The following is a 56,114-nucleotide window of genomic DNA, read 5'->3' as shown; positions in this document are numbered from 1 at the left end:
TCAGCTCCCCGCCCGTGATGGTCACGGCGACGGTGCTGAGGACGGCGCTGGCGTCCCACTCCGCCGTCGTGCGGGTCGAGTCGGTGCGCTCGGCGACGCGGCGGCAGAACTCCTCGACGCCGAACGACTCCGGCAGATCAGGGTCGTTCGCCAGCAGCACGTCGTCCAGCGGCTCGGGGAGCTGCGCGGCGAGGTGGGCGGCGCCCTCGGGCGTCATCCGGCTGCGCAGCGTCTCCAGCACCGTGGTCGCGACGGTCTCGGCCTCCGCGCGGTCGGCGTACTCGCCGTTCTCCCGCACGGTCGCGATGAACTGGCCGTACTTCATGGTTCGTCCCCCTCCCCCGGTCAGGAGCCGGTGAGGTCGTCCGTGCTCAGGTTCTTCTCGGCCATCTTGTCCTGGAGTTCGGCGCCGACCGCGGGCCGCGTGTCGGGCTCGGACCGGCCCTGGGCGGCGGCGCGGACGCGGCGCGGGGCCGGGTCCGTCTCGTCGGTCTTCGGGCGTTTCTCCTCGGGAACGGTCATGGTCTCCCCCCTTTTCGTCCCCCGTCCCGCTACCCGGTGGCGGACGGGGCCGAACACGCGCGTGAGGTCCCCGCCGCCGGGGAAAACGATCAAGGAAACCGGATCGTGAGGAGGCGCGAATGGCGCTGCACAGGGTGAGGCCGGGCCGTCCCGGACGCTACGAGGACGTGTTCACCGCGCCGCTGAGCCAGCAGGCGCTGCCGAAGTACCGGATGCCGGACGCCCCGAGCGCCCCGGACGTCGTCTACGACCTGCTCCACGAGGAGCTGCTGCTGGACGGCAACTCGGTGCAGAACCTCGCGACGTTCTGCACGACGTGGAACAGCGACGAGGTCAAGCGGATCATGGCCGAGACGCTCGACAAGAACATGATCGACAAGGACGAGTACCCGCAGACCGCCGAGATCGAGAACCGCTGCGTCAACATCATCGCGGACCTGTGGAGATCCCCCGCCGAGCACGAGCCGATGGGCTGCTCCACCACCGGGTCGAGCGAGGCGGCGATGCTCGGCGGCCTCGCGCTGAAATGGCGCTGGCGCCAGGCGCGGGAGGCCGCCGGGAAGCCCGCCGACAGGCCGAACCTGGTGTGCGGGCCGGTGCAGATCTGCTGGAAGAAGTTCGCGCGGTACTTCGACGTCGAACTGCGCGAGGTGCCGCTGGAGCCGGGCGCGACGGGCCTGCGCCCGCACCAGCTCGCCCACTACGTCGACGAGAACACGATCGGCGTCGTCGCGATCCTCGGCGTGACGTTCACCTGCGACTACGAGCCCGTCGCCGAGATCGCCAAGGCGCTGGACGCGATCCAGGCCAACACCGGCCACGACGTCCCGATCCACGTGGACGCGGCCAGCGGCGGGTTCGTCGCGCCGTTCACCGACCCGGACCTGGTGTGGGACTTCCGGCTCGACCGCGTCGCGTCGATCAACGCGTCCGGGCACAAGTACGGGCTCGCGCCGCTCGGCGTCGGCTGGGTCGTGTGGCGGACGGCCGACGCCCTGCCGAAGGACCTGATCTTCTACGTGAACTACCTCGGCGGGAACATGCCGACGTTCGCGCTGAACTTCTCCCGGCCCGGCGGCGAGGTCATCGCGCAGTACTACCAGTTCCTGCGGCTCGGCCGCGACGGGTACCGGCGCGTCCAGGAGGCGTGCATGGACACCGCGCAGTATCTGGCCGGGCAGATCTCCGGACTCGGGCCGTTCGAGCTGCTGTACGACGGGAGCACCGCGCTGCCCGCCGTCTGCTACACGCTGCGCGGCGACGCCGGTTTCACGCTGTACGACCTCACCGAGCAGTTGCGGACGCGCGGCTGGCAGGTGCCGTCGTATCCGCTGCCGCCCGCGCGGGACCAGACGGTCGTGCAGCGCGTCCTGGTCCGGCACGGCGCGGGGCGCGACGAGATGGCGCTGCTCGTGGACGACGTCAAGCGCGCCCTGCGCCGGCTCGGCGGCCACAGCACGTGCGCGCCGCACCAGCCGGGTTTCCACCACTGACCGAACGATTTCCCCCGGGGGCGGCGCGGGCCGCGCCCGGGGGTTTTTCGTGCCCCGACGCCGACGTCCCGCGCGACCCGCCCGGCCACCCGCGTCCCACGAACTTCTTCCTTGACCTGGGTTTACGCCCGGCAGGGCCGCGGGTACCTTCCGCATTGAATTCGTGACGCTGGGTGACGGCGAAACTCACAGGTCGGTCAAGACCCGTTCGTCGTATCCCACCGGAGAAAGGGGGTTTCGATGCCGTTTCTCACACCGCTCCGCGCGCCGGTCCGCACGCCGTCCGCGCGGCGCGGGCGCGGCGTCGCCCGCTCCGCAGGCGTCTCCGTTCCGGGTCCGCGAGCGCCCGGTCCCGTCCCGACGGCCGAGGACGTCCCCGGCGACCCGTCCCGCACCGCGCACCGGTCCGTGTGCCGTCCGGTGCCCGCGGCGGCGACCGCCACCGGGCGCACACCTCGGGTCCTCGGCCGTCTCGGACCACGGACCGCCGGCGGCGACCCCGAACGGCACCGGACCGGCCCGTCGCCGCGTGTGCGCGGAGCGGCGGCGGGCCGCCTCGAACGTTTCCGTCCAGCACCGGCCCGCCCAGCACCGGCCCGCCCAGCACGGGACTCTCAACCACGGGCCTGCCGACCACGGGCTTGTCGACCACGGGCTTGTCGACCACGGGGTTCCGGCGCCGCGCGCCTCCGCGGCACCGTGACCCGCCGGGCCGGCGGCGCACCGCCGCCGGCCCGGCCGCCCGCCGCCGGGCGGCGCCGCCGCCCGGAACCCGTCCCGATCCCGCCCGGCGCGTCGCGCGCCCGGCCCGCGAGGAGGTGAGGCCACCGGCAGATCATCCGGCGTCGGCCGGGTTCCGGTTCCACGTCCCGACCCCCGTCCCGGAACCCCGGTCACAGTGCGCAGAACACTGCCCACCCGTCCCGGGCGGCGCCACGCCGCCCGGGACGGGCCTGTTCTCGGGGCGTCAGGAGTTGGCGGGGGCCGCCGGGGCGGCCGCGTCGTCGGCGGCGGCGCGCCCGGCCAGTTCGGCGCGGGCCTCGCGGACGATCTTGTGCTCGATGAAGAACGCCAGGAACGGGATCAGCCCGGCGGTGACCATCAGCACCATCTTCGGCATCGGCCACTCCGCGCGCCGCCACAGGTCGTACGCCATGACCAGGTAGACGATGTAGAGCACGCCGTGGATCGGCGAGATGATCCCGGACGGCGTGGCGTTCCCGCCGATGTAGCGGATCGGCATGGCCACGAAGACCAGGACCAGCAGCATGACGCCGACGGCGAGGGCGAGGGCGCGGTAACGCGTGACGGCCGCTTCCACAGTTCACACCTTTCTCGACGCGCCGGGAAGCGCGGACGTACGGAGGGCCCGGGGGCCGGGCGTCAGCGCCCGCCGGTCTCGGAGTTGAGCCGGGCCAGGTAGCGGTTGTACGCGGCGAGCGAGGGGTCTTCCTCCTCCTGCTGCCGGATGATCTGGCGCGTGATCTTGGCCTCGGCGGGCTCCTCGATCGGCGTCGCGGACGGCGGCTGCACGCCGCTGCGCTCGTCGCGGATCATCTTCACCCACATCACGACCACGAAGATCGAGAAGACGGGCCACTCGAACACGTACGCCCAGCTCCGGTCGTTGCCCGCCTGGGCGCGGTCGAGCTGCCACCAGCCGAAGACCAGGAAGGACAGGCAGAGGACGATCGCGATCGCGTGGAGCCCGAGCCAACCGGGGGTGAGGAACCTGCGCACGTCACCGAGCGTACCCCCGTGGTCCGCGAGCCCGCGCCCACCCCCGCCCGACCGCGCGCCGTCCGCGCGCCGCCCGTGAACGCCCTGCTCAGCCGCCCGTGCCGGGCTCCGGGCCGGGCTCCGGGCCGACATAGCGGGCGCGGGGCCGCAGGGGCGTCCGGGCGGCGTACTCCTCCAGCGCGTGGGCGAGCCACCCGGCCGTCCGCGCGACGGCGAAGACGGCCTGGCCCGCGCCGGGCGTGAACCCGGCGACCGCGCCGAGGACGGCGAGCGCGAGGTCGACGTTGGCGGCGGGCAGCTTGAGCCGCCGGGCCTCCGCGAGGACGGCGTCGGCGGCGAGCAGCCGCGCGTCGCCCGGCGCGGCCGCGCGGACGAGGTCGAGCAGGCACGCGCCGCGCGCGTCGCCGTCGCGGTAGACCGCGTGCCCGAACCCCGGGACGCGCTCGCCCGCCCGGAGCCGCGCGGCGAGCGCGGGCGCGGCGCGGCCGGGGTCGCCGCCGACCTCGGCGAGCAGCCGTTCCGCCGCGTAGGACGCGCCGCCGTGCAGCGGCCCGCCGAGCACGCCGAGCCCCGCGGCGACGACGGCGTACGGGTCGGCGCGGACGGACGCGGCGGTGCGCGCGGCCAGCGTGGACGCGGCGAGTTCGTGGTCCGCGAGCAGGACGAGCGCGGCGTTCAGCGCGGGCAGCAGGCCGCGTTCGTCGGGCTCGGGGCACAGCCGCCCCCACAGCCGTCCGGCGATGCCGGGCCCGGCGGGCGGCCCGAGCGGCGGCAGCGCCTCGACCATCCCGGCGATGAGCGCCCGGCCCGCGCCGGTGACGGCGTCCGCGTCGAGGCGGAAGCGCAGCGGGTCCGCGACGCCGAGCGCGACGGCGGCGAGCTGGAGGCGGTCGAGGGGCAGCGCGCCGGGCGGGAGCGCGGCCGCGGCGGCGTCCCGCGCGGCGCCGGGCGCCGCCCAGTCGGGTCCGGGGTCGAACGCGCCGGTCCACAGGAACGCGGCGACCTCCTCGAACGTCCGCTCGACGGCGAGGTCCACGGCGCTGCGGCCCCGGTAGTAGTGCCGGTCCGGGCCGAGCGCGGTGAGCGCCGTGTCGATGACCAGTTCGCTCGGCGCGGGCGGGCGGCGCGGCCTGCCGCGCCGGGCGAGCTCGGCGACCTGCTCGGCGTCGAAGAGGCTGCGCCGCCCGTCCGCCGCCGCGCGCCGCCGCAGCACGCCGCGGCTGACGTACGAGTACAGCGTGGCGGGTTTCACACCGAGCCGTTCGGCGGCCTCGGCGGCCTCGATCCACCGCTCCGACCGGGGTTCCGGCATCGGCGGCCCTCCTTGATGTTGATTTTCGTCAATATTGATGCGACTGGATGGAGTGTGTCAACTTGAGGCCATGCCACAGATCCATTTCCTCGACGTGACCAACCGCGACGGCGTCCAGACGGCCCGCACCGGGCTGTCGAAGTTCGGCAAGACGATGGTGAACGCCTACCTGGGCAGGCTCGGCGTCGCCCAGTCCGAGATCGGGTTCCCGTTCCTGTTCCACGAGGTCCCCTACGTCCGCGCGCAGGTGGCGCTGGCGGCGGCCGGGGCGTTCGGCGGGCTGCGGCTCTCGGGGTGGTGCCGGGGCGTCGCGGCGGACGTCGAGCGGGCCGCGCCGCTCGGGCTCGCGCACTACAACCTGTCCATCTCGACGTCCGACTACATGATCGCCAACAAGTTCCGGGGGCGGCTCGACCGCGCCGCCGTGATCAGGGAGATGACGGCCGCCGTGCGGGCGGCCAAGGACGCGGGCGCGGAGACCGTGGGGGTGAACGCCGAGGACGGGTCGCGGACCGACGCGGGGTTCCTCGCGGAGTTCGCGGTCGCGGCGCGGGAGGCGGGCGCGGACCGCGTCCGCTACTGCGACACGATCGGCGGCGAGACGCCCGGCCGCATCGGGGAGCGGTTCGCGGAACTCGCGGCGGCGACCGGGATGACGGTCGAGACCCACTGCCACAACGACCTCGGGATGGCCGTCGCGAACTCGGTGTCGGGCGCGCTCGGGGCGCTCGCGGCCGGGCAGGACGCGTGGATCAACACGTGCGTCAACGGCGTCGGGGAGCGCGCGGGCAACGCCGACCTGCTGTCGTGCGTGCTGGCGTTCCGGCACGGCTACGGGCTGGACGCCGAGATCGGCGACGACCTGGACCTGTCGTGGGCGCGGCGGTTCGCGCTCTGGGCGTCCTACGCGTTCGGGCAGCCGCTCCCCTACAACCAGGTCGGGACGGGGATCAACGCGTTCGCGCACGAGTCCGGCATCCACGCGGACGGCGCGCTGAAGGACCACGGCAACTACGAGCTGTACGACGAGGCCGCGCTCGGCCCGTTCCCCGACGACCTGCACGCGGCGCGCGGCCGCGTCGTGCTGACGGGCGAGTACGGCGGGAAGGCCGGGTTCCGGCACGTCATGGACGCGCTCGGCGTCGAGCCCGCCGACCCGGACCTGGCGTTCTCGCTCGTCCAGCTCTGCAACGCGATGACGGGCCGGCCGCTGACCGACGACGAGCTGCGGTTCATCGCCCGCTATCCGGCCGAACTGTCGCTGATGTTCCCCGGGATGACCGCGTGACGGGATGAATGTCGGGCGCGCCGTCTACGGTGTCCGGCATGTCGATCACGGCCCCGGTCCAGGGGTATTCGTACGCGGGTCCGTCGGGGATGGCGGACGGGCGGCTCGGGCTCGCGACGTCCGGCGGGCGGACGCGGGCGGGGACGGCCGCGCGGCCGCACTTCTTCAGCGGCGTCGTGACGCGGCCCGCGCCCGCGGCGGCGGCGCTGCTCGGCGTCGCGGAGGTCGCCCGGACGCGGTACCACCGGCCCGGCGGCGCGTCCCGCGATCCGGTGATCACCTGCAACGGGGACCGGCTGCGGCTGGAGTCGTTCTCCGGCTGCGGCGGCGTCCACGCGCGGCTCGACCTGCTGCCCGCCGCGCTGGACGGCGACGTCCACGACCTCGGCACGACCAACATCGACGTCAACGCGCCGCTGCGGGAGGCGCTGGCCCGCGTCGGCGGCGACGACCCGCTGCACCTGGCGGTCGGCGGCGCCGAGGTCGTCGTCACCACGGGCGACGGCGCGACCGTCGAGCGGAAGGTGCCGCTGCCCGAGCGGTGGCTGCGCGGGTTCGCCGAGGTGCAGGTGATCACGGCGGGGTTCGATCCGCGCGCGGAGCTGCGCGGCCCGGACGCGGTGCGGTTCCTGCGGTCGCTGCGGACGGGCGGTTCGCTGTGGTTCGTCCCGGCGGGCCGGACGCTGCGCCCGGCCGCGCAGCCGCAGCCGGGCGCGGTCCATCTGGCCGGGCCGGAGCGGCTGCGCACGATGCTGCCGCTGCTGCGGTTCGCGACGGCGCTGCGCGTCTACGGGCCGCCCGCGCCGGACGGCCCGGTCGCGAGCGTCTGGGAGCTGGAGTTGCCGGGGATGCGGTACGTCCTGTCGGTGTCCCCGGCGACGCACCGGGGCTTCTCCGGCGAGGGCGCGGTGCTCGCCGCGCTCGCCGGGGCCGACGCCGACCGCGCCGCCGACGACGCCGAACTGGTCGGCGGCCTGCTGTCCTTCGAGCCCCGGATCGACCCCGTCGGCCTCGCCGACCGGTCCGGCCTCCCGGTCGACCGCGTCCGCGCGGCGCTGGCGTGCCTCGGCGCGGCGGGCCGCGTCGGGTTCGACGCCGCCGAGGCCGCCTGCTTCCACCGCGAACTGCCCTACGACGCGGCGCGGGTGACGGAGCTGAACCCGCGCCTGCGCGCCGCGCGGGACCTCGCCGCCGAGGTCCGGTTCGACGCGGACGGGTCGGCGGCCGTCCCCGGCACGGGCCGCGACCACCGCGTCGCGGCGGGCGGCGCGTCCTGCACATGCGAGTGGTGGGCGAGATACCGGGGCGGGCGGGGGCCGTGCCGCCACATCCTCGCCGCCGCGCTCGCCGGACGGGAGGAGACCCGATGACCGCCTGGGACGAGACGCGCGCCGCGATCATCAAGGGCGACGCCGAACGCGTCGTCGCGCTCGTCGCCAAGCTCGGCGACGACGACCGCCGCGAGGTCGCCCGCGCCCTGCCCGGCCTGCTGAAGAAGGCGAAGGCCGTCCGCGGCGAGTGGCTGCCGTGGCACCGCGACGCCGCCCGCGCCGACGCGCTGCTGCTGGCCGGGGTCGGCTGCCTGCCCGGCGCGTCCGCCGCCGCGACGTGGCTGTGCCGGGGCGACCTCTCCGACGCGGGCATGTCCGAGCGCGAGTACGCGCGGCTGGTCGTCGCGGCGACCGAGCACCGGTCCGCCGCGTGGCGGGCGGACGTCGCGGCGCGCGTCGCCGGGCGGCTGCGCTGGCGCGACGACCAGATGACGATGCTCGCCCGCTGGCGGACGGCCGCCGAACTGACCCTCGCCGCCGGTGCCGCGCCGCCGGACGGCGACGGGTTCGTCCACGGCTGGCTGATCACCTCGACGCGCCCGTCCACCGACCCGTTCCTCCCCGCGCTCCTCCCCCGCCTGTTCGAGGTGGACGAGGCCGGGCTGCACCTGACCTGGGACGAGGGCCGCACGACGCGCCGCTGGGTCGGGCTCGCGGACTGCGAGCAGGAGTCGTGGATCGACGTCCTCACCGCGCGGGCGAGGACGGGCGAGATCGAACGCGCGGCGCTGCTCGACGGCTGCCTCGGCCGGTTCCTGCGCGGCGGCCGCCCCGGCGAGCTGCGGTGGTTCCTGCGGCTGCACGACGCGCTCGACCCGTCCGACGCGGAGGTCGCGGCGCGGCTGCGCGACTACCTGCGGCTGCTGCCCGCCGCGCACGGCACGGTGGCGGCGCGGGCGTTCGCGGCGGTCCGCGCGCTGGACGCGGCGGGCGGGCTGGACGCGGCCGGGTTCGGCGAGGCGGCGGACGCGCTGCTGTTCCGGCCGGAGAAGACGCTCGTCAAGTCGGCGCTGGGCTGGCTGAACTCCACGGCGCGCCGCCGGGCGGACGGGACGCTGCGCGCGGTCACGGCCGCGTTCCTCTCCGAGGCGCTGGACGTCCAGGAGAAGGCGGCGGCGTGCGCGGTGCGGCACGCGGCGCACGCGTCCGACGACGTCCGCGCGCACGTCAGGGAGGCCGCCGCCGCGCTGCCCGGGGCGCTGCGGGAGCGGGTCGCGGCGGCGTACGGGCCGGTCGAGGCGCTGCCGCCGGTGCCGTTCCCGGAACTGTCCGCGTACGTCCCGAAGCGAGCGCCCGAGCCGTACGCGTCGGCGGCGGACACCGCGCACGCGGCGATCAACGAGGGCTGGGACCTGGAGGAACGCGTGCTCGCGGACCTCGTCGCGTGGTCCTGGCGGGACCGGGACGCGATGCGCGCCGCCCTCCTCGACGCCGGGTACGCGCCCTACGAGCAGCTTGAGCGGTACGGCTTCGGCGCGTCGTGGACGTTCGCGGCGGTGCTGGCCGTCCTCGGCGACGGTACGCGCACCGGGCACGCCAAAGCGCACGGCGAGTTCCGGCGGCACGAGGCGCCCGGCCCGCGCCGGTTCGCCGCGTGGCGGCTGCGCGAGGTCGCGCATCTCGTCGGCCGGGTGCCGGTGCTGCTGGCGACGCCGACGGAGGCGTCCGGCGCGCTCGACCCGGACGTCCTGCGCGACCGGCTCGCGGCGCTGCGCGCGGCGGGCGCGGAGCCGGGCCGGGCGGACGTCCTCCAGGCCGTGCTGCGGCTGCCGCGCGCCGCCGCCGACCTCGCCGAGTCGCTGCTGCCCGGCGCGGGCGCGTGGTTCGACGCGCCCGTCGTCACCTGCGGGGTGGAGACGCCGTCCAGCGACCTCGACGGGGCCGGCCCCCGAATCCTCGGCCGCGTCGAACTGGCGGCGGACGGCCTCCCCGAGGACCTGGTCCGCGTCGCGGCGCTCCCGCAGCGCCGGTACTGGCCGACCGAGTCCGGCGCGGACGACCTGCGCTCCTGGCCCGCGGTCTTCCCCCACCACCGCGAGGTCGCCGCCGCGCACCTGCTCCCGCACGTCTTCCGGTGGGCGCGGCACGGATGGGACGACCGGAACCTGCTCGGCCCGCTCGCGGCGGCGGACGGGCCGCCCGGCCCGGCCACGGCGGCGGTCCTGGCGTACGGGCTCGGCGCGGCGGCCCCCGCCGACCGCGCGGTCGCCGTGGACGCGCTGCTCGTCCTCGCCGCCCGCGACGCCCTCGACGCGGCGGGCCTCGGCGCGGCCGTCGCCGCGCTCGCCGGGCAGGGCCTGCTCAAGGTCGGCCGCGCGGCCGAGGCCCTCGGCCAGGCCGCCGACGCGGGCGCGCACCGCCAGGTCGCGGACGCCGTCGCCGCCGCGCTGCCCGGCCTGCTGCCGCCGCGCGGGACGCGCGCGCCGCACGGCCTGCCGGACCTGCTCACCCTCGCGTCGCGGATCGCCGAGACCGCCGGGCACCGCGCCGACGTGCCCGCGCTCGCGGAGGTCGCGGGACGCGGCGGCGCGACGCGGCTCGTCCGCGAGGCCGCCCGGCTGCACCGCGCGTTCACCGCCGGATAGCCACCCCTAAGATCCGTATGCCCGTTTCCCCCCGACCAGGCAGGATCTTCCGTGGCCCTTCCCGACGAGCCGCCCGCCGGGGCCGCGCGGCGCCGCGTGCTGGCCGTCCTCACCGGCACGCAGGTGCTCGGCGGCGTCGGCGTCGCGACCGGCGTCGCGATCAGCTCGCTCGCGGCGGCCGCGCTGTCGGGCTCGGACGCCGTCGGCGGCCTGGCGCAGACCAGCGCCGTGACCGGCGCGGCCGCGCTCGCCGTGCCGCTGGCGCGCGCGTCCGCGCGGCGGGGCCGGCGGGCGGCGCTCGTCCTCGGCTACGGGTCCGCCGCCGCCGGAGCGCTCGTCGCGCTCGCGGCGGCGGGCCTGGCGAGCGCGCCGCTGCTGCTGCTCGGGCTGTTCCTCACCGGCGGCGGGACGGCGGGCGGCCTCGCGGCCCGGTACGCCGCCACCGACCTGTCGCCGCCCGGCCGCACCGCCCGCGACCTGTCGGTCGTGGTGTGGGCGACGACGGTCGGGTCGGTCGCGGGGCCGAACCTCGCGCGGCCCGCCGACGACCTGGGCCGGCGGGCGGGCCTCGCCGCGTGGGCGGGACCGTACGCGCTGTCGGCGGCGGCGTTCGCGCTGGCCGCCCTGGGGGTGTTCGCGCTGCTCCGGCCCGACCCGCTGGCGCGGCCGGACGCGGCGCGCGCGAAGCCGCCGCGGTCCGGTGGCGGCTGGGCCGTGCTGCGCGCCCGGCCGCGCGCGCGGGTCGCGGTCGGGGCCGTCGTCGTCAGCCACGCGGTGATGGTCGCGGTGATGACGATGACGCCCGTCCACCTGCGCCACGGGCACGCGACGCTCACGGTCGTCGGCGTCGTCATCAGCCTGCACATCGCGGGCATGTACGCGCTGTCGCCGCTGCCCGGGCGGCTCGCCGACCGGTTCGGGGCCGTCCCGGTGCTGCTCGCCGGGTCCGGGCTGCTGGCCGCCGCGACGGCGCTCGCCGCCGTGTCCGGCCCGCACCGGGTGGGGCGGCTGACGGTCGCGCTCGTCCTGCTCGGCGTCGGCTGGTCGTTCGGGCTGGTCGCCGGGTCGGCGCTGCTCACCGAGGCCGTGCCGCGCGCCGAGCGGCCCGCCGCGCAGGGCCTGTCGGACCTGCTGATGAGCGGCGGCGCGGCCGTCGCGGGCGTGCTCGCCGGGCTCGTCGTCACCGCCCTGTCCTACGGGGCCCTCGCCGCCGGGGCGTGCGCGCTGGTGCTCGCGACGGCCAGGGCGCTGGCCGCCGCCAAACGCCGTCGGGCCGCCGGGGCGGCGAACGTAGAATGACCCGGTGCCGAGAATCAGCGAACGCACCGTGGCCGAGCACCGCGCCCGCCAGTTGCGGACCCTCCTGGACGCGGCCCGCGCCCTGGTGGCCGAGGAGGGCATCGAGGCGCTGTCGCTGGCGTCGCTGGCCCGGCGGGTCGGGCTGTCGCGGCCGAGCCTGTACGAGTACTTCCGCTCCAAGGACGACCTCGTCGCCGCGATCGTCGAGGAGGAGCTGCCGCGCTGGGCGTCGCTGGTCGAGGCCGCGCTGACCGGGCCGCCCGACCTCGTCGGGAAGGTCGAGGCGTACATCCGGGTCCAGCTCGATGTCATGACGGACGGGCGGCACGCCGCCGCCGTCGCGCTCGTCGAGCACGCGCTGGCCGAGCCCGCCCGCGAGCGCATCCGCGACGGGCACGCGCAACTGCTGGGGCCGCTGGTCGCGGCGTTCGCGGCGGCGGGCGCGGCCGAGCCGGAGCTGCGGGCCGCGCTGGTGCAGGGCATCGTGGACGCCGCCGCCGACCTCGCGCAGCGTACGCCCGGCCGGGGGGAGGCGATCATCGCGGCGGCGCTCGCGCAGGCCGTCCACGGCCTCGGCCCGGCCGCCGCCGCCGAGTCCGCGGCCGGTTCCGGCCAGGGTCAGGGCGCCGGGTAGGCCACCCCGGTCAGGTCCCGCGAGACGTCCCAGAGCCGCCGCCCCGTCGCGGGCTTGTCCGCGCCGGGCGGCATGGGCGCGCGGCCGGGCGCGCCGCGCAGTTGCAGCAGGCGCGGCCCGTAGCACGCGCCGCTCCGCACGTCGGCGGCCGTCGCCGCGTACAGCGTCGGGAGCGCGCCGCCCGCCGCCGACTGCCCGATGACGGCGTTGCCGATCCCCGCGAGCCGGTCCATCAGCGCGTTGCCCGCCATGCGCGGGCCCGCCTGCTGGAGATTCGTCGAGGCGTAGCCGGGGTGGGCCGCCGCGCTCAGCACATCGGGGTAGCGGCGGGCGAGTTCCTTGGCGAACACCAGGTTGGCGAACTTGGACTGCGCGTACGCGGTCCACTTGCCGTACCGGCGCTCGCCCTGCAGATCGTCCCAGCGCAGCCGGCCCGCCCACGCGAACCCGCTCGTCACCGTCACGACGCGCGGCGCGGCGGACGCGCGCAGGACCGGCAGCAGCAGGCCGGTCAGCGCGAAGTGGCCGAGGTGGTTGGTGCCGAACTGCATCTCGAACCCGTCGGCGGTGGTGCGGTGCGGGAGCGCCATGACGCCCGCGTTGTTCACCAGCAGGTCCAGCGGACCGGTCCACGCGTCGGCGAACGCGCGGACCGACGCGAGGTCGGCGAGATCGAGCGGCGCGAGGGCCGCGTCCGCGTCGGGGAGCGCCTTGCGGATGCGGTCGAGCGCGGCCGCGCCGCGTTCCGCGCTCCGGCAGGCGAGCACGACGCTCGCGCCGTGCCGGGCCAGTTCCAGCGCGGTCGGGAAGCCGATCCCGCTGTTCGCGCCGGTGACGACCGCGCGCCGTCCGTCCAGCGCGGGGATGTCGTCCGCCGTCCAGCCGCCCATGAATCCTCCGTCGCCGCTCGATCCGCCCGTCACTCCGGCAGCGCCGCCTCGACCGCCGCGACGACCTCGGCCGACTCCGGCTCGGTCTGCGGGGCGAAGCGCGCGGTGACCGCGCCGTCCGGGCCGACGACGAACTTCTCGAAGTTCCACCGGATGTCGCCGGTGTGGCCCTCGGCGTCGGCGGTGCCGACCAGCTCGCCGTACAGCGGGTGGCGGCCGGGGCCGTTGACGTCCACCTTCTCGGTCAGCGGGAACGTCACCCCGTAGGTCGCCGAGCAGAACTCGGCGATCTCGTCGGCGGTGCCCGGTTCCTGCCCCATGAACTGGTTGCAGGGCACGCCGAGGACGGTGAAGCCGCGCCCGGCGTAGCGCTCGTGGAGGCGTTCGAGCCCCTCGTACTGCGGGGTCAGGCCGCACTTGGAGGCGACGTTGACGACGAGCACGGCCTTGCCCCGGTACTGCGCGAGGTCCGCGGAACCGCCCCGCAGACCCCCGATCTCTACATCGAAGACAGACATACGGCCGATCCTAAAAGACCGGTTCGTCCGATCAGCCGCTGCCCAGCATCCCGAGCGACGTCACGAAGGTGCCCACCTGCTCGCCCGCGTTCGCCAACTGGGAGAACGCGTTGTTGACCACCCCGGCGGCGGCCCTCGGCGAACTGAGCAGGTAGAAGATGACGAAGGCGATGGCCACCCAGCGAGCGTATTTCTTCATCCGTACGCCGTCCTCGTAGTAGCGCAGCGACACACTGACCCGATCACATTGTGCCCATCTGCTCCGATCCGCAAAGCGCGATTTTACTGTGGCGTGAAGGTCAGCGCTCCGTGCCCGGCGGCGGTCCGGACTTGACGGATCGGGCACGGAGCGTCGATCACGCCGGGGACACGGCGAGGCCCCGCACTCTCCGTGAGCGCGGGGCCTGCGGGCGGCGCCAATTCAGGGAATGGCGCTCATGAACTGCGCCAGGGAGTCCGCGGCGTTGCCGAGTCCGCCCAACCCGCTGTTGACCAGGCTGGCGGCGCCGTCGGGCCGGCTGATGACGTACCACGCGACAAATGCGATGGCAGCCAATTTCAGGTACTTCTTGTTCACGTCCCCCACCCTCTGCGGTGACTTGCCTACAGAGAGTAATTCCCAGCGGACGGGTACGCGAGGTCCACGCAGAGTAAAGACACGGCGACACCTCGCGCGCCGGGTGGGCGCGCGCCGGATCGCCGCGGGGAAGCGGCAGCTCAGCGAGTCGGGCGGGACAAATCAGTCACCGTGCTCGGTGAGATAGCTCACATACACCGGCCGGAGCGCGTCGGCCAGGTCGCCGTCGCCCGCCCCGCGGAACTCCTCCAGAAGTGACACCACGTGCAACATGTCGTACTCCGCGCGGTCCACCTCGCCGGTCGCCGCCGCGGCGGCCGGAATCTCCCGCAGCAGCTCCCACAGGAACCCCAGGTCGTGCCGCTCCTTGGCGCGGGCGACGGCCCGGTCGTGCAGTTCGGCCGACGACAGCTTGTCCAGTTCCGCCGCGGTGGGCGCATCTTCCGGCATGGAACCGAACCTAACCGCCCGCGCCCCTGGTTTAACCCCCGCTACTTGCTCTTCAGGTCGGCGGGGATCGGCTCGTCCTGCGCGAGGGCGGTGAACAGGCGCCCGGCGCGGGCGCGGTCCCAGGTGATGTACTGCCCGGCGGCGACGCTCTGGCCGGTGCCGCCGATCGGGACCGTCGCGGTGGCCCCGTCGCCGCCGCTGACGCCGCGCATCGCCCACATCATGCGGACCAGGTCGTAGAGGTGGTCGCCGTCGTCCACCCGGAAGTTGCCGGTCGCGTGGACGGCCATCGGGATGCTGCGGAACGGGTTGAACAGGACGCTCGGCCCGGTCGCCTTCTTCATCAGCGCGCCGAAGAACTGCCGCTGCTTCTCCACGCGCTCCAGGTCGGCGCGGGCGTAGGCGCGGCTGCGGACGTAGCCGAGGGCGTCGGAGCCCTTGAGATTCTGGCAGCCCGGCTGGAGGTCGATCTTGGCCTTGGGGTCCTTCATCCGCTGCTTCACGCAGATGTTGACGCCGCCGACGGAGTCCACGACGCCGACGAACCCGCTGAACCCGATCTCGGCGTAGTGGTCGATGTGGACGTGCGTCGCCTGCTCGACCGTCCGGACCAGCAGCTTCGGCCCGCCGATGGAGAACGCCGCGTTCAGCTTGTTGGAGCCGTGGCCGGGGATCGGGAGGTAGGAGTCGCGCGGGAGGCTGACGAGCGTCGTCCCGCCGGACCCGTAGTGCAGCAGCATCATCGAGTCCGTGCGGCGGCCGGTCGCGCGGCCCGTCCCCAGCTCCTTGCGGGCCTTGGCGTCCAGGCCCTCGCGGCTGTCGGAGCCGACGATCAGCCAGTTGGTGCCGGGCGTGTCCGCGACGCGGCCCGCGTAGTCGGCCAGGACCGACTCCCGCTCCAGCCGCGAGTCGAGGTAGAAGTAGCCGCCGACGACGAGCAGCACGAGCACGACGAGCAGCACGCCGAGGACGCGCGGCCACCGCCGCCTGCGCCGCCGGACGGGCCCGTCGCCCGGGCCGCCGGGATGGCCGTGGCCGCGGAGCTGGTCGCCGTCGCCGTACCCGTACGGGTCGTCCGGCGGGACGGCCTGCCTGCTGTGCGCCACGGGGTTTCCTTCCGGTCGGCACCCGGCGGAACGCCGGGAACGTCCTTCAACAGTAGACATTCCCGGCGGATGGCCGCGTCCCTCCCGCGCATGATTGACCGCGTCGTGATCTCACCGGATCGGCTGACCCCGGGCCGCCCCGGCATCGGTCAGAGGTAGTTGCCCAGCTCCCGCGTCCGGGACGCGGGCGGCGCGGCGGGCAGGTCCTCGGCGACCAGGAGCCGCACGTCGTCGGCGTCCGGCGCGTCCGCCCCGGTGATCCGGCGGGCCTGCTGCGCGACGGCCGCGTCCAGCAGGTTCCGGATGAAGCGGGCGTTGCCGAACGACGTCCCGCGCGGCTCCTCGGCGATGCGCCGCCGGACGGCGGGCAGCACGTCGTCGGCCAGCGTGAACCCGGCCGCCGCCGCCATCGACTCGAAGATGGTGACCAGCTCCGCCGGGGAGTAGTCCGGGAACCGCAGCACCTTCGGGAACCGCGAGGCCAGGCCGGGGTTGGAGTCCAGGAACGTCTGCATCTCGGTGTCGTAGCCCGCGACGATCACCACGAGGTCCGAGCGGTGCTCCTCCATGAGCCGCAGCAGCTCCGCGACGGCCTCGTGCCCGAAGTCGCGCCGGTCGCCGCCCGCCGCGCCGAGCGTGTACGCCTCGTCGATGAACAGGACGCCGCCGAGCGCGCGGTCCACCGCGGCCCGGACGCGCGGCGCGGTCTGCCCGATGTACTCCGCGACGAGGTCGGCGCGCGTGACCTCCACCAGGTGCCCCGACGACAGCAGCCCGAGCCGGGCGTACACCGCCGCGATGAGCCGCGCGATGGTCGTCTTGGCGGTGCCGGGGTTCCCGACGAAGACCATGTGCCGGGTCGGGGTGCCGAGGGGTATCCCGGCGTCGCGGCGCATCTGCTCGGCGCGGGCCTCGGCGACGAGCGCGGCGACCTCCTGCTTGATCGCCTGGAGGCCGATGAGCCGGTCCACCTCGGAGAACGGGTCGCCGGGGACGTTCTCCAGGACGGGCGCGGGGCTGTCGGGGACGTCCACCAGCAGGATCTCGTCCAGCGACTCGGTCTCGTCCACGACCCCGTCGGCCAGGACGCGGCGGCCCTGCCGGGCTATCGCGCGGTCCAGCAGGCTGATCGCCAGCCGCGCGTTGGCCAGGCCGCGGTCGCGGGGCGCGGCCCGCACGACGCCGCGGACCTTCTCCAGGACCCCGTCCGCGAGGGCGAACCCGCCGTCTGCGGCGCGGGCGGCGAACAGCTCGGCCAGCTCGTCGTCGGTGAGGTCGGGGAACCGCAGCGTGCGGACGAACCGGGCGGACACCTCCGGATGGGACTTCAGCAGCCCGTTCAGCTCGGCCTCGGGCCCGGCGAGGACGACGACGAGGTCGTTGCGGTGCGCCTGGACGGCGGTGAGCAGCACGTCCAGCAGCTCCTGCCCGCGCCCCGCGTCGGACGCGAGCGTGTGCGCGTCGCGCAGCAGCAGCACCCCGCCGACCGCCCGCTCCACGGCCCGCCGCACCCGCAGCGCGCTCTCGCTGCTGTACTCCCCGATCAGGTCGGCCCGGTCGACCTCGACGAGGTGCCCGCTGGCCAGCACGCCGAGGTCGGCGTAGATCCGGCCGAGGATGCGGGCGATCTTGGTCTTGCCGGTGCCGGGGTTCCCCGCGAACACCAGGTGCCGGGAGCGCTCGGCGATGCCCATGCCCGCCTCGCGGCGCATCCGCGCGGCGCGGGTCTCGGCGACGAGCGCGTGGATCTCCCGCTTCACCGGCTCGATCCCGACGCACGCGGCCAGCTCCGCGAGCGGGTCGGACTCGATCGCCCCGGCCGGGACGAGCCGCTGCGGCAGGTCCGCCAGCTTCACCTCGGGCGGCACCGCCCCGGTGCGGGCGCGCGCGGCCAGCGCGCACTCCTCGGCCAGGTGCTGGACGAGCCGCGCCCCGCGCAGGTTCAGCAGCGGCGGCGTCCGGCTGAGCAGCACCCCGGCGGTGCGGGCGACGTCGGGCGCGACGGTCGCGCCGCGCGCGGTGACGGCGCGGCGGAACAGCTCGGCGAAGTTGTCCTCGGTGAAGTCGACGGTGCGGGTCGCGCGGAACGCGCGGACCAGCGCGGGGTTGATGTCGAACAGCCGGGAGTCGCCCTCGGGCCGGCAGAGCGCGACGACGTCCAGGCCGGGCGAGCGGGCGATGAGGCAGCGCAGCTCCTCGACGGCGGCGGGGCCGCAGTGCTCGTGCCCGGCGAGCCGCTCCAGGTCGTCCACGACGAGCAGCAGGCGGCTCTCGACGCACTCGCGGACCCGCGCCTGCAACCACAGCACGGCGTCGCTGACGCTGAGCGAGGCGAACACCTGGTCGGAGATCCACAGCGCCTCGCGGACGGCCCCGGCCTCGACCAGCGCGAGCTCCAGCAGCTCGGCGGCGGTGCCCTTGCCGGTGCCCTCGGGCCCGGCGACCAGCAGCCGGACCGGCCGGTCGGCGTCGAGCCGGTCGGCCAGCGCGGCGTGCAGCGCGGCGGCCAGCTCGGGCTGCCCGACCAGCACCCCGGCGGTCGGGTCGGGGGCGGCGATCGGGGCGGGCTCGGGCGGGGCCTCGCGGCGCGGCGCGGGCACCCGCAGCCGCTCGGCCAGCGGGTTGACGACGGGCCGGTGCCCGAACAGCCGCCGCACGTCCACCTGGAAGGCGCGGACGGGCAGCGGGCTGCGCGGCGCGGCGGCCGCGTCCGGCAGGCCCTGCAGCGCGCCGATGACGCGGGTGCCCATGTCGAGCCAGGCGCGGCAGGCGTCGGCCTCGCCCGCGACGAGCCCGCGCGCGAGCCAGCCGCGCAGCTCCCGCTGCCAGCGCTCCAGCACGAAGCCGCCGCGCAGAGCGCGCAGCCGGTCGGCGGCGGCGGCGTGCGCGGCGGTGCCCGCGGCGGGCGCGAGCTCGGCGGGGGCCTCGACGGCTCCGGCGGCGAGCAGGACGCGGGCGAGCACCGCGTCGAACGGCTCCCCGCCGACGGCGGCGACCAGCCGCTCGTGCGCGGCGGCCAGGCCCGCGACGGCCCAGCCGAGGTAGCCGACCGGCCCGGCCAGCTCGGGCAGCACCGCCAGGACGTCGTCGGGCAGCCCGGCCGCCCACTCGTCGGCGAGCCGGTCGTGCGGGACCGACAGGTCGCGGGCGCGCAGCGCGGGATCGGCGCGCCGCCGGTCGAAGACGGCCAGCAGCGCGCGGCGGCGCTCCTCGACGGGCGCGAGCCCGGCGAACAGCTCGACGCCGTCGCGGGCCAGCTCGAAGGTGACGGCGCGCAGCTCGGGGTCGTCGCCTGCGGGCTCGGGCAGCCACAGGCCGGGGGGCCGCCACCGGCCGCCCTGGGTGAACCAGGCGACGGCGTCGCGGACGGGCGGCTCGGGCGCGGCCAGCAGCCCGGACAGCAGCTCGTAGTCGACGTCGCCGCGCGAGCCGCCGCGCACGGCGGCCGCGCCGAGCAGGAACGTCAGCAGCGACCACGCCTCGGCCCCGGCCGCCGAGGTGCCGGGCGCGTACACCTCGCGCAGGGAGCGGGTCAGCCGGCGGGCGCGCGGGTCGCCGTTGTAGGCCAGGATGCGCTCGCGCAGCTCCTCGTACAGCCCGTCCGGCACGCGCCACGGCCCGTACGCGTACACGTCGAGGACGGGCTCGTCGGTGAGGAGCGGAGCGAGGTGGTCGGGCAACCGGGGAGCGCTCACCAGAGGAGATCCTTTGCGTGCTGGGGCCGCAGTACGTAGGTTTCTGGTGAGCAGGTTACGACCCTGCGCGACGGGACACATCCCCGCCGAATGCGCGCACGCGCAGGGTTGCGACGTTTTATCCGCAATCGTCGCGATGGAAGGTTCCCGCAGGCGAGGACGCGCTGACCCTCCGGTGAGGGCGCGGGAACACGCGCCCTCAGCCGGAGCGGGTCACAGCGGCAGCGCCGTCGGGCGCTTGGGGCCGCGCCCGTCGCCGGACGACCGGCCGGTCGCGCGGCGGCCGATCCACGGCAGCAGGTACGTCCGCGCCCAGTGCAGGTCCTCGCGGCGCTGGGCGATCCAGTCGGCGGCGTCGGCGGGCTCGGGCCACGGCTCGCGCCAGCTCCCCTCGACCTCAAGCCCGATCGCCTCGGCCACCCGCAGCGCCATCCTTCGGTGGCCCTCGGGCGACAGGTGCAGGCGGTCCTCGTACCAGGCGCGCGGGTCGTGGAACGCCGACGCCGACCACAGGTCCACGACGGTGCAGCCGCGCCGGTCCGCGATGGCCCGCAGGTGCATGTTGTACGTCGCGGCCTTGCCGCGGATGCGGGAGCCCGCGCGCAGCTTGCCGGTGTCGAACCCGGTGAAGATCACGACCCGCGCGCCGGTCGCGCGCAGCCGCCGGACGGCGCCGTCGAAGACGACGGCGAGCGCGTCCGGGTCCGCGCCGGGCCGGATCATGTCGTTGCCGCCCGCGCAGAACGTCACCAGGTCGGGCTCCAGCGCGACGGCCTGCGGGACCTGGTCGTCCACGATCTGCCGGACCAGCTTGCCGCGCACCGCGAGGTTGGCGTACCGCAGGCCGGGCCGCGCGGCGGCGAGGTGCTCGGCGAGCCGGTCGGCCCAGCCGCGGAACCGGTCCGGCTCGCCGCCGGGGTCCGGGTCGTTCAGGCCCTCGGTGAAGCTGTCGCCGATCGCGACGTAGGTCCAGTTCTGTGCGTCCCCCATGACGTGCCCCTCGGCCGGATTCCAGTCACTTCCGACACAATGATGCAGTCTGCACACATCCTTACGCGACCGTAACCCGGGAATCTAGCTCCAGCTCGGCGACACGCTGCCCGGCTGCGCCTGCGGACCCGTGCCGCCCGCCGAGTGGACGGTCAGCGCGTGCTGGACGAGCGTGATCAGCACCTGCTTGGTCGACTCGCGGCTGCGCGCGTCGCACTGCAGGATCGGCACGTGCGCGCGGATCGACAGCGCCTCGCGGATGTCGTCCACCGCGTACTGGAACTCGCCGTTGAACCCGTTGACGCCCACGACGAACGGCAGACCCAGCTCCTCGAAGTAGTCCACCGCCGCGAAGCAGTCCTCCAGGCGGCGGGTGTCCACCAGTACGACCGCGCCGATCGCGCCGCGCACCAGGTCGTCCCACATGAACCAGAAGCGGTGCTGGCCCGGCGTCCCGAACAGGTACAGGATCAGCTCGCGGTCCAGCGACACGCGGCCGAAGTCCATCGCGACCGTCGTGGTCGTCTTGTCGGGGACGGCCGACAGGTCGTCCACCCCGGCGCTCGCGGCCGTCATGACCGCCTCCGTCGTGAGCGGCATGATCTCCGACACCGACCCGACGAACGTCGTCTTCCCGACGCCGAAGCCGCCGCCGACGACGATCTTGACGGAGGTCAGCTCCGGCTCCGCGCCGGGCGGCGGTCCGGCCGGCGGCCGGTCAGAGCTTGCGAAGTCCACTGAGCACCCTTTCCAGCAGCCGGACGTCCGGCTGCGCACCGGCGGGACGCGACTGGTGCAGCCGCAGCAGCCCCTCGACGGCCATGTCCGCCACGAGGACCCGGGCGACCCCGAGCGGCAGCCGCAGCAGCGCCGACACCTCGGCCACCGACCGCGCCGACCGGCACAGATCCATGATCGCCCGGTACTCGGGCGTGAGCACCGCGACGTCGCGCGGCGGGTAGGGCGCGGCCGTGACCAGCGCCTCGACCGCCAGGTCGTAGCGCGGCCGGGTCCGTCCCCCGGTCACCGCGTAGGGGCGTACCAGGGAGCTCCCGTCGTCGTCCGCGCCCGGTCGCGGGTCGCGGTGCGCGCCCGGCCGCCCGGCCGGGCCGGGCCGGTAGGGGCCGCCATGATCCATTGCACTGACCTCCGTCGGTCGGTCCAGTCTCAGTACCGGGCCGGGCCGGCGCCCATCTCGGGCACCTGGCCGCCGCCGTAGGCGGACGGGTCGGTGCCCCGCAGCGCCGGGGTGAGCGCGCGGCCCACCCGTTCCACCAGCAGCGTCATCTCGTAGGCGACGAGGCCGAGGTCGCAGTCGGGGGCCGCCAGGACGGCGAACACCGCGCCGTTGGCGATCGACATGACGAGCAGCAGGCCGCGGTCCATCTCGACGACGGTCTGGTTCACCCCGCCCGCCTCGAAGATCTTCGCGGCGCCCTGCGTGAGGCTCATCAGCCCCGACGCGATGGCCGAGAGCTGGTCGGCCCGCTCCGGCGGGAAGCCCGCCGAGTAGGCCATCGGGAGCCCGTCGGAGGACACCACCACGGCGTGCGCGACCTTCGGAACACGGTCCGCGAAATTCGTCACCAGCCAGTTGAGATCCTGCCCGCTCACCGGGAGCCTCCTGTCTCTCCGTCGCGTCGCGACGGTCCCTCGTTGTCGCCGTCCGCCGGGCCGCCGCCGATCTCCTGCCGGCCGCGGCGCACACCGCGCTGCAGCCCGGAGAACCGGTCGCGGACGGCGTCCGCGGAGATGCCATGCTCCCGCTGCGGTCCCGGCGCGGGCGCGCCGGGGGTCGGCTGCCCCTGCTGACCCTGCCGGCCCGCGCCGCGCACCGCCCCGGGCACCCGGTTCTGGCCGGGCACCCGCTTGGGCAGGCCCACGCGGGTCCGCTCCCCCTGGACGGGCTTGCGCGCGGACTCGGCGGCCTGGAACCCGGCGTCGGCCGGGGACTCCCAGCCGCGCACCGGGTCGCGCTGGCCGTCGTCGCCGCCGCGCTCGAACCACTCCGAGCGCATCGCGTCGAAGATGGGCGACTTGTGGCGGGACAGGACGGGGGGCGCGGCGGGGGGCTGTGCGGGGGGCGCCGCCGGGGGGCGGGCCGGTTCGGGGCGCGGCCGCGCGAGCGGCGGCTCGTCCTCCGGCATCGTCTGCAGCGGCCCGCTCTCCCAGGTGAAGGGGCGGCGCGGCGGCTCGTCCCCGGGCTGGTCGCCGGGCGGCAGCGGCCGCGCGTTCGGCGGGGCCGCCGGGACGGGCTCGCCCGCGGACCGCACCGGGGGCCGGAACAGGTCGTCGCCCGCGAGGGCCTGGTTCGGGCGGCCGGGGAGCTGCGCGCCCGGGGTGCGGACGGGCAGGTCCGGCAGCGGCCGGTCGTCGGCGGGCACCGCGGGCTGCGGGCCCGTGTCGGCGCGCGGGACGGGGAAGCCGCCCGTGGTAGAGCCCGTGGTAGAACCCGTGTTCGATTCCTCATCGCCGACGGCCGGAAGCGACCCGGTGTCCTGCACCGCCGGGATCGACCCGGTGTCGCCCAGCGAGGGGAACGCCCCCGTGTCGCTGCGCACCGCCGGGAACGGACCGGTGTCACCGCGCACGGCCGGGAACGAACCGGTGTCGCCGCGCACGGCCGGGAAGGAACCGGTGTCGCCGCGTCCGGCCGGGAACGGCCCGGGCTCCTCGCGCGGCGCGGGCACCGCCGGGAAGGACCCGGTGTCGCCCCGCAGCGCCTGCTGCGGGCCGGTGCCCCGGCCCCACCCGTTGACCTGCCCCACCGGGCCGCCCACCGGGCCGCCGACCGGGAACCCGCCCGTCGCGGACTGCGCCGGGTCCTGGCCGAACCCGCGCTCCAGCAGCGCCGGGGAGTCGGGGGCCGCGACCGCCGGGACGGGCTCGGCCGCGCCGAGGCCGGGCGCGAATCCGCGCGACCCGACGCCGCCGCCCGCCGTCCCGCCGATGACCGACTCGGGCAGCACGACGAACGCGGTGAGCCCGCCGCCCTGCGCGGCGCGCAGCTCGACCCGGATGCCGTGCCGGACCGCCAGGCGGCCGACGACGAACAGGCCCATGCGGCGCGCCGCCGAGAAGTCGATGACCGGCGGGCTGGCGAGCCGCTGGTTGGCCTCGTCCAGCTCGTCCGGGGGCATGCCCACGCCGTTGTCGGTGATCTGGAGCAGGGCGCCGCCGCCGCTGAGCTGCTGCCCGGAGATCGTCACCTTGGTGCGCTTGTCGGAGAACGTCGTGGCGTTCTCGACCAGCTCGGCCAGCAGGTGGACGAGGTCGTTGACCGCCGCGCCCGCGACCGTCATGTCCGCGCGGACCGTCAGGGCGACGCGTTCGTACTGCTCGACCTCCGACAGGGACGCGCGCACGACGTCGATGAGCGGGACCGGCCGGTTGCGCCGCCGGACCTGGTCCTGGCCGCCGAGGACCAGCAGGTTCTCGCAGTTGCGGCGCATGCGGGTGGCGAGGTGGTCCAGCCGGAACAGGTTGGCGAGCTGCTCCTCGTCGCGCTCGCTGTGCTCCAGTTCCTCGATGAGCTGGAGCTGGCGCTCGATGAGCGTCTGGCTGCGGCGTGAAAGGTTGACGAACATCGCGTTGATGTTGCCGCGCAGGACGGCCTCGTCGGCGGCGAGCCGGACGGCCTCCCGGTGAACCTCGTCGAAGGCCCGCGCGACCTGCCCGATCTCGTCCGCGGAGTGGACGTCGATCGGCTCGACCTCGATGCCGCCGCTGGCCGCGCCGGGGTCGCGGAGCCGGTCGACCAGGCTGGGCAGCCGGTTGTCGGCCACCTCCAGCGCGCCGACCTGCAGCCGCCGCAGCGGGCGGACCAGCGAGCGCGCCACCACCACGGTGAACAGCGCGGCGAGCAGCAGCCCGACGACCAGCACCGCCGCGTCGATGACGGCCTTGCGCCAGGCGTCCTGCTTGAGGTCGTGGGCGCTCGTCACGATGCCGACGGCCAGCTCGCGCTCGGCGGTGCGCATCTGGTCGATGCGGGTGCCGCTCGCCTTCGTCCACTGGGCCGCGTCGTGCGGGCGCAGCGGCCGCACCGACAGCGCCGGGGACGAGTCGGAGCGGATCAGCGCCTGCTGGTAGATCAGCTCGACCTGGCCGATGTCGGAGCCGGTGACGACGTCCTCGTAGCGCTGGCGCTCGTCGGTGGACGCCGCCGTGCGGAACACCGCGATCTGGCTGTCCTGCTGGGAGCGCAGGGTCTGCAGCCGCTCGCGGTCCGCCGGGGTGGCGAACCGGCCGGCGAGGATGGCGACCTCCAGCCGGGCGCGCTCCTGGGACGCGTAGTCCTTGGCGCGGGCCAGCGCCGCGAACGCACGCGTGTTCTCGGTGAGCGCCGCGTCCGGGCTGCCCTGCGCGATCAGGTCGTCCAGGTCCACCAGGGAGCCGATGAACTGGCTGTAGACGTCGAGGGTCACCGCCTCGGACTCGCTGGTCGGGCCGGACAGCTTGCGGATCGTCCCGAGCGTGTCGAGCCGGTACCGGACGTCGCGCAGCTTGGCCTGCACCTGGTCGGAGTAGTCGGCTGCGTCGACCGCGCCGAGCGCGGAGCGGGCCGCGGCGGCGGCGCGGTCGGTGTCGCGCTGCTGGTCGTGCAGGGCGTCGAGCTTGGCGGCGCGCTGGTGGCGGGAGAGCCCGAGGTACTCGACGGTCAGGTCGCGCTCGTCCTCCAGTTCCTGGACGAACGCCGCCGTCTTGTCACCGAGCGTAGCCATCCGTTCGATGCGCGTGTATACGGAAGCCTCGCTGACCGAGTCCCGCAGACGCAGTCCGGCGAGGATGCCGGCGACCGCTCCGGGGATCAGGATCAGGATGACCAGACGGGTGGCGACGCGCCGGTCGGCGAGCCGGAGCCCGCGCCTGCGCGGGAGCTGTTCCCGCTGGTCGTGACCGTTCTTGCGGAGGGATTCCGCATCGGGGCCGGGAGTCCGGTCCCGTTCCGTGGCCGGTTGCACTTCCCTCCATCACCTCTCATGGCATGCGGGCTGGCGGGGGGATCGCGAGGTGCCCGGCCCGTCGGCGCCCGTGACCCCTGAAACCTCTGGGGCGTGGGTCATTGGAGCACAGAGTAATCCCAACGACCAACCCGAAGTCTGAGCATTCCATACTTTGCCATCTTTGATCATGTTTGCGGTGATTTATTCCCGTTTGTCCGGTTTGCATCTCACCTGGATAAACAAGAGCAATGAGACGGTTTACGCTCCGAAGGCTGCGCTAGAGTCCCCGACGATCAAGCCGTCCTCAACGGCCTTCCCCCTCCAGAACCAGTTGAAGGAGCGTTCATGCGGCTCGCTCGCAAACGCGGCACGGCACTCGGCGGCGTCCTGCTCACGGCGCTGCTCGGCCTCTCCCTCACCGCCTGCGGCGGCGACGACAAGAAGTCCGCCAACGGGCTCGAGAAGAGCGAGATCACCGTCGGCTCCATGCCGATCACCGAGGGAGCCGCGGTCCAGATCGCGATCGACAAGGGCTTCTTCAAGGCCGAAGGGCTCACCGTCCACCAGAAGGTCGTCGCCGGAGCCGCGCAGGCGCTCCCCCTGCTCAAGGGCGGCAGCCTCGACATCACCCAGGGCGGCCACGTCGGCGTCATCGAGGCCCAGGCCAGCGGGACCTACGACCTCAGGATCATCGCCGAGGCGTCCCAGATGACCAAGAACCTCACCGGCATCCTGGTCGCCAAGGACTCCCCCATCAAGACCCCCGCCGACCTGGCCGGCAAGAAGATCGGCACCAACGCGCGCGGCGACCAGACGAGCCTGCTCACCCGCGCCACCGTCCAGCCGTACGGCGTGAAGATCGACGAACAGAAGGACGTCGTCGTCCAGCCGTTCCCCGCCGACCAGCAGCTCCTCAAGAGCGGCAAGGTCGACGCGATCGTCGTCCCCGAGCCGTTCGTCTCCCAGGCCCAGCAGCAGATCGGCGCGCGCCTGCTCAGCGACTTCTCCGAGGGCCCCACCAAGGACTTCCCGATCACCGGGTACGTCACCACCTCGAAGTTCGCCAAGGAGAACCCCAAGACCGTCGCCGCGTTCCAGCGGGCGTTCTTCAAGGCGCAGGCCATCGCCAGTGACCGGGCCGTCCTCCAGGAGGCGCTGCCCAAGTTCACCAAGCTGGACCCGAAGGTCATCTCGACCATCGCGCTGCCCGCGTACCCGACGTCGATCAGCGCCACCCGCATCCAGCGCGTCGCCGACGTCATGCTGCAGTTCGGCTACCTGAAGCAGAAGTTCGACGTCAAGCCGATCGTCGTCGAGAACGGATGAGGTTCACCCGACCGGCGCTCGGCGCGGTCGGGGCGGTCGGGGCGTTCGGTCTCGCCGAGCTGGTCACCAGGACCGGCCTGGTCGACAACGAGTACGTCCCGCCCGCCTCGACCGTGCTGTGGCGCGCCGTGCGCATGTGCGGGGACACCGAGTTCCTGACCCAGGTGGGCGGCACGGTCCGCGTCTGGCTGACGGGGCTCGCGCTCGCGACCGCCGCCGCCGTCGCGCTCGGGCTCGTCCTCAGCGCCGCGCCCTGGCTGAACCGGGCCGCGCGGCTGGTCGTGGAGCTGCTGCGGCCCATCCCCTCGATCGCCCTGATCCCGCTCGCGGTGCTGACGTTCAGCACCGCCGCCAAGAGCGAGACGTCGCTGGTGTTCTACGCCGCGACCTGGCCGATCCTCATCAACACCCTCTACGCGCTGCGCGACGTCGACCCGGTCGCCAAGGACACGCTGCGCGCCTTCGGGTTCGGGACCGTCCCGATCCTGCTGCGCGTCAGCCTGCCGAGCGCCGCGCCGTTCGTCCTGACGGGCGTGCGGATCGCCGCGTCCGTCGGCCTCGTCGTCGTGGTCAGCACCGAGCTGGTCGCCGGGACGGGCGAGGGCATCGGCGGCTTCCTCATGCAGAGCCAGTCGGGCGGCGGCCAGCCCGACTACATGCTCGCGGGCGCGGTGTGGGCCGGGGTGCTCGGCCTGCTCGCGACGGGCGTGTTCGCCGCCGTGGAGCGCCGCGCGTTCCGCTGGCACGGCGCGGGGACGGAGGCCGAGGCATGACCGACGTCCTGGTGGACGCCCCCGCCGAGCGCGGGATCGGGCACGCGGTGCGGCGCGGCCTGTCCGGCGTCGCGCAGCTCTGGCTCCTCGCCGTGATCGTCGCGGTGTGGGAGGTCTGGACGCGCACCGCGGGCAGCCCCTCGTTCCCCCCGCCCTCCCAGATCCTCAAAGAACTGTGGGACCTGTACTTCTCCGGTCCCGCCGACCACTTCTTCCTCACCGAGCAGGCCCGGACGGACTTCGCGCCGAGCCTGAAGAACCTGTTCACCGGCTGGGCGCTCGCGGGCGTCGCGGGCGTCGTCCTCGGGCTGGCCATCGGGCGGTTCCGGGTCGCGGGGCTGATCGTCCTGCCGCCGCTGCACTTCCTGCGGTCGATCCCGCCGCCGACGCTGATCCCGTTCCTGCTCGCCGTCCTGGACATCGGGACGCCGCTGCAGGTCACGACGATCGTGTTCGGCGTCGTCTGGCCCGTCCTGCTCAACACCATCGACGGCGTGCGCTCGGTGGACCGCCTCCAGCTCGAAACCGCCCGCGTCTTCGGGATCACCGGGGCGCGGCGGCTGTTCCGGGTGGTCCTGCCGTCCGCCGCGCCGAAGATCTTCGCCGGGCTGCGGGTCAGCCTCGGCTTCGCGCTGATCCTCATGGTCATCTCCGAGCTGGTCGGGTTCGGCCAGGGCATCGGCGCGCACATCATCGACGCCCAGCACTCGTTCGAGATGACGCAGATGTGGGCGGGGATCGTCCTGCTCGGCATCCTCGGCTGCCTGTTCAACCTGGTGTTCCACCTGGTGGAGCGGTGGGCGCTCGCCTGGCACGGCGCGGCCCGCCGCAACCGGTGAGGCCCCAACGACGGAAAGGAGCACCCGAATGCGGGTGTTGATCGCGGGAGCGGGCATCGGGGGGCTGACCGCCGCCCTCTCGCTCCACGAGGCGGGGATCGACGTCGAGATCGTCGACGCGGCCCGGGAACTCCGGCCGCTCGGCGTCGGCATCAACCTGCTGCCGCACGCCGTGCGGGAGCTCACCGAACTCGGCCTGGCCGACGCGCTCGCCGCGTCCGGCGTCACCGCCGAGGAGATGGTCCACTTCGACCTGCACGGCAACCGGGTGTGGGGCGAGGGGCGCGGGACGCGGCTCGGGTACCGGTGGCCGCAGTACTTCGTCCACCGGGGCGAGCTGCAGATGATGCTGCTCGCGGCCGTCCGGGAACGGCTCGGCGCGGACACCGTGCGGACCGGGACCGTCCTGACGGGCTTCGAGGACACCGGTTCGGAAGTCCGCGTGGAACTGCGCGACCAGGCCACCGGTACGACGTCCACCGCGACCGCGGACCTGCTGGTCGGGGCGGACGGGCTGCACTCGGCCGTCCGCAGGCAGCTCTTCCCCGACGAGGGCGCGCCGCTGTGGAACGGCGTCCGGCTCTGGCGCGGCATCACCGAGGCCGACAAGTTCCTCACCGGCCACACGATGGCGGTCCTCGGCACCAAGCACGTCGCGAAGTTCATCTGCTACCCCGTCTCGCGCGAGGCCGACGACCGGGGCCGCGCCCTGGTCAACTGGCTCGGCGAGATCCAGCTCCCCGACGACGAGCTGACCGAGACGGCCGACTGGAACCGGGGCGGCCGGCTGGAGGACGTCCTGCCGTACTTCGAGTCCTGGGACGTCGACTGGATCGACGTGCCCGGCCTGATCCGGGGCGCGCCGGAGATCCTGGAGTACCCGATGGTGGACCGCGACCCGCTGCCGGTCTGGACGCACGGCCGCGTCACGCTGCTCGGGGACGCCGCGCACCCGATGTACCCGCTCGGCTCCAACGGCGGGTCGCAGGCGGTGCTCGACGCGCGCGTCCTGGCGTACGAGCTGCACCGCGCGGAGAGCCCGGAGCAGGGGCTCGCCGCATACGACAAGGAGCGGCGCGAGCCGGTGAACGCGATCGTCCTCGCCAACCGGCACAATCCGGGCGACGCGATCCTCAACCTCGTCGCGGAGCGCGCGCCGGACGGCTTCGACCGGATCGAGGACGTCCTGACCGCCGACGAACTGGCCCCGCTCGCGCGCGGCTACGAGAAGATCACGCACACCAACGACCTCAACGTCGACTCGCCCTGGTCGATCCGCCGGACGGGGTGACCGCGATGCTGGAGATCACCGACCTCACGCACTCCTACGGCGACCACACCGTCCTCGAGAAGACGAGCCTGACCGTGCCGGACGGGGAGCTGGTCAGCATCGTCGGCCCGTCCGGCTGCGGGAAGTCCACGCTGCTGCGCTGCGTCGCCGGGCTGATCTCGCCGGTCGGCGGCCGGGTCGTCCTCGACGGGACGCCGATCGACGGGGTTCCGGACGGCCTCGCCGTCGTGTTCCAGGACTACAGCCGCTCCCTGCTCCCCTGGCTGACGGTCCGCGACAACGTCGCGCTGCCGCTGCGGCGCCGGGGCGGCTCCAAGGCCGAACGCCGCGCCGCCGCCGAGGAGGCGCTGTCGTCGGTGGGCCTGCACGGCGCGGGCCGCAGGTACCCGTGGCAGCTCTCCGGCGGGATGCAGCAGCGCGTCGCCATCGCCCGCGCGCTGGCGTACCGGCCGTCGCTGCTGCTGATGGACGAGCCGTTCGGCTCGGTGGACGCCCAGACGCGCGAGGACCTGGAGGACCTGGTCCTCAAGGTCCACCGGGACGAGGGCATGACGATCCTGCTGGTCACGCACGACATCGACGAGAGCGTCTACGTCGGCGACCGGGTGGTCGTCCTCGGCCGCGACCCGGGCGGCATCCGGGCCGAGCTGGAGGTGAAGCTGCCGTCGCCGCGCGACCAGATCTCGACGCGCGCCGACCCGGACTTCGTGCGCCTGCGCACGGAGGTGAGCCGGCTGGTGCGGGGGGCCGGGGCGCTGGAGGTTCCGTCCGAGGCGGCGGCCGAGCCGCAGAAGGAATCCGAGCCGCGGGAGGAAGACACCGAGGAGACCTGACCGCGCCGGGGCGGGTGACGCACCACGCCACCCGCCCCGGCCCTCACTCGGCCAACTCCCCGTTCCCCCCGAGGTTCGCGACCATCCGCCGCAACACGTCGATGGTCGTCGCGAACTCCTCCTCCCCGATCCCCGCGTGCGTCTGCTTGTGAACCCGCAGATTCCGCACCCGAGCCCGCACTCGCCCGGCCTCCCCCTCAGCGGTAAGCGTGAGCCGCCCTTCGTTCTCAACGACCCACCCGCGCTTCACCAGGTCATCGAAGACCCGCTGAAAATCGGTCCCCTGATCGTCATAAGGCCGCAACCGCGCGATCAACGCGGCCCGAGTCCACTCCCCCGGCTTCCCAGCGACGTGGTTGAGCGTCCACCAGTGCGGCTGCGTCAACCTCTCGACTGCCAACTGCTCCCGCAACGCCCCCACGACCCGCCGATAAGCCTCCCCACTCCAAGCCCCGATGGGCTGAGCGGCCAACTCCTCCCGCGAGTACTCCCTGACGGCCATCGCACCTTCCTTCCCTAGCCTGCGACGACCGTAAAACCTCAACCAACCTTAAGGTCAACCCAGCAGAACACCCCGCCGCCCCGGCCCACGAGGCCGACGACGACGGGGTGCTCTTTCGGCGCTGGTCAGCCCCAGTCCGCGACCGACTCGCGGTAGATCATGTTCAGCACCATCTCGTCGGGCCGGCTCACCGGCCGCATCTGCGCGTCGTCGATCCAGCCGTCCAGGTACGCGGTCCGCCCGGCAGCCGGGTTGCTTGCCCCGAAGACCAGCGGCCCCGCGCTGGCGGCCGCCGTCCACGACGTGGACGCGACGTTCACGGCCGGCGTGAGCACCTGGACGCCGTCGCAGTTCCACGGCTGCCCCGGCTCGCAGACCTCGACCGTGCCCTGGGCCTGCGTCCGCAGCCAGATCTCGCCCTTGACCGGGTCGTACCCGCCCATCAGCGACACCCAGTGGTCGGTCCACGCGCCGCCCGCGGGCTGGGCGACGTCCCGCAGCACGGACGCGATCGTCGTGCCGTCCGCCGCGCGGTGCCGGAACGTCCAGCGGCCGCCGATCCAGCCGAGGTCGAAGACGCTTCCGTCCCCGGCGCGCTGGCTGAGGACGACCTGGTCGCCCTCGGTGGACGCGAGCTTCGTCCAGGTGGAGAACATGAACGGCTTGGCGGTGTCCACCACCGGCCCGTTCGCGCCCGCCTGGCCGGACTGACCGTCGCCGTTGAGGCGCACCGAGCGGTCGGTGAGCAGCGCCTGGTTACCCGGCTCACCGAGCACCGCACCGTTCGGGAAGGTCGCATCGGCATCCGGCCGGGGCGTGCCGCCTTCCGTCACGGCGTGCGCAACGGTGCCCGACTCGTCGTCCATCGCCCAGCCGACCCGCGTGGCGGGCGCCGACTCGACACCGAACTGGTACCGGACCGAATCGCTCGCGTTGCCCGCCCGGTCGTGGGCGGTGACGTCCACCCACGGGCGACCGGGCCCCGCGGGCGTCCAAACGACCGACGCCGACGCGCCCGGCTGGACGGTCTCGGTCCCCTCGGTTCCATCGGAGAACCGGTAGAAGAACTTCACGACGTCGCCCGAACCGTTCGGAGCGAACGTGAAGGTGCCCGGAATGTAGCCGTGCGTCGCCGGGTCGTATCCGGAAGAACCGTTCGCCGGGTATTCGGCCGAGGTGATCAGCGGCGAATGGGGGCGGACTTCGTCCACCGTGAACTCGCACCACGGCGACCACGGCCCCTTGCGGCCCGCGTCGTCCTTACCGCGAACGCGCCACATCCAGTTCGTGCCGCCGTCGCCGGACGTCGCGAGATCGCCGTTCGCAATGCCGTAGGAGGCGTGGAGATAACCATCGGGCGCGGGCTGCTGATAGCCCTTCGACGGGACTCGTCCCTTCTCGGGAGCGCTCGCGTCGCCCAGCGGGGCGACCTGGAACTTGGCGCGGAGCGCCGCGCCGGGCGCGCCCGCGATCTTCGCGTTGAGCGTGCGGTCGTTCGACCCGCCGACCCACGGACGGCCGTCGCCCCGGACGCACTCGTACCCGGCCGTCCCGCCGTTCTTCAGGTGGACGTCCGCGGGCGCGGCGGGCTTCTGTGACGCGCGGCGGCCCGCCGTGTCGGCCGCGGCCTCGGTCGGCGCCGCCACGAGCGCCGCCGCCGCGAGCGCCGCGCAGACGGCGACCGGCACGCGGGAGTTCCCCGTCGACATGAGTGCGCGCGCACGCGCGAAAGGACGAACAGCCATACACACCCCAGAGCAGGAAGGACGATCAAAAAGACGCGTCAACCTAACCCCTGGGATGATCAGTTGGGAAGGCTGCCAACTACAGAGATAATAGTGATCCACGCCACATTGGCGAGCCGTACACCGGCCAACTAGCACAGGCGTCTTACTTGCTCCCGTTTTTCGCGGGAGCCCGCCCGCATTCCGCCGGTACATCGGCGTCCCGGCAGGCCCGGAAGCCCTTTGACGCGGGTCATGGACGAGGCGCGCACCGGGGGTGCGCGCCTCGTGTCGTGCGGGGGTGCTCAGGTCAGGTCGAAGGCACCGGCCTTGACCAGCCGGAGGAAGCCGGTCCAGCGGGGTCCGGGAAGGGCGAGGACGGGACCGTCCGGGTCCTTTGAGTCACGCGCCAGCCCGCGCGGCCCGGCGGCGGCGACCTCGACGCAGTCACCGCCGCCGTTGCCGCTGTAGGTGCTCTTTCGCCACTCCATCGGTGCCCCTCTCGTTCGGCGGCCGACCGCCGGACGGGTCAGCCCCGGTCGAAGTCTCCGGCCTTGATCCGGCCCAGGAAACTCCCCCAGCGGTGAGAGTCCACAGCCAGCACCGGACCCTCGGGGTCCTTGGAGTCACGCGCCAGGCTCAGCCCACCCGCAGCGGCCACCTCGACGCAGTTACCGCCGCCGTTACCGCTGTAGCTGCTCTTGCGCCACGCGATGCGACCGGCTCCGAGCTTCGCCATCCCGTGTACCTCTTTCACTTGCTCGTCAGTTTTCCGGCCAAGTTGCGGATCAGCGCCGCGCTGTCCGAGGTGTTGAGCGCCGTGGCCTGAAGGTGTTCGTAAACCACCCTACCGTGAGCGGTCTCGGCGAGCTTTTCGTAGTACTGGCAGCCTCCGAAGTGCTCGACGTAGAGGATGTCGGGGTAGCCGTCGAAGTTGAACAGCACGAACGGTCCATCGAAGGCCATGTAGGACGCCGCGCGGAACGGGATCACCTGGATCGACACGTTGGGGAGCATGCTGAGGTCGAGCAGATGCTCGTGCTGCTCGCGCATCGTCTCAGCACCGCCGATCAGACGATGCAGAGCGCCCTCTTCGATGATCTGGAACACCTGAAGCTGGTCGGCGGCGTCCGTGAGGCGCTTCTGCCGGGCCACCCGGGCTTCCACCGCCCGCTCGACCTCCTCAGTAGTCCGAAGTTCGGTTGACGTCCGCAGCACCGCCCGCGCATAGCTCTCGCACTGGAGCAGCCCAGGGATGAGCTGGACCTCGTAGCTGCGGTACTGCTGCGCTTCGGCCTCGAAGGCGAGGTAGTCGGAGAAGCCGGGCTTCAACACGCCCTGGTACGGCTGCCACCAGCCCTGCTTGCGTGCGTCGCGGGCGAGCTGGATGAGGTTCGCTCGCTGTTCGCCCTCGATCTTGTACTCCTCGCAGATCTCCATCACCTCGCCGACCGTGACCCGCACTTTCGCCGTCTCGATGCGGCTGAGCTTGCCGCCGTCCCAGCCCAGAAGCGCTGCGGCCTCCGCGCCCGTCATGCCCCGTTCCTCCCGGAGCGCTCGCAACTCGCGGGCGAGGCGGCGCCCCCTGATCGTCGGGATGTAGGCCATGAGATCTCCTCCCTAACAATTTGCGGAACCGATTGCACGATCTTGAAACTTGGTAGACGTTGGTCACTGTACGGCTCCGGAGCGTGCTCGTGATGGCTCTTCAACAAATTGGCCTACATGAGATGTGAGCGGGGTCGACACCCGCCGTCGTCGTGTCGGCAAGTCGTCGCACGGCGTCCCGAACGGAGGAGAACGATGCACCGGCAACGTCAGCAGGACCCGTCGCAGCAGCCCCCCGACCCGCGTCCCCCGACCGGCAAGTCCGTTCCGCCCGACCGTCCGACGTCGTTCTTCGTGGAGGACCTGACCCTGGCGGCCACCGCGTCGGCGGGGTTCTGGGCGCGGCGAGCGGCGGCGGTGGCGCTCGGCCGGTGGGGCGTCACCGAGCCGGACGTCCGCGAGGCGACCGGGATCGTCACCGCCGAACTCGTCGCGAACGCGGCGACCGCGTCCGCCGACTTCGCCGACCCCGTGATCCGCTTCCGGATGACGACGGACCCCGCGCGCAGCCGCGTGCTCGTCGCCGTCTGGGACCGCAGCATGGCGGTGCCCGTGCAGCGGCCCGTGGACCTGACGGCGACACGTGGCCGTGGCCTGCTCATGGTCGCGGGCTACAGCCGCCGCTGGGGCTGGTACCGCGCCGCGCACTCCGCGCGGATCGGGCCGTGGCCGGAGCCGTCCCCCGAACAGGCGGAACTGATGTGCCCGGGGCCCTACGGCAAGGTCGTCTGGGCGGACGTCCCGGTCGCGCCCGCCGCCCCGTGAACCCCGCGGCGAGCCCGGGGAGCCCGGTGGACGACCACGTGACGCGGAGCCGGGCGGAGCGGCGGGCGGCGATGTGCCGCCGCCTGAGCGCGGTGGACGGGACGTCCGAAGTCCGGATCGGCTGGATTCACGACGTGTTCGTCAGCACCGAGTACGACGGCGTGCCCGGCGTCACGCTGCCGATGACGATGCTGCGCGGCGACGGCGACGTCTCGACCCTGCTGCTGTGGATGCCCGTCGACGGGGTGCCGGAGCTGCGGGCGGTGCTGCGGAAGCTGGAGTCGTCCCGGTTCCGGCGCGCGCTGCGCGGGCTGCGCCGGTGAGCCGCTATTTGGCGTCGGCGTAGCAGTCGACGGTGGCGGTTTCCATCGGGAAGACGACCGGGGTGCCGGGGAAGAGGAGGTCGCGGGCCTCGGCGGCGGATTCGTGGACGGCGGTGGTCACCGCGGCGGCCAGGGGTTCCGGGGTGTGGACGATGACCTCGTCGTGCTGGAAGAACACCAGGCGCGGCGGGCCGAGGGCGGTGAGGCGGCGGCGGAGGGCGCCGAGGAGGGCCAGTGCCCAGTCGGCGGCGGTGGCCTGGACGACGAAGTTGCGGGTGAAGCGGCCCCGGCTGCGCAGCGCCGCCGCCGCGCGATCGCCGCCCGCCGCCGCCAGCTCGCGCCAGCCGTCCGGGGGCGGCGGGCAGGTGCGGCCGAGGCGGGACCGGACGAGATGGCCGCGCTCCCCCTCCCGCGCGGCGGACTCCACGAACTCGAACGCGGCGGGGAACCGGTTGCGCAGGACGGCCAGCAGCGCGGTCGCGTCACCCGTGCCGCCGCCGTACATCGCCGAGAGCAGCGCGAGTTTCGCCTGGTCGCGCGGGGCGACGGGGCCGCCGGACGGGAACGCCCCGGCGAGCGCGGCATACAGGTCGCCCGCCGCGGCGGCGGACGCGAACGCGCGGTCGCCCGCGAGCGCGGCGAGGACGCGCGGTTCGAGCTGCGCGGCGTCCGCGACGACGAGCTTCCAGCCGGGATCGGCGACGACGGCGCGGCGCAGCGTCCGCGGGATCTGCAGCGCGCCGCCGCCGTGCGCCGCCCAGCGTCCGGACACGACGCCGCCGACGACGTACTCGGTGCGGAACCGCCCGTCGCGGACCCACGCGTCGAGCCACGCCCAGCCGTGCGCGGTGTGCAGCCGGGCCAGTTCCTTGTACTCCAGCAGCAGCGGGACGGCCGGGTGGTCGACCTGCTTGAGGACGTGCGCGCGCGTGGACGCGACCGGGTGCCCGGCCGCCGCGAACGCCTTGACGAGCTGCGCCGGGGAGTCCGGGTTGACGCGCGTACCGCCGCCCGTGCCACGGCCCGCGCCACGGCCCGTGCCACAGAACGCGGCGTCGATGCGGTCGGCCAAATCCTGGAGGCGCTTGGGTCGCATGCCGTGCGCGGGACGCGGCCCGAGCAGCTCGGTGAGCAGCGCGTCGTGGCGCTCGGCGGACCACGGCAGCCCGTCGGCGGCGAGTTCGGCGGCGACGAGCCCGCCCGCCGACTCGGCCGCCGCCAGCAGGGCGAACCCGGGCAGGCCGGACATCCGGCGGCGCTGGTCGGCGTGGACCTCGACGATGCGGTCGAGGTCGTCGGGTTCGGCGGCGGTCTCGAACAGCGAGCCCTGCGGGGTCTCGTCGGCGAACGGCGGCGGGTCGTCCGGGACGGGCTCGCCGCGCAGCCGCGCCGACGCCGCCGCGACCGACCGCGGCTCGCCGTACCGCCCGGCGTGGCCGAGCAGCAGCGACTCGACCAGTTCCAGGTCGTGGCAGCGCGCGACGCGGACGCCCGCCCGCAGCAGGACGGGGTACAGCCGCGCGGTGCGCGCCCACACCCAGCGCGGGGCGTGCGCGCGCTCGCGCCCGGCGACGGCCGCCGCGAGGTCGGCGACGGGTTCGGGCGGCCCGGCGGCCGCGCCGTCCTCGGCGAGCGGACGCAGCACACCAGCCCCGTCCGCCCCCACAGCCACCGCGATCCGCACCCGCGCATTGTCGCGCCCCCCTAAGACAAAAACGCGTCCGGCCCGGCCGCCCAGGGGGCGGCCGGGCCGGACGCAGAGGCGCGCGGCCGACCGCGCGGGGCGAACACGGGTCACATGCCGATCACCAGGCCAGACACGGGCCGCGCGGGCCGCAACACCGAGACTCCGGGCTGGCACGAGTCATGCGGCCGAGCGCGGGGACGGACGCGAGGCCGCGCGGGCGGCGGCGCAGGAGCGCCGATCGCGCACCCACGTCTCGGACGCCGCACGCGGCACCTGACCAACCGCACGGCAAAACAGAACACGTCTGACCCGGCCACCCGGAAGGCGGCCGGACCGAACGCGAAGGTGCGCGGCCGACTGCGCCAGCGCACCGGACCGAACGCGGGTCGCGCGGCCGACTGCGAGGGCATCTGACCGGCCGCGCGGCAGAACAGAACGCGTCCGGCCCGGCCGCCCGGAGGGCGGCCGGGCCGGACGCGAAGGGGCGCGGGGGACTGCGCCAGGGCGCGCGGCCGATGGTGAGGGCGTCGGCCGGGCGCGGAGTCCGCGCGGGTGGGGATCAGGCCGCGAGGGAGACCTGCTGGCCCGCCGGGGTGTCGCCGTAGCGGTCGACGATCTTGTTCAGCTCGATCTGGTAGTAGAGCATCCCAAAGCTGAAGATGCCGAGCAGGAACGCCATCCCGCCGCTGCACGTCGGCTGGAGGCCCGCCGCGCGCTGGGCCTGCGCGATGCGGCCCGCGAGCTTGAGGTAGGTGATGAGCGGCCAGATGCCGAGGGTGATGAACCCGAAGATCAGCGACAGCAGCGCGCCCGTCGCGGCGTCACCGGTGCGGCGGTCGAAGTTGAACAGCTCGTTGTGGACCTTGAAGTACCAGACGAGGTTGTAGATGCCGAGGGTGATCAGCGGCAGGCCGAGCCAGACGCCCACCGGGTTGCGGCGCTTCATGTTGAGTCCGGCGGCGACCGGCGCGGGGGCGTGCTGCGGCGCGGGGACGGGCGCGCCGCCGCCCTGGGCCTGCTGGTACGGCTGCTGCCCCTGCTGGGGGTGGCTCATCATGCTCTCCTGAACGCGGTCATAACCTGGCCGACCGTCCGGTGTCGCCGGTCATCCGTTGCTTGGTCGAGGGATGACTGTATTGGAGGGGACCGTCCGCGTACGTGGAAAAAGCCGCAAAACTCCGAGATTCCGACTTTTCGTTACCTGGTCGTTCCCCAGACGAGCGGGACCCGCACCTCGTCCTCCAGCGGCGGGTTCGCCTCGTGGTCGCCGCAGCCGCTCACCCCGAAGCAGCGAATCCGCAGCTCACCGGCCGTCACGTCGAGCCGGAGCAGGCTTTTGAAGAACGGCGGGCTGTCCCAGTCGGCCAGCTCGGAGCGGAACCACTGCGGGACGCGCCGCACCGGCAGCCGCAGGAAACGCGGTCGGCGGCGGCGCCCGCGCGGGACGCCCAGCAGCGCCGCGACCAGCAGCGCGCGCCGCGACGGGCGGTCCTCGTCGTCGTAGTCGCGCGCGGGCCGGATGCCGAGCCGGTGCCGGATCGCGGCGGTCGCCTCGCGCGGGGTCAGGTCGAACAGGCCGGGCATCCGCGTCCAGTGCCCGTACAGCTTGGCGTAGCGCGACAGCGAGTCGCCGCGCAGCGGGTAGCAGCGGAAGTCGTCCTCGTCCACGGCGGTCGTGCGCCGGATGACGTGCGTGGCGTGCATGAACGCGCCGCCGCCGCCCGCGACGACGTACTGGATCGTCCGGCCGCCGACGCGGACCGGGTACCGCTGGTAGTTGTGGATGTCGCCGCCGATCGCCGCGACGTAGTTGTTGACCGGGTCGCGGACGATCTCGTCCACCGTCCCGCCGCCCTCGATCGGGCCGGGCCGGTGCTGGTCGTCCACGATCAGCGGCTTCCCGGTGACCAGCAGCTTCGGCTTCGGCCCGGCCGAGACGCCGCGCAGCCACGCGCCCTGCTCGCGGTCCAGGTCGCCGGTGATGCCGGTGTCGATGCCGACGATCCGCAGGTCGGGGGTGTCGATGGCCCAGTACGGGCCGGGCTGGACGGCCCGCTGGCCCGGTTCGCCGCGGTGCTCGGCGCGCGCCTCGTCCAGGACGGCGTCGGGCACCTCGCGGGCCGTCCGCCACAGCAGCCGGGCCAGCCACGCGAACGGTCCTCGGAACGACGCGGCCCCGTGGTCGGTGCGCAGGTCGCAGAAGACGCGGACGAACCCGCGCAGCCCGTCGTACCAGTCGTGGTTCCCCGGCACCGCGAAGATCGGCCCCGGATAGGACCGGTACGGCCGGAAGAACTTCTCCGGATAGTCGCCCGAATCGCCCGTCGGGTAGATGACGTCGCTGGCGATCACCATGAAGTCCGTGCCCGCGCCGACGCGCTCCAGCGCCGGGACCACCGCGTACTGCGACCGGTCGCCCTCACCGGTGTCGCCCATCAGGACGAACGAGAACTCCTCGGCGGACCGCTGGAGCGTGAACGCGGCGGGCGTCCCGCGTTCGGCGAGCGCCGCGACCCACGCGCGGCGCGTGTCGTCGGTCGGGTCGCCGAACACGCGGGCGACGAGGTCGTTGCGGGACCGCCACAGCACCGACGGCCGCCACCAGAACAGCCGCCGGGTGCGCGGCGGGACCAGCTCCTCGAACCGCCCGGGGCTGCCGCAGACCCAGCCGGCGCCCGCCTCCGACGTCCGCGAGCTGCCCGAGGCGGGTGCGCCGAGCGCGTCCGAAGAGGGCACGGGTCAGCCTCCGGGGGTGAGGGGGACGTGCCCGCCTCCGCAGGGGAAAGGAGGCGGTACCCGGACACGCCGGGCACCGCCACTTTTCCCCGCGGGCCTGCGCCCGTCAAGCCGTTCCGGCTAGTGCGCGCCGCGGCCGGTGAGGGCGCGGACCTCCAGTTCGGCGAACCGCTCGTCCGTCCGGGATTTGGACAGCAGCGTCCCGGCCACCGCGCACAGGAGACCGATCGGGATTGACAGCAGGCCCGGGTTCTGGAGCGGGAACGGCGCGACGGTGTCGGCGCTGAACAGCGCGTCCGCGTTGCCCTTGGGGAGCGTGTCGGACGCGCCGCCCCAGCAGATCGGGCTGAGCAGGACGAGCCCGACCGCCGCGACGAGCCCGCCGTAGATCCCGGCGAGCGCCCCGGCGGTGTTGAACCGCCGCCAGAACAGCGACAGCAGCAGCGTCGGCAGGTTCGCCGACGCGGCCACCGCGAACGCCAGCGCCACCAGGAACGCGACGTTCAGCCCGCGCGCGAAGATGGACAGGACGATCGCGACGGCCCCGATGACGATCGCGGAGAACCGGGCCGCGCGGACCTCGTCGCGCTCGGTGGCCTTCCCGCGCTTGAGGACGTTGGCGAACAGGTCGTGCGCGAACGACGAGGACGACGCCAGCGTCAGGCCCGCCACGACCGCGAGGATCGTCGCGAACGCCACGGCCGCGATCACGGCGAGGAACACCGCGCCGCCCGTCGAGCCCGCCCCGCCGCCCAGATGCTCCGCGAGCTGCGGCGCGGCGGTGTTGCCGCCCTTGTCCTGCGCGGCGATGGCCTTGCCGCCGACGAGCGCGGCGGCCCCGAAGCCGATGACGAGCGTCATCAGGTAGAACACGCCGATGATCCCGATCGCCCAGTTGACGGACGCGCGCGCGGCGCGGGCGTTCGGGACCGTGTAGAAGCGGATCAGGATGTGCGGGAGCCCGGCCGTGCCGAGGACGAGCGCGAGGCCCAGCGACAGCAGGTCCAGCTTCGACCAGGCGTCCGTCGCGCCGTACTTCAGGCCCGGCTTCAGGAACGCGTCGCCCTTGCCGCTGCGGTCGGCGGCCGCGCCGAGCAGGTCCGACAGGTCGAAGCCGTACTTGGCGAGGACCCAGACCGTCATCACGAACGCGCCGATGAGCAGCAGGACGGCCTTGACGATCTGGACCCAGGTGGTGCCCTTCATCCCGCCGACCGTCACATAGAAGATCATCAGCGCGCCGACGACGACGATCGTCCAGATCTTGGCGGCCTCGCCGGACGTGCCGAGCAGCAGCGACACCAGCGCGCCCGCGCCGACCATCTGCGCGAGCAGATAGAAGATGGACACGACGATCGTGGAGATGCCCGCCGCCGCGCGGACCGGCCGCTGCCGCATCCGGAACGCCACCACGTCCGCCATCGTGAAGCGGCCCGAGTTGCGCAGCATCTCGGCGACGAGCAGCAGCGCGACGAGCCAGGCCACCAGGAAGCCGATCGAGTACAGGAACCCGTCGTAACCGGACAGCGCGAACATGCCCGCGATGCCGAGGAACGACGCGGCCGACATGTAGTCGCCGCCGAGCGCGAGGCCGTTCTGCAGCGGCGAGAACGAGCGGCCGCCCGCGTAGAAGTCGGCGGCGGTGCGCGTCTGGCGGCTCGCGCGGACCGTGATGAAGAGCGTCAACGCCACGAACACGGCGAACAGGACGACGGAGATGGTGCGCTGCTCGGTCACGGGGTCTCCTCCCCCACGGCGGCGGCGAGGGGTTCCAGCGTGCGGCGCGCGTACCGCTCGTAGGCCCACGCGATGAGGAAGGTGGACAGGAACTGCAGCAGGCCGAACACCAGCGCGACGTTCACGTGGCCGACGACCTTCGCGCCCATGAACCCGCGCGCGTACGCCGACAGCACGACGTACAGCAGGTACCAGACGAGGAAGGCCGCGGTCGCGGGGAGCACGAAGCGGCGGAACGCGGTCCGCAGGCGCTGGAACTCCGGCGTGCCGTCGAGCGCGGCGAGGGCCGCGGGGTCGGCGGCGGGCGGATCGGGGCGGTCGGACGGCTCTGGGGGTCGGGTCGGCTCGGTCGTCACGTCTACCTCCGGCGGGATCGCCTCCGGCGCCATCCGGCGATGGTAACTCCGGGTGACGCCGCGCGGACCGTCCGGGTCCGCTCGATCATCAGATCAAGCGGCCGAACGGTTCGTGGAGGGGTGCGGGCGAGCCGCAACAGAACTGAGACCTGGGTCACATGGCCGGGTTCGCCCTGACTTGACCGTCCGGTTTCAGTCGACGGCGAAGCCCCGCCGGTCGTCCGCCGGGACGATCTCGCGGCCCAGCGGCAGCAGCGAGACGCCGATGAGCTTGAAGTTCGCGATGCCGAACGGGATGCCGATGATCGTCACGCAGAGCGCGATCCCGGTGAGCAGATGGCCCAGCGCCAGCCACCATCCCGCGAAGACGAGCCAGATCACGTTCCCCACGCACGACGCCGCCCCGGCGTCGTCGCGCCGCACGACCCGCTGCCCGAACGGCCACAGCGCGAACGCGGCGATCCGGAACGACGCGATGCCGAACGGGATCGTGATGATCAGGACGCAGCAGATGATCCCCGCGACGACGTAGCCCAGGGCCATCCAGAACCCGGCGAGCACGAGCCAGATGAGGTTGAGGAGAGTGCGCATGGGTCTCATTGTGAGGGCACGGCACCCCCACGGCCGCAAGCCACGAGCGCCCCACACCCGAACAAGGACGGAGACCACGGGCGTTGCCCAGCGTGCGCACGGCCGCGAGCAACGCGGAGAGTCACACCGCAGCGAAGCGCCAGCGAACGAGAACGCCTCCTCCCCACCACGGGAGCGCAGGGCCACCCAGTGTTACGAGCAATAACCACGGGGGCCTACACCCGCGCAAACGCCAAACCCCGGGGGTGCCCGGCGGCCGGGCGCACGCAGCGCCAGCGAGCGAGGACGCATCCTCCCGCCACGGGAGCGCGGGGCCCCAGTGCTACGAGCAACAACTGCGGGGGACTGCACCCGCGCAAGCGCGAACCCCGGGGGGTTACCCGCGGGCGCACGGCCGCGAGCCGCCAGGCGAGCGGCCGGGCGCGCGCAGCGCGAAGGGCCGCACCGCAGCGAGCGCCAGCGAGCGAGGATGCGGCGCTTCGCGCCGCGGGGGGCGTGGGGGGTCGCCCCCCCACAATGAAACGCGGCCCCCTGGTACGGAGGCCGCGTTTGTTGATCCGCGCCTGTTCTGCCCGTGGGCCGGGTCGCCGGTCAGGGACCGTCGGTCGTCGGCTGCGGGCGCGCGTCCGCGGCCTGCGCGGTGGGCCGCCGGACGGGAACGGGCCCGGCCGCGCGAGGCGGCCGGGCCCGGCTGCGCGCGGCGGGGTCCGGAGCCACCCCCGTAGGCTCCGCATCCGCCGCGGCGGGGCGGCCTGCGGGCGTCATGAGTCCCCCCAGAACGGCGTGTGAGCGCCTTCTCATGATGCCTCCTGCAGACGGCCCTAAAGCCCCTCAACACGGGACTTACCAGGAACGCTAGCGGGGGCCGTGTCATGCGGGCGTAAACCGCCGCGCAGGCGACGATCAAGATTCCGGCGGGCGCGGCGAACGGCCGCTGAACGCTCAAGCGGTGCCGCCCGGCCGCTCGCCTGGCGGCTCGCGGCCGTGCGGGTGGGCGCGGCTCACGCACATGAACGCGGAAAGCAGCGCGCGGGCCGGGATGCGGCCGCGCGGGCGCGGGGAGTCCAGGCGCGGCATGCGGCGTCCGGGCGCGCGCGTGGGCGCGTGGGTGACGCACTCGGCGGCGAACACCAGCTCCGCGGCGTCCGGGCGCGCGTGGGCGCGCTCGCGACGAACCGGCGCGCGCCGCCCAGGTTCGCGGCGTCCGGGCGCGCGCGTGGGCGCGGGAGTGCGGGAGGTCCGGGTGTTCAGGCGCCGATGATGTTCAGGGCGCCTGGAAGTACCTTCGCCGTGACCGGGAGGACCCCCGGAAGCTCGCCGTCGGCGCCGTAGGGGAGTTCCCGGGCCGGGTCGGCGAGTTCGATGCGGACCTCGCGGCCTTGGAGGACGCGGACCTGGGGGCGGCGCAGGTGGCGGCCGTCCTCCAGTTCGCGCATGACGTTGAAGAACATCGTCTTCGGGCCGTCCGCGACGAGGACGACGTCCAGGAGCCCGTCGTCCACGCGCGCGCCGGGGGCGACGTGGCGGCCGTAGCCGTAGTAGCCGGAGTTCGCGGCGATGACCGTGTAGCCGCGCTCGCGGTACTCCTCGCCGTCCACGGTGACGCGGTAGTCGGCGGCCCGCCAGCCGAGGACGGCGCGCAGCGCGCCGACGTAGTACGACGCCGAGCCGCGCAGCCGGGACCGGTTGGCGTTGCGGTTGGCGACGGCGTCCACGCCCGCGTAGACGCTGCCGAGCACGGGTTCCCCGTTGGCGGAGATCGCGTCGACCGGGCGCGCGTCGCCGTGCAGGAGCAGGTCCGCGAGCGCGGCCGGTTCGCCCGGCAGGCCGAGCTGGCGGGCGAAGTCGTTGCCGCGTCCGGCGGCGACGATGCCGAACACCGCGTCCGTCCCAACGAGCGCGCCGCCGACGCGCCCGACCATGCCGTCCCCGCCGACGCCGAGCACCACGTCGCCCGCGCGGGCGGCGGTGCGGGCGAGTTCGGCGGCGTGCTCCAGCCCGCGGCTGTACTCGACGGCGACCGCCGCGCCCGCGTCGCGCAGCAGCCGGGTGAGCGGCAGCAGCCGCGCGCTCGCCGCCGCCCCGCCCGCGGCGGGGTTGACGACGGCCGTGAAGCGCCGGGGGGAGGCGGTCATGGCTACTCCTTCGGGGCGGGCGGGACGAGGATGCCGGGGTTGAGCACGCCCGCCGGGTCGAGCCGGTCCTTGACGGCCCGCAGGACGTCCGCGCCGAGCGGCCCGATCTCGCGGGCGTACCAGTCGCGGTGGTCCGAGCCGACGCCGTGGTGGTGGCTGATGGTGCCGCCCGCGGCGAGGATCGCGTCGTTGGCGGCGTGCTTGGCCTTCGCCCAGTGCGCGACGGGGTCGTCGGCGCCCTGTGCGGAGACGACCGTAAAGTACAGCGACGCGCCGGTTTCGTACACGTGCGAGATGTGGCACATGACGAGCGGCGGGGTGCCCGCGCCGCCGAGCGTGTCGGTGAGGGCATCGCGGACGGCCGCGTACAGCGCGGGGATCTTCGACCAGAACGCCGCCGTTTCCAGCGTTTCGACGAACGCGCCGACGTCCAGCAGCGCGTCCCGCAGATACGGCGCGTTGAAGCGGCCGTGCTCCCACCGGTCCCCGGGCTCGGCCCCGAGCGGTTCCCCGCCCGCCGCGGCGAGGCGCGCGGCGGCGAGGCCGCGGGCGGCGTCGATCTCCTCGGGCGTCCCCTCGAAGCCGATGACGGCCAGGCAGCCCGCGCCGCCGGCGAGCGCGGACCCGATGGCGGCGGGGTCGGCGAGGCCGATCGCGGTCTCGGCCTCGTCCGAGAGCCGCAGGACGGACGGGCGCGGGCCGTCCTGGGCGATGCGGCGCAGCGCGGCGGCCCCGGCCGCGAACGTCGGGAAACGCCAGCCCTCGTACGCGGCCCCGGCGGGCAGCGGCCGGACGCGGACGGTCACCGAGGTGATCACCCCGAACGCGCCCTCGGAGCCGAGGACGAGCTGCCGCAGGTCCGGCCCGGCGGCCGAGCGCGGCGCGCGCCCGAGGTCGAGGTCGCCCTGCGGCGTCGCGGCGGTGAGGCCGACGACCATCTCGTCGAACCGCCCGTATCCGGCGGACGCCTGCCCGCTGGAGCGCGCGGCGGCGAACCCGCCGATGCTGGCCCACTCGTAGGACTGCGGGAAGTGCCCGAGCGTGTAGCCGCGCTCGCGGAGCAGCGCCTCGGCGGCCGGAGCGCGCAGGCCGGGTTGCAGGACGGCGGTGCGCGACTCCTCGTCGAGGTCGAGCAGGGCGTCCATCCGCCGCAGGTCGAGGGCGACGAACGGGCGTTCGCCCGCGTCGGGCGCGAGGCCGCCGACGACGGACGTCCCGCCCCCGAACGGCACGACGGCGATGCCGCGCTCGGCGCAGCGCCGCAGGACGGCCGACACCTCGTCGTGCGAGCCGGGCAGCACGACGGCGTCGGGCGCGGCGGCGGCGTCGCCCGCGCGCATCCGCAGCAGGTCGGGCGTGGACTTGCCGCGCGTGTGGCGGACGCGGGCCTCGGCGTCGGTCTGGACGTTGCCGACCCCGACGATCGCGGTGAGCGCCGCGAACGCGTCGTAGTCGAGCCGGGCCGGGGGCGGCGCCACGTCCTCCAGCGCGGGCCTCGACACGGGCGGCCGCGCGTCGCCGGTGCGGACGCCGAGCAGGTCGCGCAGCAGGCCGGTCACGGCGTCCGGCAGCGGCGCCGCGGCGGCGGGGTCGCCCCAGCCGCTCCAGAGCATGTCGGCGATCGTCACTGCGTCCTCCTCGGTCCGGTCGCCCCGGTTCGGGCCTGTGCCTTACACTGTGACATATGACGTCGAATCGTCACAACAAGACCGACGAGGACGCCGTCCTCGACGCCGCCCGCGACTGCGTGCTGGCCGTCGGGGTCCGGCGGACCACCCTCACCGACATCGCCCGCCGCGCCGGGGTGTCCCGGATGACGCTGTACCGGCGCTGGCCCGACGTGCGGACGATCGTGGGCGACCTCATGACCCGCGAGTGGACCGCGCTCGCCGGGGACGTGGACATCGAGGCCCCCGGCGCGCTCCGGGACCGGCTCGTCGCCGCACTCGTCGAGGGCGTCGCCGCGTTCCGCGCGCACCCGCTGCTGCGCAAGATCCGCGAGGTCGACCCGGAGATGCTGCTGCCGTACGTCCTGGACCGCGTCGGCGCGACCCAGACCCGGTTCCTCGAACTGTTCGAGACCGCGCTGCGCGCCGGGCACGCCGACGGGTCCGTCCGCCCCGGCGACGCCGCCGCGCAGGCGCGGTCGCTGCTGCTGGTCGTGCAGTCCTTCGCGCTGTCCGGCCCGACCGTGCTCGGCGAGGACGTCCTGGACGCCGAGCTGCGCCACATCCTCGAAAGGACCCTCGCGCCGTGACCTCCCTCCCCCGCGCCTCCTCACTCAACGCCGCGCGGCGCGCCCGCGACCTGGCCGCGCTGCCCGGCGAGGTGGTGGACGTGCTGGTCGTCGGCCTCGGCGCGACCGGCGCGGGCGTCGCACTGGACGCCGCAGCGCGGGGGTTCTCCGTCGCCGCGATCGACGCGCGGGACCTGGCGTTCGGCACGTCCCGGTGGAGTTCCAAGCTCATCCACGGCGGACTGCGCTACCTCGCGTCCGGCCGGATCGCGGTCGCGCACGAGAGCGCCGTCGAGCGCGGCATCCTGATGACGCGGACCGCGCCGCACCTGGTGCGCGCGCAGCCGTTCGTGCTGCCGCTGGCCGCCGCCGTCAGCCGCGCGCAGGGCGCGGTCACCGCGACCGGGCTGCTGGCGGGGGACGCGCTGCGCGCCGCCGCCCGCACGCCCCGGTCCGTCCTGCCCGGCCCCCGGCGGCTGTCGGCGGCCGAGACGCTGCGGCTCGCGCCCGCGCTGGCCCCGGACGGCCTGCGCGGCGGCCTGCTGTCGTGGGACGGGCGGCTCGCCGACGACGCGCGGCTCGTCACCGCGATCGCCCGGACCGCCGCCGCGCACGGCGCGCGCGTCCTCACCCGCTGCCGGGCGCTGGCGCTGACCGGCGACGGCGCGCGGGTTCGCGACGAGCTGACCGGCGCGGAGTTCGACGTCCGCGCCCGCGCCGTCGTCAACGCCGCCGGGGTCTGGGCGGGCGGGCTGGTGGACGGCGTCTCGCTGCGGCCGTCGCGCGGCACGCACCTGGTCGTGCGGGACGCGAGCCTGGCCGGGACGAGCGCCGGGATGCACGTCCCGATGCCCGGCTCGGCGGACCGGTTCGTGCTCGTCCTCCCGCAGGGCGACGGCCGGATCTACGTCGGCCTCACCGACGAGCCCGCCGACGGCCCGGTGCCGGACGTGCCCGAGCCGACGCCCGGCGAGATCGGGTTCCTGCTGGACGTGCTCGGCTCGGTGCTGGCCCGGCCCGTCCGCGCCGCCGACGTCGTCGGGGCGTTCGCCGGGCTGCGCCCGCTGCTGGACGGCGGGGCGGGCGCGACGGCCGACCTGTCGCGGCGGCACGCGGTGCTGACGTCGCGGGACGGGGTCGTCACGGTCGTCGGCGGCAAGCTCACGACCTACCGGCGGATGGCGGCGGACGCGGTGGACGCCGTCCTGGCCGGGGGCCGCCTGGCCGGGCCGCCGTCGCGGACGGACCGCATTCCGCTCGTCGGGGCCGCCGACGCCGCGTCGCTCGCCAGGCTGGACGCGCCCCGGCGGCTCGTCGCCCGGTACGGGACGGAGGCCCCGCTGGTCGCCGCCCTCGCCGCCGACGACCCGGCGCTGCTGGAGCCCGTCGTGCCCGGCTCGGCCGCGCTCGGCGTCGAACTGGCGTGGGCGGTGCGGCACGAGGGCGCGCTGACGGCCGGGGACCTGCTCGACCGGCGGACCCGCATCGGCCTGGTCGCCGCCGACCGCGCCGCGGCCCTCCCGGCGGCGGAAGCCCTGCTGGCGAGGTGAGGTCCGCGGTCCGGCGGGTAGGACGCGTCTCACCTGGGGCCGGTGTGACGCGGGAGCTGAGGTTACCCTAACCTAATTTCATCGCCGGTCCGGCGGGGGAAGCTGACGGGGGGAAGGTTCCGGTGACGCGCCAGAAGAGTTGCGACCATTGCCCGGGTAGCCACTCGGGCGAACGGCCGTGCCTGGCGAGCGCCACGACCGGCGCCCGCGCCTGGCTGCTCGTCGAGCACCCCGGGCCGTGGCCCGAGCGCGTCGAGCGGCTCCCGGACGGGCCGGTCGCGGACGCGGTGCGCGCCGCGCAGGCCGCCGGGGTGCGGCCGCAGCTCATCCGCAGGCCGGGCCGCCGCCGCGCGGTCCCGCCCGTCCAGGTCTACGCGGGGTGCTCGGCGGGGCCGGACGTCTGGCTGGAGGGCCGCGAGCTGGCCGATCCCGCCGAGCTGGCCCGGCTCGACCTCGCCGCGCTCGCCGCCGGGCGCAGCCCCGGGCTCGGGGCGCGGGTCGCCGACCCGGTCCTGCTCGTCTGCGCGCACGGCCGCCGCAACGTCTGCTGCGCCCGCACCGGCGGGCCGCTCGCCCGGACGCTCGCGGGGCGCTTCCCCGGGCTGGTCTGGGAGACCACGCACGTCGGCGGCGACCGGTACGCCGCCAACCTCGTCTGCCTGCCGCACGCGCTGTTCTACGGCGATCTCGGGGCTTCCGAGGCCGTCGCGGCGGTCCGCGCGTACCTGGACGGCGAGGTCGTCCTGGACCGGCTGCGCGGGCGCGCGGGCCGGCCCGAGGCGGTGCAGGCGGCGGAGCACTTCGTCCGGGCGCGGACGGGCGTTCTCGGGATCGACGGGGTGCGCGTCGAAACACTGACCGGGACTTCTCCGTATGAAGCGGTCGTATCCGCCGGAGACAGTCGATATCGCGTCGTCGTGGAGCGCACGACGTCCGCGCCGCCCTGCGGTCCCGGCTGTCAGGAGAACCTGGAAACCTACATTGTTAGGGACCTCACCCTTCTCAACGCGGCTGCCCTCGTGTAATCTCTCGAAGGCCCCATTCGGTGGGCTTCCCCGTCGCTCGGCCCCAGGTTCCCGGATCATCGGGCGGGGAACAGAGCGGCAACTTCAGACGTTGGACCATTCGGCGCTTCGGACGCATCACGGGCGAAGCACGTCGAGCGTCCATGTCCGCAATTGCTCGAAACCAATCAAGGTGGGTGTTCCATGGCTCAGGTACGTCGGCAGGCAAACCTCCCTCGTCCCAGCTGGGGCTGGCAGGACGCCGCGGCGTGCCGGGGAGAAGACCTCGTGCTCTTCTTCGGCCCCGACGGCGAGCGCCAGCCCGAGCGCGAGATCCGCGAGCGCAAGGCGAAGCAGATCTGCATGGGCTGTCCCGTCCGTACGGAATGCCTGGACTACGCCGTCTCGCGGCCCGAGAAGTACGGCACGTGGGGCGGTCTCAACGAGGACGAGCGCGCCTCCGAGCGCCGTCGCCGGATGCGTCGCGCGAACGCCGCCTGACGGCCCGCGCGGCGGTGCGGCCCTCCGCCGCTCCCGGCAGCACCCCGGCACGCCACCGGAAAAAACGTTACGGCCCCGCCATCCGCGGGGCCGTTCGCGTACCCGGGTGATATATGGGCGCGGGATCGCGGAGATCATCGCGCCATACCGCATCGCTTACTTACGCGCGGGCCATTTCACGGAATCGAAAGAACTGTTTTCCGCGCGGGCGCGGGCCCGGCTCAGGAGCGCGCCGCGCGGAGCGCCGCCACGACTTCCGCGTCGGTCGTCTGGGCGAAGTCGGCGTACCACTCGCCCACCGCGTCGAAGGGCTCGGGTTCGGCCACGGCGACCACCTCGTCCGCGTCCTCCCCGAGGGCCCGGAGCGTGTCCGGGGCCCCGACGGGCACCGCGAGCACCAGCCGCCGCGGCTCCCCCGCCCGGACGGCCCGCAACGCGGCCCGCGCCGTGGCGCCCGTGGCGACCCCGTCGTCCACCACGACGACGTCCCGCCCCGCGACCTCCGGCGCGGCCCGATCCCCCCGATAGGCGGCCACCCGCCGCCGGAGCTCGGCCCGCTCGGCCTGGACGGTGGCCTCGACGTCCTCCGGCGACAACGCGAACTGCGCGAGCAACCGCCGGTCCAACACCGCCTCACCCCCCTCGGCCACCGCCCCGGCCGCCAACTCGGGCTGCCCGGGCACCCCGACCTTCCGCGCCACGAGCACGTCAAGCCCTCCACCGAGCACCCGAGCGACCTCCGCCGCCACAGGAACCCCACCCCGAGGCAACCCCAGCACGAGCGCCCCCTCGAACGCCCCGAGCTCCCCAGCAAGCACCCGCCCAGCAGCAACCCGATCCTCGAACATGCCCGAAGCCCTACCCCTGACCACGACGAACCACCACGCTGGGGAGTCAAGGACATGCAGTCACGGCACGGCCTCGGCCGTGCGGGGGAGGTTCGATGGCCGAGTTGGACCGCGTGGGACGCGACGTCCTGCACTATGCGGCCCTGGAGGACGACGTCCCGCGGCTGCGCGAGCGGCTCGCCGCCGGGGTCGACCCATCGCTCCCCGACCGCGCGGGCTGGACGCCGCTGCACTTCGCCGCGCAGGACGGGTCCGTCGAGGCCGTCACGGCGCTGCTGGCCGCCGGAGCGCAAGTCGACGCGGTGAACGAGCGGGGCCAGACGCCGCTGTGGCTCGCGGTGATGAACAGCGGCTCGGCCCCGGACGGCGCGATCGTCCGGCTGCTGCTGGCACACGGCGCCGACCGGGATCACCAGAGCGTCGACGGCATCTCACCGCTCGAGCTGGCGCAGAACCTCGCCGGGTTCCCCGTCGCCTGGCTCACCGACGGCGGCAAGACCTGATTCGAGTCAGCCGACGAGCCAGGTCAGGGGGTTGTCGCGGGTGAGTTTGGTGAGGGTGGGTTCGTCTGCGCCGGCCTCGCGGAGGGCCGGGAGGAAGGTGTCGAAGGTGTAGGCGTAGCCGTGGCCGCCGTAGCGGGTCACGTGGTCCATGCGGGAGATGCCGGTGCTGAGGAGGATGCGGTCGGCGTGGCCCGCGTCCAGGAGTTCGAGGACGGCGCGGACTCGGGCGTCGAGGGCCTCGGGGTCGCCCGCGGCGAGGCCGAGGGAGCCGAAGGAGACGTACGCGCCGCTCTCGGCGATCTTGCGGGTGGCGGCGGGGTCGTCGGCGCGGTCGCGGCGGCCGACGGCGATGCGGGACGGGGCGACGCCCGCCGCGGTGAGGATGTCCAGTTCGGCGAGGGCGGCGCGGCCGCGGGCCGCGACGGCGAGGCCCGAGTAGCGGGCCGCCCGGGCGCAGGCGCGCAGGGCGCGCTCCTCGTCGGGCGTGGGCGCGTCCGACCAGGCCCCGACCTCCCCGATGACGCCGGGCAGCGAGCCGGTGCCGTCCATGCCGAAGCCGATCTCGGCCAGGAGGCGTTCGGCGAGCTGCTCGACGTCGGTGTCGCGGACGTGCGCGGGGTGGAACGGCTCGGCGAAGTAGCCCGCCGAGGCGACGACGGCGACCCGCGACCCGGCGCTGATCCGGGCGAGCGTCGAGGCGTTGCGCCCCATGCCGCCGCAGGTCAGGTCGACGACGAGCCCCAGCCCGTGGTCGGTGCGCAGCCGGGTGAGCTCGGTGGTGACCGCCTTCTCCTCGTCCAGCCAGCGGTCCGGCACGGACTCGGCCTTGGCGGGGCGCGACGGCCACCGCAGGTCGAGCTGGAGGTGCTCGTGGGCGAGCACCGGGCCGGTGACGGCGGACGTCGGGATCGTGCCGGTGACGGTGCGCAGCCGCCCGGGCTCCTCACGAGGGGTCATGTAAGGCGAGATTACGACATGTTTGGCCATATCAGACTGGATATGGCGTTTGTTTTTACCCTAGATCGGGGCCGGTCCCCCATCGCCGGACCGACCGCCTGAATCATGGATGGCACGGGCGCGCGCGGTGTCCGCGCTCGGCCACCGCCGGTCGATCTCGGCGTTGAGCGCCGCGCCGATCAGCACGGCGAGCGCGGCGACGTACAGCCACGCCAGGACGGCGATGGCGGCGGCCAGCGAGCCGTACACCGAGACGCCGCTGAGCGACCCGGCGAGGTAGATCCGCAGCGCGAAGCTCCCGATCACGAGGATGACGAGCGCGACGGCCGCGCCGGGGACCTCGCGCCACCAGGCCGTCCGCGCGGGGACGCTCATGTGGTACAGCAGCGCGAGGAACAGGATCGTCAGCGACACGACGACGGGCCAGTACAGCGGGTCCACGAACGCGTTCCCGTCCGGCAGGGCGCGCTTGGCCAGCGACGGCCCGGCGACCAGCAGCGGGATCACCACGACCATCGTGACGAGCCCGAGGATGTAGAGCAGGAACGCCCGCACCCGCGTCCGCACGACGCCGCGGATGCCCGACAGCCCGTAGGCGATGGTGATCGTGTCGACGTAGACGTTCGTGGCGCGCGACCCCGCCCACAGCGACAGCAGGAAGCCGATCGACACGATGTCGGGCCGCCCGCCCTTGATCACGTCGTCGATCAGCGGGACGACGACGCTGTCCACGGCCGGTCCGGTGAGGACGCGGTGCGCCTGGTCGATCACCCAGGTGCGGCTCTCGGCGACGGTCTGCGCGCCGAGCAGCCCGGTGAAGTGGCCCATCGTGCCGACGAGCCCGATCGCCAGCGGCGGCAGCGACAGCAGCGCGAAGAACGCCGCCTCGGCCGCCAGGCCGGTCACGCGGTAGCGGAACGCGGCGACGGCGGTCTGCCGGACGAGTTCCCACACGACGCGGGCGGCGGTGCGCGCGCCGGTCCGCAGCCGTCTCCGCTCGGCGATGTCGCCCCCCTCGTCCTGCCCCTGACCGCCGTGCCCCGGATCGCCGTGCTTCGGATCGCCGTGCCCCGGATCGCCGTGCTTCGGCGGGTCCTGCCCCTCGGACGAGGGGGCGGTCGGCCGTCCCTGCGGGCCGGGAGTTCCCGAAACGGTGGTCACAGCGCCTCACGGTAGGGGGTGTCGTGGCTGATTATTTCGCTTTGTGGTGGTTCTTATGGTTCCTTCCGCGTGCCGTGCGCCGGGCGGCGGCCCGCGTGATCGTCTCTACCCCGGTTCGACGGCCGCCACCGGGCGTCCGCCCATGATCACCGCGGATCACCGGGGGCGGCGTCCGGGGCACCGGGGACGATCGGTGACAATGGACGGGTGATCTGCGAAGCGTGCCGGGAGCACCGCCACGGCGACTGCCGGGGCGGCTCGTGGTGCGACTGCCAGCATCAACCCCCGCCCGACGACGAGCCGGACGAGGAACGGGCGGCCGAACCGCCGGTGAACTGGAGGCGGCAGGGATGAGGCTTCTCACCCGTCCGCATTCCGGACACAACTGGACAGTGAGCGGACGCGCGTGTCAAAGTTCTGGCATGACTGCTGCGGACCCGCTGCTGGTGATGCGCCGGCACGTCGACTTCCTCCGCGTCCGCAGCGCCATCTGTCTGTGACGCCCCGACCACGCCCCCACCGTTGACCCCATCGTGCAACCTCGGGCGCGTGGCGCATCGGCGTCCACTGTGACATCACCCTGCTCAACGTAGAGCCGGCAGCGACACACCGCCGGTGCGCTACGCGTCCTCCACCGGATTAGGACGCGCGCCGTGCCACCTGCGACCAAGCGCAAGCGAGGCGAGGGCCAGTGGGCCCTCGGCTACCGAGAGCCCCTCAACAAGAACGAAGAGAACAAGAAGAACGACGACGGGCTGAACGTCCGCCGGCGCATCATCGACGTCTACTCCAAGGCCGGCTTCGACTCGATCGACCCCGCGGACCTGCGCGGGCGGTTCCGCTGGCTGGGCCTCTACACGCAGCGCCGGCCGGGCATCGACGGCGGCAAGACCGGCGCGCTGCCCGACGAGGAGCTGGACGACCGCTACTTCATGATGCGGGTCCGGATGGACGGCGGCCAGCTCTCGGGGCCGCAGCTCCGCACGCTCGCGGACATCTCCGTCCGGTACGCGCGCGGCACGGCGGACGTCACCGACCGCCAGAACTTCCAGTACCACTGGATCCGCATCGAGGACGTCCCCGCGATCTGGGACGCCCTGGAGGCGGTCGGCCTGTCCACGATGGAGGCGTGCGGCGACACCCCCCGCACGATGATCGGGTGTCCGCTCGCGGGGATCGCCGAGGACGAGCTGCTGGACGCGACCCCGCACCTGCGCGAGGTCCACGACCGGTTCATCGGCTCCCCGGAATTTTCCAACCTGCCCCGCAAGTTCAAGACGGCCATGAGCGGCTGCACCGCGCACTGCACGGTCCACGAGATCAACGACATCGCGTTCGTCGGCGTCCGCAACGAGGACGGCGAGCTGGGCTACCAGCTCTTCGTCGGCGGCGGCCTGTCCACCAACCCGATGTTCGCCAAGAGTCTCGGGGTGTTCGTGAAGCCCGAGCAGACCGCCGAGGTCTGGAAGGGCGTCATCTCGATCTTCCGCGACTACGGGTACCGGCGGCTGCGCAGCCGCGCGCGCCTGAAGTTCCTCGTCGCGGACTGGGGCGCGGAGAAGTTCCGCGAGGTGCTGGAGAAGGAGTACCTGGGCTTCGCGCTGCCGGACGGCCCCGAGCCGGACGCGCCGCTGCCCCGCCGCGACCACGTCGGCATCCGCCGTCAGAAGGACGGCAACTACTACGTCGGGTTCGCGCCGCGCGTCGGCCGCCTCAACGGCGAGCTGCTCGGCGTGATCGCGGACCTGGCCGACCGGTACGGGTCCGGCCGCGTCCGCACGACGACCGAGCAGAAGATGGTCATCCTCGACGTGCCCGAGGAGAACACCGAGCCGCTCGCCGCCGCGCTCGCCGAGCACGACCTCCAGGTGCGGCCCTCGACGTTCCGGCGGCACGCGATGGCCTGCACCGGCATCGAGTACTGCAAGCTCGCGATCGTCGAGACCAAGCAGCGCGCGATGGACCTCGTCGACGAACTGGAGAAGCGCCTCCCCGACTTCGACCAGCCGCTGTCGATCAACGTCAACGGCTGCCCGAACGCGTGCGCCCGCATCCAGGTCGCCGACATCGGGCTCAAGGGCCAGCTCGTCGTGGACGAGAACGGCGACCAGGTGGAGGGCTTCCAGATCCACCTCGGCGGGCAGCTCGGCGCGACGTTCGGCAAGAAGGTCCGCGGGCTCAAGACCACGTCGGACGGCCTCACCGACTACGTGGAGCGGGTCGTCCGCAACTACGACGCGCAGCGGGCGGACGGCGAGACGTTCGCCGCCTGGGCGCGGCGCGCCGACGAGGCCGACCTGAAGTAGCCAGCCGCCGGGGCGTCCTCCGCCCCGGCCCCGGAACCCCGTGGAGGGAGATCCTCATGAGTGAGCGTGCCGCTCCCTTCTACTGCCCCTACTGCGGCGACGAGAACCTCGTGCCGCTCGAAGAGGAGGGGGCGTGGTCGTGCCGTGACTGCGTCCGCTCGTTCCGGTTGAAGTTCCTCGGTGTTGGAGCGCCCCAGCCTGCGAAGGAGAATCCCCGGTGACCCTGCTGGAGATCGACAGACCCACCCTCGATCTTGAAGACATCGTCGAGTCCGCCGCCACGGCCCTGGAGGGCGCGCCCGCCCTCGAGGTGATCCGGTGGGCGTCCGCGACGTTCGGCGACCGCATCTGCCTCACCTCCTCCATGTCGGACGCGGCGCTCATCCACCTGGTGTCGAAGGTGAAGCCCGGCATCGACGTGCTGTTCGTGGACACCGGCTACCACT

The 56,114-nt window shown here is 74.2% G+C and carries 56 protein-coding genes (2 of these 56 cut by a window edge); 22 read left to right on the top strand and 34 right to left on the bottom strand.

Annotated elements, in window-relative coordinates:
* Both G339_RS0113170 and G339_RS39400 read right to left on the bottom strand, forming a co-directional pair.
* Window positions 1–325, bottom strand: partial view of a DUF2267 domain-containing protein gene (locus G339_RS0113170; RefSeq protein ID WP_019631553.1) — the 5' portion only. It extends 68 nt beyond the left edge of the window; the window shows 325 of its 393 coding nt (coding positions 1–325); it begins with the start codon at window positions 323–325; its stop codon lies beyond the left edge, outside the window.
* Between the two features lie 20 nt (window positions 326–345).
* Window positions 346–522 (bottom strand): hypothetical protein, encoded by a 177-nt coding sequence (locus G339_RS39400; protein WP_019631552.1) that lies wholly within the window; start codon window positions 520–522, stop codon window positions 346–348.
* A gap of 119 nt (window positions 523–641) precedes the next feature.
* Between G339_RS39400 and gad the strand changes: the two genes are divergently transcribed.
* A complete protein-coding gene (gene gad / locus G339_RS0113160) occupies window positions 642–2,015 on the top strand; it encodes a glutamate decarboxylase (RefSeq protein WP_019631551.1) in 1,374 nt (457 codons plus the stop codon).
* A gap of 967 nt (window positions 2,016–2,982) precedes the next feature.
* Here gad and G339_RS0113155 read toward each other — a convergent pair.
* The 3 genes from G339_RS0113155 to G339_RS0113145 form a co-directional block, all read right to left on the bottom strand.
* Complete coding sequence (locus tag G339_RS0113155; RefSeq protein ID WP_019631550.1) at window positions 2,983–3,336, bottom strand: DUF3817 domain-containing protein; 354 nt, start codon at window positions 3,334–3,336, stop codon at window positions 2,983–2,985.
* A gap of 62 nt (window positions 3,337–3,398) precedes the next feature.
* On the bottom strand, window positions 3,399–3,755 hold the full coding sequence (locus G339_RS33535) for a hypothetical protein (protein WP_033323039.1): 357 nt from the start codon (window positions 3,753–3,755) through the stop codon (window positions 3,399–3,401).
* Between the two features lie 88 nt (window positions 3,756–3,843).
* Complete coding sequence (locus tag G339_RS0113145) at window positions 3,844–5,067, bottom strand: citrate/2-methylcitrate synthase (protein ID WP_019631548.1); 1,224 nt, start codon at window positions 5,065–5,067, stop codon at window positions 3,844–3,846.
* 70 nt (window positions 5,068–5,137) lie between these two features.
* Between G339_RS0113145 and G339_RS0113140 the strand changes: the two genes are divergently transcribed.
* Genes G339_RS0113140 through G339_RS0113120 form a run of 5 tightly spaced genes read left to right on the top strand, consistent with a single transcriptional unit; the run spans window position 5,138 to window position 12,204 of the window.
* Entirely contained in the window at window positions 5,138–6,355 is a 1,218-nt protein-coding gene (locus G339_RS0113140) for a LeuA family protein (protein WP_019631547.1), read from the top strand.
* A 38-nt stretch (window positions 6,356–6,393) separates the two neighbouring features.
* The gene (locus G339_RS0113135) at window positions 6,394–7,725 is read left to right on the top strand and encodes an SWIM zinc finger family protein (protein WP_033322882.1); all 1,332 of its coding nucleotides are present in this window, start codon (window positions 6,394–6,396) and stop codon (window positions 7,723–7,725) included.
* Window positions 7,722–10,271, top strand: coding sequence for a DUF6493 family protein (locus tag G339_RS0113130; protein WP_019631545.1), 2,550 nt, complete (start codon window positions 7,722–7,724; stop codon window positions 10,269–10,271). The genes G339_RS0113135 and G339_RS0113130 overlap by 4 nt, the downstream gene beginning before the upstream one ends.
* A gap of 51 nt (window positions 10,272–10,322) precedes the next feature.
* Window positions 10,323–11,570: an MFS transporter gene (locus G339_RS0113125; RefSeq protein ID WP_019631544.1), complete on the top strand. Its 1,248-nt coding sequence runs from the start codon at window positions 10,323–10,325 to the stop codon at window positions 11,568–11,570.
* A 4-nt stretch (window positions 11,571–11,574) separates the two neighbouring features.
* Entirely contained in the window at window positions 11,575–12,204 is a 630-nt protein-coding gene (locus G339_RS0113120; RefSeq protein WP_019631543.1) for a TetR/AcrR family transcriptional regulator, read from the top strand.
* Here the strand turns inward: G339_RS0113120 and G339_RS0113115 are convergent.
* The 12 genes from G339_RS0113115 to G339_RS0113060 all read right to left on the bottom strand — a co-directional run bounded on the left by G339_RS0113115 (window position 12,189) and on the right by G339_RS0113060 (window position 25,154).
* On the bottom strand, window positions 12,189–13,094 hold the full coding sequence (locus tag G339_RS0113115) for an oxidoreductase (protein ID WP_019631542.1): 906 nt from the start codon (window positions 13,092–13,094) through the stop codon (window positions 12,189–12,191). The genes G339_RS0113120 and G339_RS0113115 overlap by 16 nt on opposite strands.
* A gap of 29 nt (window positions 13,095–13,123) precedes the next feature.
* A complete protein-coding gene (locus G339_RS0113110) occupies window positions 13,124–13,612 on the bottom strand; it encodes a glutathione peroxidase (RefSeq protein WP_019631541.1) in 489 nt (162 codons plus the stop codon).
* A gap of 31 nt (window positions 13,613–13,643) precedes the next feature.
* Complete coding sequence (locus G339_RS0113105) at window positions 13,644–13,844, bottom strand: hypothetical protein (RefSeq protein ID WP_019631540.1); 201 nt, start codon at window positions 13,842–13,844, stop codon at window positions 13,644–13,646.
* Window positions 13,845–14,033: 189 nt separating this feature from the next.
* Entirely contained in the window at window positions 14,034–14,189 is a 156-nt protein-coding gene (locus G339_RS39395) for a hypothetical protein (RefSeq protein WP_019631539.1), read from the bottom strand.
* 162 nt (window positions 14,190–14,351) lie between these two features.
* The gene (locus G339_RS0113095; protein WP_019631538.1) at window positions 14,352–14,639 is read right to left on the bottom strand and encodes a hypothetical protein; all 288 of its coding nucleotides are present in this window, start codon (window positions 14,637–14,639) and stop codon (window positions 14,352–14,354) included.
* Window positions 14,640–14,680: 41 nt separating this feature from the next.
* Window positions 14,681–15,745: an LCP family protein gene (locus tag G339_RS0113090; protein ID WP_019631537.1), complete on the bottom strand. Its 1,065-nt coding sequence runs from the start codon at window positions 15,743–15,745 to the stop codon at window positions 14,681–14,683.
* A 149-nt stretch (window positions 15,746–15,894) separates the two neighbouring features.
* On the bottom strand, window positions 15,895–19,440 hold the full coding sequence (locus tag G339_RS36635; protein WP_157407551.1) for an AAA family ATPase: 3,546 nt from the start codon (window positions 19,438–19,440) through the stop codon (window positions 15,895–15,897).
* A 213-nt stretch (window positions 19,441–19,653) separates the two neighbouring features.
* Window positions 19,654–20,430 (bottom strand): SGNH/GDSL hydrolase family protein, encoded by a 777-nt coding sequence (locus tag G339_RS0113080; RefSeq protein WP_019631536.1) that lies wholly within the window; start codon window positions 20,428–20,430, stop codon window positions 19,654–19,656.
* 84 nt (window positions 20,431–20,514) lie between these two features.
* Window positions 20,515–21,108 (bottom strand): GTP-binding protein, encoded by a 594-nt coding sequence (locus G339_RS33525; RefSeq protein WP_033323032.1) that lies wholly within the window; start codon window positions 21,106–21,108, stop codon window positions 20,515–20,517.
* A 40-nt stretch (window positions 21,109–21,148) separates the two neighbouring features.
* Window positions 21,149–21,568, bottom strand: a complete 420-nt coding sequence (locus G339_RS0113070) for a DUF742 domain-containing protein (RefSeq protein WP_019631534.1) — start codon at window positions 21,566–21,568, stop codon at window positions 21,149–21,151.
* Window positions 21,569–21,597: 29 nt separating this feature from the next.
* Window positions 21,598–22,044 (bottom strand): roadblock/LC7 domain-containing protein, encoded by a 447-nt coding sequence (locus tag G339_RS33520; RefSeq protein WP_019631533.1) that lies wholly within the window; start codon window positions 22,042–22,044, stop codon window positions 21,598–21,600.
* On the bottom strand, window positions 22,041–25,154 hold the full coding sequence (locus G339_RS0113060; protein WP_205625533.1) for a sensor histidine kinase: 3,114 nt from the start codon (window positions 25,152–25,154) through the stop codon (window positions 22,041–22,043). Before G339_RS0113060 ends, G339_RS33520 begins: the two co-directional genes overlap by 4 nt.
* A gap of 567 nt (window positions 25,155–25,721) precedes the next feature.
* Between G339_RS0113060 and G339_RS0113055 the strand changes: the two genes are divergently transcribed.
* From G339_RS0113055 to G339_RS0113035, 5 genes are read left to right on the top strand one after another with little or no spacing between them, the layout of a single operon-like run.
* Window positions 25,722–26,702: an ABC transporter substrate-binding protein gene (locus G339_RS0113055; RefSeq protein ID WP_019631531.1), complete on the top strand. Its 981-nt coding sequence runs from the start codon at window positions 25,722–25,724 to the stop codon at window positions 26,700–26,702.
* Entirely contained in the window at window positions 26,699–27,475 is a 777-nt protein-coding gene (locus G339_RS0113050) for an ABC transporter permease (RefSeq protein ID WP_019631530.1), read from the top strand. Before G339_RS0113055 ends, G339_RS0113050 begins: the two co-directional genes overlap by 4 nt.
* Window positions 27,472–28,314 carry an ABC transporter permease gene (locus G339_RS0113045; protein ID WP_019631529.1) on the top strand — a complete coding sequence of 281 codons (843 nt, stop codon included), beginning with the start codon at window positions 27,472–27,474 and terminating at the stop codon, window positions 28,312–28,314. Before G339_RS0113050 ends, G339_RS0113045 begins: the two co-directional genes overlap by 4 nt.
* Window positions 28,315–28,342: 28 nt before the next feature.
* Entirely contained in the window at window positions 28,343–29,605 is a 1,263-nt protein-coding gene (locus G339_RS0113040) for a flavin-dependent oxidoreductase (protein ID WP_019631528.1), read from the top strand.
* 5 nt (window positions 29,606–29,610) lie between these two features.
* Window positions 29,611–30,438, top strand: a complete 828-nt coding sequence (locus G339_RS0113035; RefSeq protein ID WP_033323029.1) for an ABC transporter ATP-binding protein — start codon at window positions 29,611–29,613, stop codon at window positions 30,436–30,438.
* 43 nt (window positions 30,439–30,481) lie between these two features.
* On the opposite strand, the gene G339_RS0113030 is transcribed toward G339_RS0113035, so the two are convergent.
* From G339_RS0113030 to G339_RS0113010, 5 genes are all read right to left on the bottom strand, one after another.
* Window positions 30,482–30,940: a MarR family winged helix-turn-helix transcriptional regulator gene (locus G339_RS0113030; RefSeq protein WP_019631526.1), complete on the bottom strand. Its 459-nt coding sequence runs from the start codon at window positions 30,938–30,940 to the stop codon at window positions 30,482–30,484.
* 125 nt (window positions 30,941–31,065) lie between these two features.
* Window positions 31,066–32,628, bottom strand: coding sequence for a hypothetical protein (locus tag G339_RS0113025; RefSeq protein ID WP_019631525.1), 1,563 nt, complete (start codon window positions 32,626–32,628; stop codon window positions 31,066–31,068).
* Between the two features lie 341 nt (window positions 32,629–32,969).
* Entirely contained in the window at window positions 32,970–33,155 is a 186-nt protein-coding gene (locus tag G339_RS0113020) for a DUF397 domain-containing protein (RefSeq protein ID WP_019631524.1), read from the bottom strand.
* Between the two features lie 38 nt (window positions 33,156–33,193).
* Window positions 33,194–33,403, bottom strand: a complete 210-nt coding sequence (locus tag G339_RS0113015; protein WP_019631523.1) for a DUF397 domain-containing protein — start codon at window positions 33,401–33,403, stop codon at window positions 33,194–33,196.
* 14 nt (window positions 33,404–33,417) lie between these two features.
* The gene (locus tag G339_RS0113010; RefSeq protein WP_019631522.1) at window positions 33,418–34,272 is read right to left on the bottom strand and encodes a helix-turn-helix domain-containing protein; all 855 of its coding nucleotides are present in this window, start codon (window positions 34,270–34,272) and stop codon (window positions 33,418–33,420) included.
* Window positions 34,273–34,467: 195 nt separating this feature from the next.
* Here G339_RS0113010 and G339_RS36630 point away from each other — a divergent pair, with 195 nt between their 5' ends.
* Entirely contained in the window at window positions 34,468–35,037 is a 570-nt protein-coding gene (locus tag G339_RS36630; RefSeq protein ID WP_019631521.1) for an ATP-binding protein, read from the top strand.
* 26 nt (window positions 35,038–35,063) lie between these two features.
* Entirely contained in the window at window positions 35,064–35,360 is a 297-nt protein-coding gene (locus G339_RS36625; protein WP_157407549.1) for a hypothetical protein, read from the top strand.
* A gap of 4 nt (window positions 35,361–35,364) precedes the next feature.
* Here G339_RS36625 and G339_RS0112995 read toward each other — a convergent pair whose 3' ends face one another.
* The 9 genes from G339_RS0112995 to G339_RS0112955 all read right to left on the bottom strand — a co-directional run bounded on the left by G339_RS0112995 (window position 35,365) and on the right by G339_RS0112955 (window position 46,215).
* Window positions 35,365–37,044, bottom strand: coding sequence for a bifunctional 3'-5' exonuclease/DNA polymerase (locus G339_RS0112995; protein ID WP_157407548.1), 1,680 nt, complete (start codon window positions 37,042–37,044; stop codon window positions 35,365–35,367).
* A gap of 562 nt (window positions 37,045–37,606) precedes the next feature.
* Complete coding sequence (locus G339_RS0112990) at window positions 37,607–38,101, bottom strand: DUF4234 domain-containing protein (RefSeq protein ID WP_019631518.1); 495 nt, start codon at window positions 38,099–38,101, stop codon at window positions 37,607–37,609.
* A 143-nt stretch (window positions 38,102–38,244) separates the two neighbouring features.
* A complete protein-coding gene (locus G339_RS0112985; protein ID WP_019631517.1) occupies window positions 38,245–39,783 on the bottom strand; it encodes a metallophosphoesterase family protein in 1,539 nt (512 codons plus the stop codon).
* A gap of 120 nt (window positions 39,784–39,903) precedes the next feature.
* Window positions 39,904–41,520 (bottom strand): solute symporter family protein, encoded by a 1,617-nt coding sequence (locus tag G339_RS0112980; protein ID WP_019631516.1) that lies wholly within the window; start codon window positions 41,518–41,520, stop codon window positions 39,904–39,906.
* Entirely contained in the window at window positions 41,517–41,909 is a 393-nt protein-coding gene (locus tag G339_RS0112975; protein ID WP_019631515.1) for a DUF485 domain-containing protein, read from the bottom strand. The genes G339_RS0112980 and G339_RS0112975 overlap by 4 nt, the downstream gene beginning before the upstream one ends.
* A 159-nt stretch (window positions 41,910–42,068) precedes the next feature.
* Window positions 42,069–42,467 (bottom strand): YccF domain-containing protein, encoded by a 399-nt coding sequence (locus G339_RS0112970; protein WP_019631514.1) that lies wholly within the window; start codon window positions 42,465–42,467, stop codon window positions 42,069–42,071.
* A 942-nt stretch (window positions 42,468–43,409) separates the two neighbouring features.
* The gene (locus G339_RS33510; RefSeq protein WP_019631513.1) at window positions 43,410–43,598 is read right to left on the bottom strand and encodes a hypothetical protein; all 189 of its coding nucleotides are present in this window, start codon (window positions 43,596–43,598) and stop codon (window positions 43,410–43,412) included.
* A gap of 116 nt (window positions 43,599–43,714) precedes the next feature.
* Window positions 43,715–44,602: a diacylglycerol/lipid kinase family protein gene (locus G339_RS0112960; protein WP_019631512.1), complete on the bottom strand. Its 888-nt coding sequence runs from the start codon at window positions 44,600–44,602 to the stop codon at window positions 43,715–43,717.
* A 2-nt stretch (window positions 44,603–44,604) separates the two neighbouring features.
* Entirely contained in the window at window positions 44,605–46,215 is a 1,611-nt protein-coding gene (locus G339_RS0112955) for an FAD-binding oxidoreductase (protein ID WP_033323026.1), read from the bottom strand.
* A gap of 71 nt (window positions 46,216–46,286) precedes the next feature.
* On the opposite strand from G339_RS0112955, the gene G339_RS0112950 reads away from it, so the two are divergent.
* The 4 genes from G339_RS0112950 to G339_RS0112935 all read left to right on the top strand — a co-directional run bounded on the left by G339_RS0112950 (window position 46,287) and on the right by G339_RS0112935 (window position 49,893).
* Complete coding sequence (locus G339_RS0112950; protein ID WP_019631510.1) at window positions 46,287–46,859, top strand: TetR/AcrR family transcriptional regulator; 573 nt, start codon at window positions 46,287–46,289, stop codon at window positions 46,857–46,859.
* Complete coding sequence (locus tag G339_RS0112945) at window positions 46,856–48,388, top strand: glycerol-3-phosphate dehydrogenase/oxidase (protein ID WP_019631509.1); 1,533 nt, start codon at window positions 46,856–46,858, stop codon at window positions 48,386–48,388. The genes G339_RS0112950 and G339_RS0112945 overlap by 4 nt, the downstream gene beginning before the upstream one ends.
* Before the next feature lie 122 nt (window positions 48,389–48,510).
* The gene (locus G339_RS0112940; protein ID WP_019631508.1) at window positions 48,511–49,413 is read left to right on the top strand and encodes a sucrase ferredoxin; all 903 of its coding nucleotides are present in this window, start codon (window positions 48,511–48,513) and stop codon (window positions 49,411–49,413) included.
* Between the two features lie 183 nt (window positions 49,414–49,596).
* A complete protein-coding gene (locus G339_RS0112935; RefSeq protein WP_021600082.1) occupies window positions 49,597–49,893 on the top strand; it encodes a WhiB family transcriptional regulator in 297 nt (98 codons plus the stop codon).
* A 221-nt stretch (window positions 49,894–50,114) separates the two neighbouring features.
* Here G339_RS0112935 and G339_RS0112930 read toward each other — a convergent pair whose 3' ends face one another.
* Window positions 50,115–50,741, bottom strand: coding sequence for a phosphoribosyltransferase (locus G339_RS0112930; RefSeq protein ID WP_019631507.1), 627 nt, complete (start codon window positions 50,739–50,741; stop codon window positions 50,115–50,117).
* Between the two features lie 95 nt (window positions 50,742–50,836).
* Here G339_RS0112930 and G339_RS0112925 point away from each other — a divergent pair, with 95 nt between their 5' ends.
* The gene (locus G339_RS0112925) at window positions 50,837–51,244 is read left to right on the top strand and encodes an ankyrin repeat domain-containing protein (protein ID WP_019631506.1); all 408 of its coding nucleotides are present in this window, start codon (window positions 50,837–50,839) and stop codon (window positions 51,242–51,244) included.
* A gap of 6 nt (window positions 51,245–51,250) precedes the next feature.
* Here the strand turns inward: G339_RS0112925 and G339_RS0112920 are convergent, their stop codons facing one another.
* Complete coding sequence (locus G339_RS0112920) at window positions 51,251–52,201, bottom strand: phosphotriesterase family protein (protein WP_019631505.1); 951 nt, start codon at window positions 52,199–52,201, stop codon at window positions 51,251–51,253.
* 60 nt (window positions 52,202–52,261) lie between these two features.
* The gene (locus tag G339_RS33505) at window positions 52,262–53,362 is read right to left on the bottom strand and encodes a YihY/virulence factor BrkB family protein (protein ID WP_019631504.1); all 1,101 of its coding nucleotides are present in this window, start codon (window positions 53,360–53,362) and stop codon (window positions 52,262–52,264) included.
* Window positions 53,363–53,569: 207 nt separating this feature from the next.
* Between G339_RS33505 and G339_RS38755 the strand changes: the two genes are divergently transcribed.
* The 4 genes from G339_RS38755 to G339_RS0112905 form a co-directional block, all read left to right on the top strand.
* On the top strand, window positions 53,570–53,716 hold the full coding sequence (locus G339_RS38755; protein ID WP_157407546.1) for a hypothetical protein: 147 nt from the start codon (window positions 53,570–53,572) through the stop codon (window positions 53,714–53,716).
* A gap of 299 nt (window positions 53,717–54,015) precedes the next feature.
* Window positions 54,016–55,668: a nitrite/sulfite reductase gene (locus tag G339_RS0112910; RefSeq protein WP_019631503.1), complete on the top strand. Its 1,653-nt coding sequence runs from the start codon at window positions 54,016–54,018 to the stop codon at window positions 55,666–55,668.
* Between the two features lie 56 nt (window positions 55,669–55,724).
* Window positions 55,725–55,889, top strand: coding sequence for an Insertion element protein (locus G339_RS40395; protein WP_084693221.1), 165 nt, complete (start codon window positions 55,725–55,727; stop codon window positions 55,887–55,889).
* On the top strand, window positions 55,886–56,114 hold the 5' end (the start) of the coding sequence (locus G339_RS0112905; RefSeq protein WP_019631502.1) for a phosphoadenylyl-sulfate reductase. It continues 482 nt past the right edge of the window; the window shows 229 of its 711 coding nt (coding positions 1–229); its start codon is at window positions 55,886–55,888; its stop codon lies beyond the right edge, outside the window. Before G339_RS40395 ends, G339_RS0112905 begins: the two co-directional genes overlap by 4 nt.

The organism is Actinomadura atramentaria DSM 43919 (genome assembly GCF_000381885.1).
GTDB classification, from domain to species: domain Bacteria; phylum Actinomycetota; class Actinomycetes; order Streptosporangiales; family Streptosporangiaceae; genus Spirillospora; species Spirillospora atramentaria.
This window is presented reverse-complemented; position numbering and strand designations above follow the sequence as displayed.

Excerpts from the sequence above, each read along its gene's own strand:
- G339_RS39400 (WP_019631552.1), bottom strand. The coding sequence starts at position 522 with ATGACCGTTCCCGAGGAGAAACGCCCGAAGACCGACGAGACGGACCCG.
- gad (WP_019631551.1), top strand. The coding sequence starts at position 642 with ATGGCGCTGCACAGGGTGAGGCCGGGCCGTCCCGGACGCTACGAGGAC.
- G339_RS0113145 (WP_019631548.1), bottom strand. The coding sequence starts at position 5,067 with ATGCCGGAACCCCGGTCGGAGCGGTGGATCGAGGCCGCCGAGGCCGCC.
- G339_RS0113140 (WP_019631547.1), top strand. The coding sequence starts at position 5,138 with ATGCCACAGATCCATTTCCTCGACGTGACCAACCGCGACGGCGTCCAG.
- G339_RS0113135 (WP_033322882.1), top strand. The coding sequence starts at position 6,394 with ATGTCGATCACGGCCCCGGTCCAGGGGTATTCGTACGCGGGTCCGTCG.
- G339_RS0113130 (WP_019631545.1), top strand. The coding sequence starts at position 7,722 with ATGACCGCCTGGGACGAGACGCGCGCCGCGATCATCAAGGGCGACGCC.
- G339_RS0113115 (WP_019631542.1), bottom strand. The coding sequence starts at position 13,094 with ATGGGCGGCTGGACGGCGGACGACATCCCCGCGCTGGACGGACGGCGC.
- G339_RS0113110 (WP_019631541.1), bottom strand. The coding sequence starts at position 13,612 with ATGTCTGTCTTCGATGTAGAGATCGGGGGTCTGCGGGGCGGTTCCGCG.
- G339_RS0113095 (WP_019631538.1), bottom strand. The coding sequence starts at position 14,639 with ATGCCGGAAGATGCGCCCACCGCGGCGGAACTGGACAAGCTGTCGTCG.
- G339_RS0113080 (WP_019631536.1), bottom strand. The coding sequence starts at position 20,430 with ATGGGGGACGCACAGAACTGGACCTACGTCGCGATCGGCGACAGCTTC.
- G339_RS0113070 (WP_019631534.1), bottom strand. The coding sequence starts at position 21,568 with ATGGATCATGGCGGCCCCTACCGGCCCGGCCCGGCCGGGCGGCCGGGC.
- G339_RS0113060 (WP_205625533.1), bottom strand. The coding sequence starts at position 25,154 with ATGGCTACGCTCGGTGACAAGACGGCGGCGTTCGTCCAGGAACTGGAG.
- G339_RS0113055 (WP_019631531.1), top strand. The coding sequence starts at position 25,722 with ATGCGGCTCGCTCGCAAACGCGGCACGGCACTCGGCGGCGTCCTGCTC.
- G339_RS0113050 (WP_019631530.1), top strand. The coding sequence starts at position 26,699 with ATGAGGTTCACCCGACCGGCGCTCGGCGCGGTCGGGGCGGTCGGGGCG.
- G339_RS0113045 (WP_019631529.1), top strand. The coding sequence starts at position 27,472 with ATGACCGACGTCCTGGTGGACGCCCCCGCCGAGCGCGGGATCGGGCAC.
- G339_RS0113040 (WP_019631528.1), top strand. The coding sequence starts at position 28,343 with ATGCGGGTGTTGATCGCGGGAGCGGGCATCGGGGGGCTGACCGCCGCC.
- G339_RS0113035 (WP_033323029.1), top strand. The coding sequence starts at position 29,611 with ATGCTGGAGATCACCGACCTCACGCACTCCTACGGCGACCACACCGTC.
- G339_RS0113030 (WP_019631526.1), bottom strand. The coding sequence starts at position 30,940 with ATGGCCGTCAGGGAGTACTCGCGGGAGGAGTTGGCCGCTCAGCCCATC.
- G339_RS0113020 (WP_019631524.1), bottom strand. The coding sequence starts at position 33,155 with ATGGAGTGGCGAAAGAGCACCTACAGCGGCAACGGCGGCGGTGACTGC.
- G339_RS0113015 (WP_019631523.1), bottom strand. The coding sequence starts at position 33,403 with ATGGCGAAGCTCGGAGCCGGTCGCATCGCGTGGCGCAAGAGCAGCTAC.
- G339_RS0113010 (WP_019631522.1), bottom strand. The coding sequence starts at position 34,272 with ATGGCCTACATCCCGACGATCAGGGGGCGCCGCCTCGCCCGCGAGTTG.
- G339_RS36630 (WP_019631521.1), top strand. The coding sequence starts at position 34,468 with ATGCACCGGCAACGTCAGCAGGACCCGTCGCAGCAGCCCCCCGACCCG.
- G339_RS0112990 (WP_019631518.1), bottom strand. The coding sequence starts at position 38,101 with ATGAGCCACCCCCAGCAGGGGCAGCAGCCGTACCAGCAGGCCCAGGGC.
- G339_RS0112975 (WP_019631515.1), bottom strand. The coding sequence starts at position 41,909 with ATGGCGCCGGAGGCGATCCCGCCGGAGGTAGACGTGACGACCGAGCCG.
- G339_RS0112970 (WP_019631514.1), bottom strand. The coding sequence starts at position 42,467 with ATGCGCACTCTCCTCAACCTCATCTGGCTCGTGCTCGCCGGGTTCTGG.
- G339_RS0112960 (WP_019631512.1), bottom strand. The coding sequence starts at position 44,602 with ATGACCGCCTCCCCCCGGCGCTTCACGGCCGTCGTCAACCCCGCCGCG.
- G339_RS0112955 (WP_033323026.1), bottom strand. The coding sequence starts at position 46,215 with ATGCTCTGGAGCGGCTGGGGCGACCCCGCCGCCGCGGCGCCGCTGCCG.
- G339_RS0112950 (WP_019631510.1), top strand. The coding sequence starts at position 46,287 with ATGACGTCGAATCGTCACAACAAGACCGACGAGGACGCCGTCCTCGAC.
- G339_RS0112935 (WP_021600082.1), top strand. The coding sequence starts at position 49,597 with ATGGCTCAGGTACGTCGGCAGGCAAACCTCCCTCGTCCCAGCTGGGGC.
- G339_RS0112930 (WP_019631507.1), bottom strand. The coding sequence starts at position 50,741 with ATGTTCGAGGATCGGGTTGCTGCTGGGCGGGTGCTTGCTGGGGAGCTC.
- G339_RS0112925 (WP_019631506.1), top strand. The coding sequence starts at position 50,837 with ATGGCCGAGTTGGACCGCGTGGGACGCGACGTCCTGCACTATGCGGCC.
- G339_RS0112920 (WP_019631505.1), bottom strand. The coding sequence starts at position 52,201 with ATGACCCCTCGTGAGGAGCCCGGGCGGCTGCGCACCGTCACCGGCACG.
- G339_RS40395 (WP_084693221.1), top strand. The coding sequence starts at position 55,725 with ATGAGTGAGCGTGCCGCTCCCTTCTACTGCCCCTACTGCGGCGACGAG.